Raw genomic sequence first — 46102 nt, forward strand, 5'->3', positions numbered from 1 at the left:
GTGGGCCGCCCGCAAGGCACTCTCGCCCACCCTGCGCCAGGTCGCGCCGAAGAAGATCAACGAGGACGTGGTCGTGCCGGTCTCGCGCATCCCGCGCCTGATCGAGACCCTGGACGAGATCGCCACCCGGCATGCCATCACCATCGTCAGCTTCGGTCACGCCGGCAACGGCAACATCCACGTCAACCTGCTGGTCGACCCGGACGATCCGGCGCAGATGGCCGGCGCCGAGCAGGCCCTGGACGAGGTGTTCGACGCGGTGCTGCGCCTCGACGGCACGCTCTCCGGCGAGCATGGCATCGGGCTGGTCAAGCGTGAGTTCGTCTCCCGCGAGATCCCGCCGGATTCGCTCGACCTGATGCGCGGCATCAAGGCGGTCTTCGACCCGGCCGGCATCCTCAACCCGCACAAGAAACTGCCCGACCGACCCGACGAGGCATTGCCGTCCTGACTCTGTGGCAGACTGTGCCGTCTAGGGAAACTCTGCAAGAATGCCATGCCACTCTGGCTTGCCCCGCAGGGCACGCCTTGAGCCGGGCACCTGCTGCGTTGTCGTCCTTGGAAAGGGAATCACCCTTCCGCGGCGGACGAACGCCTTGCATCTGCCCGGCTCAAGGCGCGCAGAGGGTTATGGCATTCATGCAGAGTTTTCCTAACGACACGACCCCACTCGGCTGACCCGGGCCGATCCGGGGCCCCGATTCCAGGAGGAGCGTCCCACGTGGACCATAGCGTCACCTTTCTCGCCACCGCGACCATCACCGGCTTTGCACTGGCCACCATCCTGCTGCTGGTGGACCAGTGGCAACGCTTCGAGCGGCTTTCCTTCCGCCTGCCCGGTCTGCTGATCGCGGTCGCCGCCCTGGTCGGCCAGGGTGCCCTGCTCTACCAGCTGGGCTTCCAGCCCAACCCGGCCGCGCTCAACCTGAGCGTGCTCAATGCGCTCGCCGCGGTATTCGGCCTGGCCAGCGCGATCACGGTGGTTAGCGCCTTCCGCGAACGGCTCGAGGGCATCGCGGTGGTCTTGTTGCCGGTTACGGCCGTTACCGTGTTCCTGACCGTGTTCGTGCCCGAGTCGAACGTGCCCATCCGCACCGGCGAGATCGCCCTGGATGCGCATATCCTGATCTCGCTGTCGGCCTATGCCCTGCTCACCCTGGCCGCCCTGCAGGGCGTGATGCTCCTGATCCAGCACCAGGCACTGCACGGCCACCACCCGGCCGGCTGGATCCGTCGACTGCCGCCGATGGAATCGGTCGAGCAGCTGATGTTCCGCTTCATCGTCATCGGCTTTCTGCTGCTTACCCTGGCCCTGGTCACCGGCTTTCTGTTCCTGGAGAACATCTTCGCCCAGCACCTGGTGCACAAGACCGTCCTGTCGGTGATCGCCTGGGTGGTGTTCGCCGTGCTGCTCGCTGGTCGGCACATCGCCGGCTGGCGCGGGCGCACCGCGGTCCAGTGGACGCTGGCCGGCTTCATCCTGATGGGCCTGGCCTACTTCGGCACCAAGATCGTGCTCGAGTGGATCCTCAACCTCGGCTGAGCCACCCGGGTGAGCCCCGCTCGGGGCGCGCAGAAGACCTGACCAGGCGCGCCCCGAACGCGCGCCGGGTCACCGGTGCCGGGCCGCGTGCGCCGACCACGACCACCCGGCTCGAAATACGGCGGTCTTCGCCGTACACTTCCCGCTGGTTCAATCACAAGCGCACCCCCTCTTGAACGAAATACCCTTAGGTTTTCTGTTCACGGCCCTGGCCGTGCTCATCGTCCTGTCCGCCTTCTTCTCCAGCTCGGAGACCGCGCTGATGGCGCTCAACCGCTACCGGTTGCGCCACCTGGCAAAGCAGGGTCAACGCGGCGCGGTGCTCGCCTCCCGGCTGCTCGACGAGCCCGATCGACTGATCGGCCTGATCCTGCTGGGCAACAACTTCGTCAACATCCTCGCCTCGTCGATCGCCACCGTGATCGGCCTGCGGCTGTTCGGCGATTCCGGCATCGCGATCGCGACCGGGGCGATGACCCTGCTGTTGCTGATCTTCGGCGAGGTGGCGCCCAAGACGGCCGCCGCGGTCTTCCCCGAACGGTTCGCCTTCCCGGCCTCGTTCGTCTACACGTTCCTGATCCGCCCGCTGCGTCCGGTGATCTGGCTGATCAACTGGCTGGCCAACGGCCTGCTCTCGATCTTCGGCCTGCACCCGAAGAACCGGGGTTCGAACGCGCTGACACGCGCCGAATTGCACACCATCGTCCGCGAATCCGGCCAGCGCCTGCCGGACCTCGACCAGACCATGCTCCTGTCGGTGCTCGAGCTCGGCCAGGCCAGCGTCGAGGACATCATGATCCCGCGCGCCGAGATCGTCGGCATCGACATCACGCAGGACTGGGACGACATCCTCGACCAGCTGATCCACGCCCAGTACTCGCGGCTGCCGGTGTTCGAGGGCTCGGTCGAGCACACCATCGGCATCATCAACGTCCGCCGCCTGATCGGCCCGCTGATCGACCAGAGCCTGACGCTCCCGCGTCTAAAGCGCCGGCTGGCCGAGCCCTACTACGTCCCCGAGGGCACGCCGCTGACCACCCAGCTGCTGAACTTCCAGCGCCAGGAGCGCCGCTCGGCACTGGTGGTCGACGAGTACGGCGACATCCAGGGCCTGGTGACGCTCGAGGACATCCTTGAGGAGATCGTCGGCGAGTTCACCACCTCGCCCGACTCGGATCACGAGGGCATCACGCTCCAGGACGACGGGCGCTACATCGTGCGCGGCAACCTGCCGATCCGCGAGATCAACCGCGAGCTCGAGATCGAGCTGCCCACCGACGAGGCCAGCACGCTCAACGGTCTCGTGATCGAGCAACTGGAATCCCTGCCCACCGTGGGCGCCGCCGTCGAGCTGCCCGATGCCCACATCGAGGTGCGCACGGTGAGAAAGCGCGCGGTCGACACGGCCCTGATCACCACCTTCAAGCGCGACGACAGCGAGGGCTGAGGTCGCATGGCGAAGAAGAGCCAGACCGCCTTCGTCTGCCGCGAGTGCGGTGCCGATCACCCCAAGTGGGCCGGCCGCTGCAGCGAATGCGGCGCCTGGAACAGCTTGGCCGAGATGCGCCTGCCGGGCGGCAAGTCACCTGCCCGCGAGGTGGCCGGCTACGCCGGCGAGGCGCCGCGTATCACCGCCATCGGCGAGGTGGAGGTCTCCGACACCCCACGCGAATCGAGCGGGCTGGGCGAACTCGACCGTGTGCTTGGCGGCGGGCTGGTGCCCGGCTCGGTGGTGCTGCTCGGCGGCGACCCGGGCATCGGCAAGTCCACCCTGCTCCTGCAGACGGTGCTCGGCCTGCAGGACCGCATCGAATGCCTGTACGTCACCGGCGAGGAATCCCTGCAGCAGGTCGCCCTGCGCGGTCGGCGGCTGGGCACGGACCTGGCCGGGCGGGCCGGCGAATTGACCCTGCTCTCCGAGACACGCATCGAGTCGATCCTCGCGGCCTGCTCGAAATCCCTGCCGGGGCTGATGGTGGTCGACTCGATCCAGACGCTCTACACCGAGGAGCTCTCGGCCGCGCCGGGTTCGGTATCGCAGCTCAGGGAGGCGACCGCCCAACTGGTGCGTTTCGCCAAGCGCCATGACGTGATCGTGCTGATCGTCGGCCACGTGACGAAGGAAGGGGCGCTGGCCGGCCCGCGCGTGCTCGAGCACATGGTCGACACGGTGCTCTACTTCGAGGGCGACCCCGGCGCGCGCTTTCGCGTCATCCGCGCGGTCAAGAACCGCTTCGGCGCCGCCAACGAGGTGGGCGTGTTCGGCATGACCGACCATGGCCTGAAACCCGTCTCCAATCCCTCGGCCATCTTCCTCTCCCGCCACGAGAAGCCGGTACCCGGCAGCGTGGTGATGGTCACCCGCGAGGGCACCCGGCCAATGCTGGTCGAGGTACAGGCCCTAGTGGCCGACCACCCCGGCGGCGGCTCGCGCCGGCTGACCGTGGGGCTCGACCAGAACCGCTTGGCCATGCTGCTCGCCGTGCTGCACCGCCACGGCCAGGTCGCCCTGTTCGACCAAGACGTGTTCCTCAACGTGGTCGGCGGGGTGCGTGTCAACGAGACCGCCGCGGATCTGGCCAGCCTGATCGCCATGCTCTCGAGCTTCCGCGACCGCCCGCTGCCGCAGGGGCTGGTGATCTTCGGCGAGGTGGGCCTGGCCGGCGAGATCCGCCCGGTCCCGGGCGGCCCGGAACGACTGACTGAGGCGGCCAAGCACGGCTTTACCCGCGCGATCGTCCCAAGGGGCAACAAGCCGACCAAGCCGATCGACGGGCTCGAGGTCATCGCCGTGGCCCACCTCGACGAGGCCATCGAGGCCGTCGACACCTTCTGAGCCTGGCTCGTTCCGGCCACGGCTTTTGGCCGCCCCACCCCGCAACGATATAATCGGGGCCGCTATCCGAGAGGCTTCCCATGGATTCTTCCCCCGCGTCCAAGACCATCAATCCGCAGACCGTCGAGAACGGCGATCCCTCCGCGATCACCCGCTACGAGCAGGCCCTGGCCGAGCTTGAGCAGATCGTCGCGCGCCTGGAGACCGGCGAGCAGAGCCTCGAGCAGTCGCTGAAGGACTACGAGCGCGGTGTCGAGCTCGAGCGCCAGTGCCAGCGCGCCCTCGACGAAGCCGAGCGACGCGTGGCCGCGATCAACGAGCCGGACGCCGACGAGCCCGGACGCAACGAGCGCTCGTCCTGACGCCCGTGACCGACACGACGCCTCACGTCCCCGGCACCCCCCTGACCGCCCCGGACGGTTTCGACGACTGGCTGACCGAGTTCCGCGACCAGGTGGAGCACCGGCTGACCGAGTCGCTCGACCGCCGGCTCGCCGACACCCCGCCCCGACTGGCAACCGCCCTGCGCCACGCCACCCTCGGCGGCGGCAAGCGATTCCGCCCGGCCCTGGTCTTCCTCGGCAGCCTGATCGGCCGCCCGTGGCCCGCGACGACCGAGGCGCGCTTCGACAGCCTGTGGCCGGCGGCGATCGCCGTCGAACTCGTGCACGTCTACTCGCTGGTCCACGACGACCTGCCAAGCATGGACGACGACGACCTGCGTCGCGGGCGCCCCACCCTGCACCGCGCCTTCGACGAGGCCACCGCCATCCTCGCCGGTGATGCCCTGCAGAGCCTGGCCTTCACCACGCTGGCCGAGGCACCGGCCGATGTTTCGATCCGGCTCGACTGGACGCGCCAGCTCGCCGCGGCGATCGGCCCGGCGGGCATGGTCGGCGGCCAGGCGATCGACCTCGCCCTGGCCGGGCAGGCGGGGGACGAGGACGGGCCGGACCTGGCCCGACTGGCGGACCTGCACGATCGCAAGACCGGCGCACTGATCCGCGCCTCGCTGATCATGGGCGCTCGCTGGGCCGGCCTGCCGGAACGCCAGTTGCGACTGGTCGACCGTTTCGGTCGGCTGCTGGGGCGCGCCTTCCAGATCCAGGACGACATCCTCGACGTCACCGGCTCGGCCGACGACCTGGGCAAGACCCCGGGCAAGGACGCCGCCGCCGACAAGTGCTCCTACGTCACCGTCGCCGGCCTCGACGGGGCGCGACGCGAGCTCGACGACACCGTGCGCCATGCCCACGCCGTGTTGTGGGAGATGGGCACCCTCGGCGCCGACCCGGAGGCATTGTCCGCCTGTCTCGACTTCGTGACCCGGCGCAACCACTGATGCCGCTGTCGCCCCGCCAAACGCACCTGCTGGACCTGATCGAACAGCCGGCCGATCTTCGCGCCCTCTCGCGCGGCTCGCTCGCCGCGCTTGCCGACGAGATGCGACATGCCCTGCTCGAGCAGGTCGAGGCGACCGGCGGGCACCTGGCCGCCAACCTCGGCGTGGTCGAGCTCACCCTGGCACTCCACCGGGTGTTCGACACCCCCCATGACCGGCTGGTCTGGGACGTCGGCCACCAGACCTACCTGCACAAGATGCTCACCGGTCGGCGCGGGTGGATGAGCCGACTGCGCCAGCACGGCGGGCCGGCCGGCTTCACCCGGCGGGTGGAAAGCGAGTACGACCCCTTCGGCGCCGGCCACTCCAGCACCTCGATCAGCGCGGCACTCGGCATGGCCCTGGCCGCCGAACGCAAGGGCGAGGACCGCCAGGCGATCGCCGTCATCGGTGACGGGGCGATGACCGCCGGCCAGGCCTTCGAGGCCCTCAATCACGCCGGCGACCGGCAGGCGAACCTGTTGGTGATCCTCAACGACAACGAGATGAGCATCTCGGCGAACGTCGGTGCGCTGAACCAGCACCTGACCCGCCTGCGCAGCAACCCGCTGATCGAGCGTTTCCGCCATTCCGGCGAGGAAATGCTCGCCCAGGCCGGGCCGCTGGGCGAGCTGATCGGCTCGACGCGGGCCGGGTTGCGCGACGGGATGCGCCACCTGTTGGGCGCCTCGAGCCTGTTCGAGGAACTGGGCTTTCGCTACTTCGGTCCGATCGACGGCCACGACCTCGACACCCTGCTCGACACCCTGTCCAACCTACGCCAACAAGACGGGCCGCGCCTGCTGCACGTGGTCACGCAGAAGGGCCGCGGCCTGGCCCCGGCCGAACGCGACCCGGTCGGGTTTCACGGCGTGGGTCGCAATGGGGTAAGCCGGGCGATGGCGTCCTCGGGTGACAAGGTCACCACGCCGGCCGGCCCGCCGACCTGGACCGAGGTGGCCGCCACCCGGCTGGAGCACCACGCCGCCAAGGACGAACGGGTGGTCGCGATCACGCCGGCGATGATCGAGGGTTCCGGGCTCAAGGGGTTTGCCGCCCGCTTCCCGGAGCGCCTCTACGACGTGGGCATCGCCGAGCAGCACGCGGTAACACTGGCCGGGGGACTCGCCACCGAGGGCATGCGCCCGGTGGTCGCGATCTACTCGACCTTCCTGCAACGCGCCTGGGACCAGGTGATCCACGACATCGCCCTGCAGGATCTGCCGGTGACCTTCCTGGTCGATCGCGCCGGCCTGGTGGGCCCGGACGGCCCCACCCACGCCGGCAGCTTCGATCTTGCGCTCGCGACCAGCGTGCCGAATCTCGCCGTCGCCACCCCGGCCGACGCCCGCGATCTGGACGCGGCGATCGACTGGGCGCTGGCCCACGACGGACCGTGTCTCGTCCGCTATCCCCGTGACAAATGCCCGGCCGAGCTGGGTGGTCACGCATTGGCCGAGGGCATCACCGCTCCGACCCTGCTGCGTCGCAGCGCGGCGAAGGCGCCTCGGCGCGTCCTGGTGATCGGCGTCGGCGCGATGGTCGAGCGACTGATCCCGATCTGCGAGACGCTGGATGCCACCCTGGTCAACCTGCGCTGGGCGCGGCCGCTGGCAATCGAGCCGCTCGCCGAACTCGCTGCAGAGCACGACGCGGTCGTCACGGTCGAGGAAGGGGCGCGCATCGGCGGGGTCGGCAGCGAGCTGTTGCTGGCGCTGGCCGAGCGGGGCGTGAGTCGTCCGGGCCTGCGTCTGGGGATCGAGGACCGATTCATCGAACACGGCAGCCGCGAGGAGTGCCTGGCCGACACCGGGCTTGATTCTGGATCGATCGCCGCTAGTATCGCCGCATTTATAGGGGACTCAGACAAGGTGAGCGCCACATGAGCACCGCGTATTCGCTGCCGTCAGGGGGCAGCTACACCCTGACCACCGAGGTCGAGTTCGCCGCCGCCCACCGGTTGCACGGCTACGACGGCAACTGCGCCCGGCTGCACGGCCACAACTGGCGCGTGGTGATCGAGGTCACCGGCCAGATGCTCGACGAGGTCGGCATGGTGGTCGATTTCAAGGTCATCCGCGCCCAGGCGCGCGAGATCGCAAAGCGGCTCGATCACGCCTACCTCAACGAGGTGCCGCCGTTCGATTCGGTCAATCCCACCGCCGAACACATCGCGGCCTACTTCCACCAGGCGCTGGCCGCCGGCTTCGATACCGACGCCTACCGGGTCTCGGCCGTGACCGTCTGGGAGAACGACCGTTCGGCGGTCACGTTCCGCCCCTGAGGGAAACCCTGAGCCGCCCGGCGAGGCACGTTGCGACGTGCTAGAGTCTGGCCCCACGCGGCGCCAGCCCACCCCATTCACACAGCGTTTGAACTGCCCATGAACAGCCACGACATGCCCGATGTCCAGTCCAGCCACGATGCGCGCGATATCGCGATCGACCAGGTGGGCATCAAGGCGATTCGTCATCCCATGACGTTCCTCGACGACGGCCGCGAACACGCCACCGTCGCCGAGTGCCAACTGACCGTCGGCCTGCCCGCCGACAAGAAGGGCACCCATATGTCGCGCTTCGTGGCGCTGCTCAACGAGGGCCCGCTCACGCTGTCGATTGCCGGTCTGTCCGACTGGACCCGGGCGATGATCGAGCGACTCGAGGCCCAGTCCGGCGAGGCGCACTTCACCTTCCCCTATTTCGTCGCCAAGGATGCGCCGGTCAGCGGCCAGGGGGCGATGATGGACTACGACGTGACCCTGATCGGGCGCGTCGAACACGGCCGGCCCCACGTCGGCCTGAAGCTGGTGATCCCCGTCACCAGCCTTTGCCCCTGCTCCAAGGAGATCTCGGCCTACGGCGCGCACAACCAGCGCTCGCACATCACGGTCGAGACCGAGGTCATCGACCCCGCGCTGTCGCTGCGCGACCTGATCGCCGCGGTCGAGGCCGAGGGCTCCTGCCCGCTGTGGGGGCTGTTGAAGCGCCCGGACGAGAAGTGGATCACCGAGTACGCCTTCGACAACCCGAAATTCGTCGAGGACATGGTGCGCGACGTCGCCAACGCCCTGGAAGGCTACCCGGGCATCAACGGCTTCTCGATCGGCGTCGAGAACTTCGAGTCGATCCACAACCACTCGGCCTGGGCCGTGATCCATCGCCCGGGACGATAGGCCGCAGGACGGATCCACCCGCCATCGGTTCCGGTTCAACCGATCTCGCAACAAAAAAGGCCCCGTCTCGACCGGACGGGGCCTTCGTTTTGGGTGACTCGGTCGGGCGGCTGCCGCCCGACCGCGACGGTCACTCCAGTTCGGCGTTGATCCGCGAGAGGATCACCGCGCGGTCCTGCGGCAGGGTGCCGCCGGCGACGTTGATGCGCTCGATGCGCACATCGGTGCCGCCGTCACGCCGCGGCTGGACCTCGAGGTTCAGGTGCAGGGTCATCTCGGCGTCCTTGTCGACGGTCACGCCGCGCATGACGATGCCCTCGTAGAGCGCTTGCGGGTAGCTGTGCTTGACCTCGATCTCGCCGTCGTCCTGGTCGCGCGAGACCGGATCGAAGCCGAGGCGATCGAGGGCCAGACCGACGCGGTTCCAGGCACGCGGGAAGGACTGGCTGACCTCGATGTAGCGATCCTCGGGCTCCTCGCCGGTGATCACCTTGGAACGGGCGGAGAACTTCTGCCCGACCAGGGCGCGCGACTCCTCGGCATCGCTACCCGAGAGGTAGGCTGCCAGCCGCGACATGGTCTCGGCGGTCATGGCCTGCGAATCCACCGGGTTGCTGTACTCGAAGGTGGTGCTCTCGTCGCCGGGGACCAGCGGCTCGTCGCCGGTCAGCTCGCGCTTCTGGCCGGTGACGAACACCAGCGTCTCGTTGTCGGCCTCGCCACGCTCGATGCGCAGGCGCACCTTCTCGATCGAGTCCGGCTTGAACAGGGTGTCCTGGGCGATCTTGAGGAAGCTCATGATGTTGAAGCCGCCCCCGTCGTTGCTTGCCACGCCGGTCCAGTCGGTCTCGATCAGGCCGACACCGGGCTCGAGTCGGCGGATCGAGTAGCCCTCGTCACGCAGGAAGCCCTGCAGCTTCGGCCAGACCGAGTCCGGGTCGGTGCCCACGACCAGGTAGCGGCTACCCGGCTCGCCGGCCACCCGGATGTCGGTGCCGGTCGCCAGGACGCCGGATTCCTCGTTGCGCGCCATCGCCTCGGCGCGTGCGGAGGCGATCTCGGGCAACGCGACCGAACCGCCGGCCGCGGGGCCGGAGAAGGCCGGCGGCACTTCCAGCTGCGCGGCGCGCTCGGCGTCACGGTCGTCATCGCCGCCGACGAACGGGATGCTGGAGCAACCGCTGATCAGGCCGGTGGCCGCCAGCGCGGCGAAGGTCAACATCCGGGAAGGGGTGGGGTATCGCATGCCTGTTCGGTTCCAGTGTCTTGGTTGAATGTCGGGTGGGGAAAATTCGGTACGCGTGGTGCCGGTCAATCGGGATCGAGACAGCCGGCCTCGTTGAGTGCTTCCTCGACCCCGGCCTGGTAGACGTCGTCCAGCGGCGTCAACGGCAGCCGGAGCGTCGGCCCGATCAGGCCCATGCGGTGGAGGGCCCATTTGACCGGGATCGGATTGGTCTGGCAGAAGAGCTCGCGGTGCAACGGGGCCAGGCGGGCGTCCAGCGATTCCGTGGTGGCCTGGTCGCCGGCGAGCGCGGCCTCGGCCATCTGCGCCATCAACCGCGGCGCGACGTTGGCGGTAACCGAGATGCTGCCCTTGCCCCCGGAGAGCATGCAGGCGGCGCCCAGGTTGTCCTCGCCACTGTAGACGGCGAAGTCGTCCGGGCCACGCTGGATGATGTCGCGCATGCGCTCGATCGAGCCGGTGGCCTCCTTGATGCCGACGATATGGGGGTGCTCGGCCAGCGACAGGGTGGTGTCCGGGGCCATGTCCACCGCCGTGCGGCCGGGGACGTTGTAGAGGATCATCGGCAGGTCGACCGCGTCCGCGATCGCCCGGAAGTGCTGCTTGAGCCCTTCCTGGGTGGGCTTGTTGTAGTAGGGCGTGACCGACAGGTGCGCATCCGCACCGGCCGAGCGGGCGCCGCGCGCCAGCGCCAGCGCCTCGCGGGTGGAGTTCGCCCCGGTGCCGGCGATCACCGGCACGCGGCCGGCGGCCAGGTCGACCGTGGCGCGAATGACCGCAATGTGCTCCTCGTAATCGAGGGTGGCCGACTCGCCGGTGGTGCCGACGGCGACGATCGCGTGGGTGCCGGCATCGACATGCCACTCGATCAGGCGTTTGAGACCGACATAATCCACTGCGCCGTCGTCGTGCAATGGGGTGACCAGGGCCACCATGCTGCCGGTAATCGTGTTCGCCGCCATGTCGCCTCGCGTGTGTCTAGATCGCCTACGGATCGGTGGATCGTGGCCGTCCGGCCCCGGCGACGACCTTCTTCCAGGTCGATCGGGGGCGGGGCCAAACTCGCATAGTACCGGCAGTTATCGGCCAGTGACAAGCCGGGTCCACTGCGCTCCGACGGCCGGTCTCCACGGCCCGCACGGCCCCTCGGACGGCTGCTATATTGGCAGCAGGCATCGGGCGTTACCGGCCCGGTTTCATCACGACGTCACAGCCGAGGAGTTCCATCGAGTCCAATGAGTAGCAAGACCGCCGCCACCGCGTCCCCCGACCCCCGCCCAGGCCAGAAAGCGCCCGACTTCTCCGGCCAGACCACCGACGGCGACACGTTGACCCTCGCCAACCTGCGCGGCCAACCGCTGGTGCTGTACTTCTACCCGCGCGACAACACCCCGGGCTGCACCACCGAGGCGCGCGATTTCCAGGCCGCCCTGCCCGCCTTCGAGGCGGCCGGCGCCCGGGTCGTGGGGGTGTCGAACGACGATGCCGCCAGTCACCGCAAGTTCTGCGACAAGCAGGGTATCGACTTTCCCCTGATTGCCGACACCGACCGCTCGGTCAGCCAGGCCTTCAACGTCCTGCGCATGAAAAACATGTTCGGCAAGCGCTTCGAGGGCATCGAGCGCAGCACCTTTCTCATCGACGCCGACGGCGTGATCCGGGAGGCCTGGCGCAAGGTCAAGGTCCCCGGTCACGTCGAGGCGGTACTCGAAGCGGTCAAGGCCCTTTAACGACGACCGCTCGCCCGCCCGCCAATCACAGGGACAAGCTCACGCGATGATCACCACCACCCGCAAGACCCGCTGCCTGTTCATCCTCGACACCAACGTGCTGATGCACGACCCCACCGCCCTCTACCGCTTCATGGAGCACGACATCTACCTGCCGATGATCGTGCTCGAGGAGCTCGACGCCGGCAAGAAGGGCCAGTCGGAGACCGCGCGCAACGTGCGGCAGGTCAGCCGGTTCCTCGACGAGATGCTCGCTGACGTCGACATGACGACGATCAATCAGGGTCTGCCCATCCACACCACCCTGCACGGCCAGCCGGAGCACGCGGTGACACCCACCGGGCGGCTGTTCCTGCAGACCCGCGAGGAGAGCAACGACCTGCCGGTGAGTCTGCCGGGCAGCCGGGCGGACAACCAGATCCTCGGTATCACGCTTGCCCTGCAAGAGCGGGTCACGGACCGCGAGGTGATCCTGGTCTCCAAGGACATCAACCTCCGGATCAAGGCGACTGCCGTCGGGCTGAAGGCCGAGGACTACCACAACGACCAGGTACTCGACGACGTCTCGTTGCTGCACACCGGCCACGAGAGCCTCGGCCCGGACTTCTGGGAGGCGCACGGCGAGTCGCTGGAATCGTGGCAGGACGAGGGCCGGGTGTTCTACCGCATCCACGGCGCGGACACGGCCGAGTGGTACCCCAACCTCTACCTGCGGCTCGAGGCACCCTCGCCGTTCACCGCGGTGGTGCGCGAGGTCGAGGCCGACGGCAGTGCGGTGCTCGAGAGCGTCACCAATTACCAGCAGGAGCGGCATTCGGTCTGGGGGATCACCGCGCGGAATCCCGAACAGAGCTTTGCCCTGAATGCGCTCATGGACCCCGACGTGGATTTCGTCAGCCTGCTCGGCCAGGCCGGTACCGGCAAAACGCTGCTGACCCTCGCCGCGGCCCTGACCCAGGTGCTGGAGCAGAAGCTGTTCACCGAAATCGTCATGACGCGCGTGACCATCCCGGTGGGCGAGGACATCGGCTTCCTGCCCGGGACCGAGGAAGAAAAGATGACCCCCTGGATGGGCGCGTTGATGGACAACCTCGAGGTGCTGGCCAAGACCGATGGCGGGGGCGGCTCCTGGGAACGCGCGGCCACTAACGACCTGCTGCAGTCGCGTATCAAGATCCGCTCGCTCAACTTCATGCGCGGCCGGACCTTCCAGAACAAGTTCGTCATCATCGACGAGGCGCAGAACCTAACGGCCAAGCAGATGCGCACCCTGATCACGCGCGCCGGCCCGGGCACCAAGATGGTCTGCCTGGGCAACATCGCCCAGATCGACACCCCCTATCTCACCGAGACCAGCTCGGGGCTGACCTTCGTGGTCGACCGCTTCCGCGGCTGGCCCCACGGGGCGCACGTGACCCTGACCCGGGGCGAGCGCTCGCGCCTGGCCGAGTTTGCTGCCGAGGTGCTCTGAGGGCCGAAAATTGCCCGCCAACGCCGCCTCGCCCGCCGCGATGCGGGCGTTTTTCACCCCGAAAAACCGCGCCATGACGGGGCTGGATAGCCAAATTAAGCCCCTTTATCAGGAGTAAATTAATCAAGTTTGTAAGCATGTTCTAATGCGCAGATAATCGGATTCGTCGAGGCCACCTGGCCTCAAGACGAAAAATTACACAGGGAGAGTCACACAATGCGTAATTTCCTCAAGGCATCGATCCTTGGCGTCGCCATCGCGACGCTGTCCGGCTGTGGGTTCCTGTCCGTCAAGGACAACCTCGATCCGAAGGCCATGGACATCTACAGCAACATGTACGACAAGTTTGTCGAGAGCGGCGGCGACCTGGGCGCGGCCACTGTCTGGCATATGGAAGTTGCTGACGGCCTCGGTCCGGACGACATCAAGATGAGCATCGAGTCGGCAGCCGTCGGTTCTGGCCTGATGAATGTCGGCGAAATGCCGCTGTCCAAGCAGCTCGAGCTCGAGACCGGCGAAGAGCAGCGCTACCTGATGATCTATCAGTACTGCAGCCCGCAGATCGCTCGCAAGGCCGTCAACTTCAGCCCGTACTTCTCCGCCTACCTGCCCTGCCGCATCGCCGTGGTCGAGGACGAAGAAGGTGGTTACCACCTCTACAGCCTGAACATGGACATGTTCGTTCACGGTGGCAAGGAAATGGATCCGGACTTCAAGAAAGACGCCATGCACGTCCGCGACACCATGTGGAAGATGATGCAGTCGGCTGCCAGCGGCGGCTTCTAAGCCCCGACCAGCCCGTCGCCCCCGCGGGGGCACTTGATCAGCCCGGCCGGGGTCGCCCGCGCCGGGCTTTTTGTTGCCCGCCATTCGCCCCGACACCCATCCATGGGTCGATGAGTCGCCATGCCGCGCGACTCACGGGCAGTCGTCGGCCGCCCGCTCGCCAACCGCCCCGCGCCGTCCTGCATCTGCCGCGAGCAAACCCGACACCCCCGCAACGAAAAACGCCCGGAGGGTTGCCTCCGGGCGTTTCGATCGTGGATGGGATCGCGGTCAAACGGCGAATCGCCAGCGCGCGTCAGGCCTCCTCGCCATTCGCGGTGTGCTGGATGACCTCCAGGTCGTGCATCGGCGTGCTGTCTCGGCAGTAACCCCGCGAGAACTCGAGCAGCTGCTCCATGGCCGGCAGCCGGAACTTGTGGCGCTGACGCACGAAGGAGAAGTCGCGGAACAGTCGCGGCTTTAGCGGTACGGCGGTCAGCAAGCCGAGCTTGAGCTCCTTGCTGATGCCCGCCGAGGACATGATCGACAGACCCATGCCCGCTTCGACGGCCCCCTTGATCGCCTCGGGACTGCCCAGCTCCATGCAGACGTCCCACCCCTCGGCAAAGCCCTGATCGTTCATGTAGGAGATGACCACTTCGCGGGTGCCCGAGCCTTCCTCGCGGCAGATGAAGGGGTACTTCATCAGCTTCTCCACCGGCACGCCCTCCTCGGCAAAGGCGACGAGCTCGTGCTCCGGCGGCATGATCACCACCAGCTCGTCGCGCCGGCAGGTCTCGACCAGCAGGTTCTTGTTGGTGACGCTGCCCTCGACCAGCGCCAGGTCGACCACGTTGTGCTCCACCATCGAGACCACCGACTCGGTGTTGCCCACCTTCAGGCGCACGGACAGGTCGGGGTGCTCCTGGCGGAAGTTGCCCAGCAACGCGGGCAGCATGTTCTCGGCGACCGTCATGCTCGCGCCGATGTTCAGCGCGCCGCCGATCTCGCCGGTCATCTCCTTCACGCGCCGATCCATCTCGTCGTACAGCTCGAAGATGCGCTCGGAGATCTCGTACACCGTGTGACCGACGTCGGTGAGCGTCACCCGATTGTGGGTCCGGTCGAACAGGCGCGTGTCGAAGTGCTCCTCGAGCTGGCGCACCTGGAACGTGACCGCCGGCTGCGTCATGTGCAACGCCTCGGCTGCCTTGGTGAAGCTCAGCAGGCGGGCGACGGTGTTGAAAACCTTGAGGCGACGGTCGGCCATTGGTTCAGTCTCTGTTCCGGTGAACGGTAGGGATGAGCGATAAACTGGGCAGTGAGTGTATCAAGCCACCTTTTGCTTTGCGACCAGCACCAGGCGCGGCGCGATCACCGCACGACCGCCCCGCCGGGGGCTTTTCACGGCGGGGCGAGCGGTTTATGCTCGGGCAAGGAGGACGCCTGCCCGGGCAGGGGTCGACTCGTCACTGGATCGTCCATCACTTCGGGACCCGACATCATGCAAGGAATCGCAGCACATCCCACCCTCTTGGGGATCCCCTCGACTCGCAGCCAGGCGAGCACCGGTCGTCGCCTGGCCGGCGCCGGCGTCACCGCGCTGGCCGTCATCATGCTGGCGTTCGCCCACCAGCCGGCCGAGGCCGCCACGATCTACAAGTCCGTCGACGAGCGGGGCAACGTCCAGTTCTCGCAGACCCCGCCCAAGGACCGCCCCTCCGAAACCATCGAGGCCGGCGGCTCGCCCCCCGCCCCCAGCGTGTCGGCGGAGACAGCCCGCGACGAGGAAACCCCGGCCGCCGGCGACCGGGCCGCCGACCCGGCCACCGAGGTCAAGGTGGTCGATCGGGAAAAGGCGAGGGAAACCTGCCGTCAGGCACGCGAGCAGCGCGAGGCGGTGGCCAACAGCGGCAACCAGCTGATGGTCCAGGACGAGGATGGCAAGTACCAGCCGATGAGCGAGGCGCAACGCAGCGAACGCCTCGAGCGGCTCGACGCCATCATCGAGGAGGCCTGCAGCGCCGCCGAGGAATAAGCCCGGCCCATCCGTCGGACACAACGGCCGCCCCGCGCGGCCGTTGTCGTTTCCCGGGGCGTCACGTCGATTCGCTCGACGCCCCCTCGCCCGGCTCGGTACAATCCCGGCCTGCCACGCACCGGTGAGACACCGCCGGCACCCCGCTTTCCAATACGAACGAGATCCCAATGCGCGCCAGCCAATTCGCCATCAACACCATGAAGGAAACCCCGGCCGAGGCGGAGATTGTCAGCCACCAGTTGATGCTGCGTGCCGGCATGCTCAAGAAACTGGCCTCGGGGCTCTACACCTGGTCGCCGCTGGGACTGAAGGTGCTGCGCCGCGTCGAGGCCATCGTGCGCGAGGAGATGGATGCCGCCGGGGCGCTCGAACTGCTGATGCCGGCGGTCCAGCCGGCCGAGCTTTGGGAGGAATCGGGCCGCTGGCAGCAGTACGGCCCCGAACTGCTGCGCCTGACCGACCGGCACGGCCGCGACTTCTGCTTCGGGCCGACCCATGAAGAGGTGATCACCGATTACGCCCGCCGCGAGCTCAAGAGCTACCGCCAGCTGCCGGTCAACTTCTACCAGATCCAGACCAAGTTCCGTGACGAGATCCGCCCGCGCTTTGGCGTGATGCGTGCCCGCGAATTCGTCATGAAGGACGCCTACTCCTTCCACGCCGACGCCGAGTCGCTCGAGCAGACCTACCAGCTGATGTACACCGCCTACAGCCGCATCCTCGAGCGCATGGGGCTGGCCTGGCGCGCGGTGGTCGCCGACACCGGCTCGATCGGCGGCAACGCCTCGCACGAGTTCCACGTCCTGGCCGACTCCGGCGAGGATGCCATCGCCTACGCCGTCGATGGCGACTACGCCGCCAACGTCGAGATGGCCCCCACCTTCCCGGCTGACGGCCCGCGCGCCGAACCGGCCGAGGCCATGAGCGAGGTCGCCACGCCCAACGCGCGCACCATCGACGACGTGGCCAGCACGCTCGACGTACCGGCCACACGCACGGTCAAGACCCTGCTGGTCCAGGGTACCGAGGTGCCGGCCGTCGCGCTGGTACTGCGCGGCGACCACGCGCTCAACGAGATCAAGGCAACCAAGCAACCGGCCATCGCCGAGCCGCTGACCTTCGTTGACGAGGCCGAGGCGCCCAAGCTCACCGGTGCCTCGGTCGGCTCGATCGGCCCGGTCGGCCTCGACATTCCCGTGATCGTCGACCATGCCGCCGCTGCCCTGAGCGACTTCGTCTGCGGGGCGAACAAGGACGGCTATCACCTGACCGGCGTCAACTGGGGCCGCGACCTGCCCGAGCCGGAAACCGCCGACCTGCGCGACGCGGTGGCCGGCGATCCGGCACCGAATGGCCAGGGCAAGCTCGACATCTGCCGTGGCATCGAGGTAGGCCACGTCTTCCAGCTGGGCGACAAGTACAGCCGGGCCATGAACTGCGAGGTGCTCGGCGAGGACGGCAAGCCGATCACCCCGCTGATGGGCTGCTACGGCATCGGCGTCTCGCGCATCGTTGCCGCGGCCATCGAGCAGAACTTCGACGAGCGCGGCATCCGCTGGCCCCAGCCGATCGCCCCGTTCACCGTCGCCATCGTGCCGATCGGCGCCAACAAGGACGAGACGGTGATGGAACGCGCCGAGGCCATCTACGCCGACCTGCGCGCCCGCGGCATCGAGGTCATCCTCGACGACCGCGGCCTGCGCCCGGGCGCGGCCTTCGCCGACTGGGAGCTGATCGGCATCCCGCTGCGCATCGTGGTAAGCCCGCGCGGGCTCGCCGCCGGCCAGCTCGAGGTGCGCCGCCGCGACGCGGACGCCAGCGAGGACATTGCCGCCGAGCAACTGTTCGACTGGCTGGATGCCCAGCTGGCCTGATCGGCATCAAGGGAACGCAAAACGGGGCGGGATTGGCATCCCGCCCCGTTTCGTTTCCGGCTCCGGAAAATTCAGGCGTTCAATCGCCCGGCAGGTCCAGGGTGACCGACTGGCCGGCACGCCAGCCGTCGCCACGCGGCACGCGTACCGCCAGCTCGTAACGCACCGGACCGTCTCCGTCCGTCCGGGCGCGGATCGCGTCCACGGTGCCGGACTGGCGATCACCGTTGCGATCGATCGCGATCTCATCACCCAGCTCGAGCGCGCCCAGCTGGTCGGCATCCACGCGGGCGACGGCCAGCAGCTCGTCCGCCCGGGCGATCTCGACCAGGGTCGGCGGCGTCAGCTGCGGCGAGACCACCTCCCCCACCGCGGTATTCACCGACAGGACCTGCGCGTCGAACGGCGCCTCCAGCCGGGCCTGGTCACGCTCCCAGGCCCGCAAGGCCGCCTGCGCGCGCACCCGGTCACGCTCGCCCTCGGCCTGCTCGCGGGCGATCACGGCCAGGGCCCGCTCGGAATCCGAGCCGACCGTGCGGTCGTACAGGGCCTGGACCCGCTCGGCGTCCAGCGCCGCCTCGTCGGCGGCCAGCCGCAGACCCTCGATCTGTGCGGCGGCCATGCGATGGCGCTGATCGAACGGCGTCGAGTCGAGTGCGAGCAGTAGGGCCCCGGCCTCGACTCGTTGGCCCGCCCGCACCGGCACCGATTCGACCACCCCGGCGACCGGGGTGGAGAGTGCCACGCGATCGGCAAACCCCAGCCGCCCCTCAACCTCGACCGCCCAGGCCGGCGTGGCAAGGCCGGCGCCGAGCAGGGCGACCGGTCCGATCAGGCGACGCGCCCAGCTCGATTCGATTCGTCTCATGAGGTTTCCTCCGTGGTGTTCTGATCACCGTCCTCGGGCGGCGTGTCGGCCTCGCCCAACAGGACCGCCTCCAGCGACTGGTCGGTCAGCAAGGCCAGCTCGGCCCAGCGCATGGCCAGGGCATAGGTGGTCTGCATGCGCTCGAACTTGGCCATCGACATCTCCGCCATGGCATCGCCCAGGTCGGCGGCCTTCTCCATCTGGTAGAGGGTCTGGTTGCGCATGAAATTGAGCTCGGCGTAGGTATCGAGCGCGTCGATACGCTGCTGGCCGACCGACTGCTGCACCCGGATCATCTCGACCAGTTCGGTGGCGTAGCGACGGATGTCCGCCTCGCGCTCGGCCATGCGGGCGACGACCTCCATGCGCTCGGCCTGTGCGGCGGCAATCTCGGCGTTGCGCGCCCCACCGCGGAACAGCGGGAATTCCAGGTAGACGCCGGCACGGAACGGGTCGCGGGTCGCGCCCTCGCGGGTGTAGTAATCGGCATTGATCTCGCCGTGCACGCTGGGCAGGTTGCCCGAGCGGGCCGCGGCCAATTCGGACCGGCTGCCCTCGTGCAGGCGTCGCAGACCGTTGAGGGCGAGGTCCTCGGCCAGCGCGGTCTCGATCAGGTCACCGATGGCGGGCACCTCGCGTTCGAACAGGCGGTCGAGATCCGGGGGCTCGAGTTCGCGCGGCAGCTGATCGGGACGACCGGCCACCTCCGCCAGGTGCCGGCGGGTCAAGCGCCGCTCGGCATCCGCCCGGGCGCGTTCGAGCATCACGTCCTGGTAATCGCGCTCGAATACCGCGATGTCGTAGTCGGAGGTCTGCCCGAGCTCGCGCCGGTCACGGGCGCGGTCGTAGCGGATGAAGAGGATGGCCATGCGCTCGTTGAGCGCCTGGTAGCGCTGGTCGGCAAGCAGCACATCGAAGTAGGCACGCAACAGGGCCAGGCGCTGACGCTGCTGCTCGTCGAGCAGGGCGAGGCGTTCTCCGGCCAGGCGTGCCTCGGCGGCCGACTCGCGATCCTGTTGCCGACCGAAGTCGAACAGCTTCTGGCGCAGGGTGAGGCCGGCACGATGGTCGTCGTGCTGATCGTTCTCGACGGCAAGCTCGCCGGGCTCAACGTAGCGCAGCCGACCGTCGAGGGTCACCTGGGGACGGTTGGATGAACGGACCAATTGCTCCTCGGCCCGCTGGCGCTCGTAACGGGCCCGAGCGGCGATCACGCCGTACTGGTTGGCCAGCGGCAGCTGGAGCATCTGCTCGAAGGTCAGCGCATCGGGCAGGGGCTCGGGGCTCACCAGCCCCGCCTCGCCAACCGCGGGGGGCGGCGGCAGGTCGTCGGCCGCCCACCCTGCCGGCGGCAACGCCGCGACCAACAGGCCCGCGACCAACGCCGTCAGCGCGGCCGCTCGCTTGCGACCGGCCGGCGGATTCGGGACGAGGTCTCGCCGTTTTCCCATGCTCGATGCCTCCCTGCCCGCACCGTGACGCCGCCCGGCGGGCGGCGTCCTTGTTGCCTTATTGCTGCTTCTTGTACTTGAAGAAGTTCATGCCCGGCTCCTTGTAGGCACCCGAGGCGAAGAACGCCATCAGTTGCTGGAACTCCTCGGGCGACTGGGTCGGGCCGGTGTAGCGCAGCGCCGGCTCGCCCTCGGTGTCGAAGAAGATCATCACCGGAGTCGCGCGCACGCGATACTTCTTGAAGGCGAAGTCCTTTTCCTTGATCTGCTCGCCGTCGGGGGCGGTCATCATCACGTCACCCTCGATGTCGATGCTGACCGTGACGAAGTGCTCCTTGATGTATTCCTGCACCTCGGGGTCGGTGAACACCTGGGTCTTCATGCGATGGCAGAACGGGCACTCGTCCATCTCGAAGAAGGCGAACACCCCGGCCTTACCCTCGTCGCGGGCCTGCTCGACGTCGGCTTGCAGGTCCTTGAACGGGTCGTCCCAGAAGCCTTCGAGCTCCTGCGCCTGACCGGCCGGCGCAAACGCCAGCCCCATCGCCATGAGCAGGGCCAGGATCGGCGCGGCGCCGATCCACCGCAGAGGCTTCGCCAGCTTGGTCAATGTAGGGCGTGTCACGTGGCTTGCAGTCATCGCCGTAACCTCTCGATGTGGCCATGTCCTGCGCAGACATGCAGCAAGACAGATAGTGGGCTAACAATCAAACCGAAACGCGGATTTGTCAATACACCCGCATCGACCGGCCCGGCGACGGACGTCGCCCCCTGCCCGTCGAGGTTATTGCTAAACTGGCGCGAGGCGCAATGGCCGCAATGGCGTTACCACCCCTGCCGGAATTTCCCGTGGACATCCTGATTCTCTACTACAGCCGCAGCGGCAACACCGAGTCCCTCGCCCGTCAGGCCGCGCGGGGCGTCGAACGAGTCGAGGGGGCCCAGGCCCGACTGCGCCGCATCCCCTGCCCGGACGGTCAGCAACCCGCCGACGGCGACCCGGAGGTGAGCATCGAGGACCTGCGCGAGTGCCGCGGCCTGTTACTGGGCAGCCCGACCTATTTCGGCGGCATGGCCTCGGCGGTCAAGCGCTTCCTCGAGGACACCAGCGGGCTGTGGTTCCGCGGCGAGCTCACCGGCCGCCCCGCCGGGGTGTTCACCTCGACCGGCTCGATGCACGGCGGCCAGGAAACCACGCTGCTGTCGATGATCGTGCCGCTGATCCATCACGGCATGCTGATCACCGGCATCCCCTACCAGCAACCCGAGCTGGCCCATACCCAGACCGGCGGCACGCCCTACGGCGCGAGCCACACCGCCAACGACCATCCCCGGCTCAGCCGCGACGAGCGCGAGCTCACCCGCGCGCTGGGTGCGCGGGTGGCCACGATCGCCCGGCAACTGACCTGATGTTCGCCGGGCGCACCAGCGAAGGCCTGCCGATCTGGCCGCTGCGGCTGATGGCACTCGGTCTGCTCACCGTGATCGCCGGTTACCTGGGCCTGTTGCTCGCCGGCCGCGCGGAAATCCGCCCCGGCGGCCTGACCACCACGTTCATGCTGCTGCCCGGGATCGTCGTCCTGCCCGGCCTGTGGCTGGGGCATTACAAGACCATGATCTGGGCGGCGCTGGTCGCCCTGTTCTACCTTCTGATCTCGGCCACCGATGCCTGGGCGGTCGCCGCCGATCGTGGCTGGCACCTGCTGATCGCCGTCGCCGCCACGGTCGCCTTCCTGGCCGCCTGGTGGCACAGCATCAAGCGCCGGCGGTACCTCAAGGCCCGTCACGCCAAGGCGCAGAACGGCCACCCCGAACAAGCAAACAGCAAACCAGAGGACTGACGATGATCGACAAGTGTCTGTTTCCCGCCGCCGGGTACGGCACCCGGTTCCTCCCGGCCACCAAGGTCATGCCCAAGGAAATGTTGCCGATCCTCGATCGCCCGCTGATCCAGTACGGCGTCGAGGAGGCCTTCGAGGCCGGCATGACGCAGATGGCGATGGTGACCGGGCGTGGCAAACGGGCGCTGGAGGATCACTTCGACGTCAACTACGAGCTCGAGCACCAGATCCGCGGCACCAAGAAGGAATCGCTGCTCGCCTCGATCGACCGCCTGATCGACAACTGCACCTTCTCCTATACCCGCCAGCTGGAAATGCTGGGGCTGGGTCACGCGATTCTCACCGGCGAACGCCTGGTCGGCCACGAGCCGTTCGGCGTCGTGCTGGCCGACGATCTCTGCGTCGGCTCGCCGGTCGGGATCATGGCGCAGATGGCCACCATCTACGAGCGCCACCAGTGCTCGGTGATCGCCGTCGAGGAAGTCCCCGAACAGGACATCCACAAGTACGGCGTGATCGGCGGCACCCCGATCGACGACGACGTCATCCAGGTGAGCGAGATGGTGGAGAAACCCAGCGCCGAGGAGGCGCCGGGCAATCTCGCCATCATCGGCCGCTACATCCTGACCCCGGACATCTTCGACATCCTGCGTCGCACGCCGCCGGGCACCGGGGGCGAGATCCAGATCACCGACGCCTTGCGCGAGCAGGCCGAACAAGGCAAGGTGATCGCGTACCGGTTCAAGGGACGGCGTTTCGACTGCGGCAGCCCGTCGGGCTTCGTCGCCGCCACCAACCACTTCTATCACCTCAGCACGCGCTAGGGCGCCTGCCCGCGCGTCCGGGGAACCTCTTATCGATCCTGACGTCGCAGAAGGATTCGGGAAGTGTCCCCGACATTCACAGCCGTCCACGCGAGGCAAATCAATGCAAGTTCAGAACGACCACGTCGTTTCCATCGACTACACCCTGAAAAACGATGCCGGAGAGGTCATGGACAGCTCCGAGCAGACCGGCCCGCTGGCCTACCTGCACGGCCACCAGAACATCATCCCGGGCCTGGAAAAGGCGCTGGACGAGAAGGCGGTCGGTGACACCCTGTCCGTGTCCATCGAGCCGGCGGATGCCTACGGCGAGCGCGACGAGCGCATGATTCAGACTGTGCCGCGCTCCATGTTCCAGGGCGTCGACGAGATCGAGCCGGGCATGCGCTTCCAGGCCCAGACCGAGGGCGGCGTCACCGTCGTGACCATCAAGGAAGTCAACGGCGACGAGATCACCCTCGACGGCAACCACGAGCTGGCCGGCGAGACCCTGCACTTCGACGTCGAGATCAAGGACGTGCGTCCGGCCTCGGAAGAGGAGATCGAGCACGGTCACGTCCACGGCCCGGGCGGTCACGAGCACTGATCGAGCGCCGCGTGCCGGACGCCCGTCCGGCACGCCCAAAGAAAAAGGCAGCGTGCCAGCACGCTGCCTTTTTTGTTTGCCTGGACAGGCCCTGGCGCCAAGCGCCCGAGAGAGCCCGGCGCGGCCCGCGCCTCGAACGGCGTCAGCCGACGGCGTCGTCTGTCTGGGCGCGCGGCTCCTCGGCCGGGAAGATGGAGACGTAGGCGGCATACAGCGCCGCCCAGGCCCAGGGCACCAGCAGGATCGCGCTCAGCCCCGCGGTGAGCGGAATGGTCATGAACAGGGCCAGCCAGATCAGCCCGAAGATCAGCATCGGCAACCAGTTGAGCCACACGGCCCGGAAGCTCGCCGTGAGCGCCGCGGTCAGGCCCGCCCCGGCCAGCACCACCCGCGGGATGGCAAACAGCATGGCCGACAGGTAGAGCACGTAGATCACGATCACCGCGAGCCAGATGCCCATGGCCGAGCCGGAGGTCAGGATGGGCAGCAACTGCGCCAGGCGCTCGCTGTCGGTGGTTTCGGGGTTGTTCAGCGCCGCCATGCCCCCGTCGGGCATCGCCGCGGTGAGAAAGGCCGCCAACAGGAGCAGGATGGCCAGGTTCACGAGAATCGTGACGCCCCCCAGCCCGAGCAACGGGCGCCACGGCGCCTGGCCCGAAAACTGCGAGAACAGGAGGTCGAAGCCGATCGGCTGCTCGCGCGCCAGCGGCTCGTCCTCGGCCCGTTCCAGGATCTCGGCGATCCGCGCGAAGATCACGATCACCCCGCCCCCCAGGATCGGGGCGATCAGGTAGCCCGCCCCCATGCCGATCACGGGCACGAAACTGGTCAGGAAGACCAGCAGGTACATCAGCAGCACACTGCCAATCACGAGACCCGGGCGGGTCTTCAGAAGCTGCCAGCCACCCGCGATCCAGCGGGCACCGGAACTGGCCGGTCGTTTGCGCATTGCGTAGACTCTCGATCGTTTTGATTCGTATCCCCGTTCCGGGAACGGGCCCAATGGTAACCAAAGTTGGAACCGCGCATGCTGCAAGCCATCCTTTTCGACGTCGACGGCACCCTGGCCGACACCGAGCGCGACGGTCACCGCGTCGCCTTCAACCTCGCCTTTCGTGATGCCGGGCTGGACTGGCACTGGGACGTGGCCACCTACGGCGAGCTGCTCTCCGTCACCGGCGGCAAGGAGCGCATCCGGCACTTCATCGAGACCCATGCCCCGGCTCGTCCGGCGGTCGACGACCTCGCCGCCTGGATCGCCGGCCTGCACAAGGCCAAGACCGCGCACTACCTCGACCTGTTGCAGCGCGGCGAGATCCCGCTGCGTCCCGGGGTCAAGCGACTGATCGACGAGGCCCGCGCGGCCGGCATGCGGCTGGCCATCACCACGACCACCACGCCGGAAAACGTCACCGGCCTCCTGCGCGCCACCCTGGGCGAGGATAGCCCGGGCTGGTTCGAGCTGATCGCCGCCGGCGACATCGTCCCGGCCAAGAAGCCGGCCCCGGACATCTACACCTGGACGCTCGAGCAGATGGATCTTGCCCCGAGCGAGACCATCGCCCTGGAAGACTCGGCCAACGGCGTGCGCTCGGCCCGCGCGGCCGACGTGCCGGTGGTGGTGACCATCAACGACTACACCGCCGACGACGATTTCGACGGCGCGGCCGCGGTCCTCGACCAGCTGGGCGAACCGGACGCGCCGGCCGAAACGCTTGCCGGCCCCGCCCCCGACAACGGCGTGGTCGATCTGCAGTACCTGACCGGACTGCTGAAGCGCTAGGACTGGTCGGCACGCCGCACTCGACGCGGCCCTGGCGACATCAAGTCGTCATGGCCGAATGTTCCACTCATCCTGTCAGGGCGAATTGAAATCGCTTAGGGACGGTCTGCACGACCTCTGGCTTACCGGCTTGTTCGCCATCAAGGCGCCGACTCGAAGGCGGGCCCAATATGATAACGAGGGCCCGACGAGGATCGGCAACACCGAGGGCGGGCAAGCCGGCAAGCCCCGTCGGGCGACCCGTAGAGGCATTGGCTATTCGTGCAGACCTTCCCTAGACTGACCCCACGCCCCACACCGCAAGTGAAATCGCCCATGAGTGCATCGTCCCAGACCCTGCCGGACTCGTTCGACTACCAGGCCTTCATCGACGGCTTCGAGGAAGTCACCTACTGGCACTTCGACTGGTACTCGCGGATCATGGCGGTGCTGCTCTACAACACGCCCCGCCCGACCCTGAGCGAACACGAGTGCCGGTTCGGGCGCTTCCTGGAGAGCCACGGCGCACCTCCCGGCCGCCAGGGCGAATTCGACAAGGTCCATCAGCTGCACGTCAAGATGCACAAGGCGGCCGATACGCTGATCACGAGCGCCGAGGGCGGCGAGCAGGCCGAGCGGGAAGCCTTCGACGAGTTCGTCGAACTGCAGAGCCTGTTCCTGGCGACCTGCTTCAACCTGATGCGTGATGCCTACAGCGACAGCTGCGAACTGGCACAGCGCCAGGGCACGACGCCGACCATCTGACCCTCGGGGTCGGGCACACGCGATACCGGGCTAGAGCCAGAGCTCGAGGGGCGCGTAGTTGATCAGCGCGCGCAGGATGTCGCTGCGCGTGACCACGCCGACCACCCGGGGCGGGTCCTCGGCCTGATCGACGATGGGCATGCCACGGATGTCCTGCTCGAGCAGCACCCGGGCCAACTCGCGGATGTTGGTCTGGGGGCCGGCGGTCAGCACCTCGAAGCGGGCGATCGCCCCGACCGGCATCTTGGCAAGATCCGAGTAGCGAATCCGCTGGCGCGTGATGTCGCCGCGCGTGATCACCGCCTCGATGCGCCCGTCCTCGCCCATCACCGGCAACAGCCCGATCCGCCGCTCGGCCATGAGATCGCGCGCCCGCCCCACCGTGTCATTGATGCGGATGGTCAGTGCCGGGCTCGACATGATCTGCTCGGCCACCGAGACGGGCGACGGCTCGCGGTTGACCTGCCCGGCCGCCTCCCGATACGCACGCAACGAGTCATCCCGTCGACCGCCCGCCTCCCGCTCCCGTGCGAACGGCGTACCGGCCTGATCTTCGCGCACGGCCGGCGGCGGCTCGACCATCATCGGCGGGCGCAGCAGGCCGGGCGACGTCGCCTCGTCGATCGTCACCCCGTCGCTGACCCCGCGACCAAAGACCGTAAAGCTCATGCTGGATTCCTCGTGTTCCCTGCCGGGTTATCGGCGCGCCACGCCCCCACTTGAGCCAAGTGCCTGAATCGGCGGACGTTCCCTAAGGAAACTCTGCACGAATGCCATGCCACTCTGGCTTGGCGAGTCGTTCGTGATCAAGGCGCGATGTCGCCGGCGTGCCGGTGGCCACGTCAAGACATCGCAACGCCGAGCACGGGCGACTCGCCAAGCCCCGCGGGGCGTGCCTTGAGCCGGGCATCTGCTGCGTTGTCGTCCTGGGAAAGGGAATCACCCTTCCACGGCGGACGAGCGCCTTGCATCTACCCGGCTCAAGACGCGCAGAGCGGTATGGCATTCGTGCAGAGTTTCCCTAACCCTTGAGCGCCTGCTCGCGCTGTTCGAGCCAGCGTCGATACGGGCCGAGCAAGGCCCGTTGCTCGGGCGACCAATGCTCGTCGGTGGCCAGTCGCTCGACTTCCGCGAACATGGCGGGGAAATCGCGGTCCGTGCCGGGCGCCTGCCCCTGCCCCGGATCGAGTCGCTGCCCGGGTCGCAATTGATCGACCAACCGCGCGCGCCAACGTTCCCTCGCGGCGTCATCCAGCGCCTCGGGCAGGTTACGGGCGACGAAGCCTTCGGCCAGTTCCGGCAGTCGCGGGTCCTCGAACGGCCAGACCAGGAGGTCACGCGCGTGGGCAATCGCCTCGTCGCGCGAGCGCAGCCCGCGGGCACGCCCCCACCAGTCCTCGAGGTGACGGCGATCGGCGTTGGGCACGAACCCCGCGTAGAGGGACTGCTCGGCCGGTCGCGGCGGGAAGTCTCCTTCCGTCTGCTCCAGCGCACCGATCAGGCGCTCGCGCAGGGCATCGACGTGCCGCCGGAAGGACGCGGCGTGTTCCTCGATGCGTGCGCGGTCGATCACCATCCGCTGGGCCACCCCGTCGCGCTCGAGGGTCTCTGCCGGCAGCACGACCGGCACCCGGTTGAGGTGAATCGACTTGATCGGCAGGCGCAGTTCGTCCCAGTCGCGCTCGGCCTCGATCGGCGGGCTCTTCAGGAAGCGACGCTCGGCCCATTGACCGGCATGCAGATCGAGCCAGGGCAACGGATCGAAGCGCAGGTCCCAGCATTCGCGGCGGTTGCGATTGCCGTCGACCTGGCCAAACGAGCAGAACATGGACGCCGAGGCCACCCGGGCCGGCAGGCGCGGCGAGACGTGCAGGAAGGGGACGTGACCCGGCTGGTCGATCACGCGGGCCACCTCGCGCTTGTCGCGCGCGGCGAGCAGGCGCTCCCACAACGCGGGGTCGGCGTTACGCAGGGCCCGAGCCAGGTCGATGGTCGCCTCGACGTCACTGAGGGCGTCGTGGGCGTTCTCATGGGTCAGGCCATTGGCCGCCGACAGCTCGGACAGGCGCAACGTCGGGTGGCCGTTGCCGTCCACGGGCCAGTTGAGTGCGGAGGGGGCCAGCAGGCGATAGGCGCGTGCGGCGTCGAGAACATCGAAACGGCTGTTGCCGTCTTCCCATTCGTGGCGGTAGGGATCGAGCAGATTGCGCCAGAAGAGAAAGCGCAACATGGGCGCGTCGAAGCGCAGGTTGTTGAAACCGACCACGCAGGTGTTCGGCTGGCTCACCAGGCGGTGGATGCGGTTGGCCAGGTTGGCCTCGCTGTCCGCCCCGGCCAGCACCGGGTCGTCGGGCAACAGCCCGGTGGTCATTACTGCGGCCGGATGCGCCAGGCAGTCATCGGGCGGGCGCGCATACCAGACCACCGGCTCGCCGATCGGCTCGAGGGCCATGTCGGTGCGGATGGCCGCGAATTGCAGCGGGCGGTCGAAGACCGGGTCGGCCCCGGTGGTCTCCAGGTCGAAGAACAGGAAGCTCGGTGGGTGGGTGGCGACTGACAAGGGCCCGACTCCGTGGCATCAAAACAAGTGAATCAATCCGCCGGCCTGACCACCGAGAGCAGCTCGCCCAGGCGGCGCGGCTCACCGGTCAGGCGCCAGCGATAGGTCACCATGCCCGCAAGCACGGCCTGGGCATAGGCGCGCGTCTCGTCGAACAGGATGGTGTCGACCCAGACGTCGCCGGGCAGCGGCACCGCCGGCAGCCAGTCGCCGATGCGACCGGGACCGGCATTGTAGGCGGCGGTCGCCAGCGGGTATTGCCCGCCGAAGCGCTCGGCCATGTTGCCGATATAGGCCGCGCCCAGGGCGACATTGGTTCCGGGGTCGGCCAGCTGACGCGGCGACAGGCCCAGGCCGGCCTGTCGGTTGATCCAGCGCGCGGTGGCCGGCATGAGCTGCATCAGCCCCTGCGCGCCGGCGCCCGAGCCGATATCCCGCATGAACAGGCTCTCTCGACGCATGATCGAGTAGACCCATTCGGTGGGCACGCCCTGACGTTCGGCCTGGGCCTCGACGATCGCCCGGTGCGGCAGCGCGAATCGGGTCGGGTACCAGGCCGGGTCATGGAGCTTGTCCATGCGCGCGATCACCACCGAGGCCCGGTCATGCCACTCGCCCGCGTGGGCGAGGTAGGCCAGGGCCGGCAGGAGCGCATCGTCGATCTGGTCGATCTCGTGATTGAACAGGCGGCGGGCATCCTCCGGACGGTCCAGCCGATGCAGGGCAAACGCAAGCGCCAACCACGGGCGCTCACGCAGGGCCGCCACCGCCTCGTCCGGAGGCGCGGGCGGTCCGTTCTGTTCGGCCGGCAGGGGGTAGCCCAGGCCGAGTCGGTCGGCAGCGAGAAAGCCGTGGTAGTCGGGCGTGTCCGCCAGTTCGCGCCACGCGGCACGGGCGGCGGTCGACTGCCCCAGGTGCTCATCGGCAACGGCGCGCCAGTAGCGCCACTCGCGCCGCTCGGCCAGCTCCGCCGGCATGGCGTCGATGGACGCCTTGACCCGCGACCAGTCCAGATGGCGCAGCGCCGAGCGCACGGTCCACGTCCAGACCTCCTCGTCGCGGGCGGCAAGCGGCACCTCGGTCAGCCATTCGTGCCCTTGGCGCTCGTAGCGGTACGCCGCCTTGAGCGCGGCCAGGCGCGCCACGCGACCGGCTTGCTCGGCGTCGATGAGCTCCTGTGACTCGGCCCGGGCCAACCACTCGCGGGCACGCGCCGGCTCGCGCTTGGCCAGCCAGAGCAGCCCCTGGGTGATTTCCTCGGCATCGCCCTCGGCCTCGATCAGGGCGGGAACGGCCGTAGCGGTACGATCGCGCAGAGCCAGCCAGCGATCGCGATATTCCGCCAACCCCGTCGGTCCGCGACGAACGAGGTAGCGCGCCAGACCATCCTGGCCGGCGGCCACGGCGGCCCGCACCCGCGCCCGGTAGGCCGACTCGTCGAGATAACCGTTGGACTCGAGCCACTCGAAGGCCGGGTCACAGGCCTCCGGCTGGCTGCGCCCGCGCTGCCAGACGTCGCGGGCGGCGTCGGCCTGCGCCTCGCCCAGACTGCCCTCGAGCGCCAGTTCGGCCTGCCAGTAGGCACACTGACGCCGGGTGCCCGGTTCGATCTCGGGGGCGCGATCGAACACCAGCCGGTACTCGCCCCAGGACTCGTTCTCGGCCAGATGATCCAGGTAGCGACGCTTGAGCCGAGGCATCAGCGGCGTCTCCGGGTAATCGCGCAGGCGGGCGGCGACGGCCGAGGGCGACTGGCCGACCCGGTCGAGCAGCCAGCGTGCCTCGAGGTACTGACCGGCCGAGGCGCCGTGGGGCAGCGCATCGAGTCGCCCCAGCGCCCGATCCAGGCCACGACGATCGCCACGGTCGATCGCCTCGAGGGCAATCTCCAGCGGACCGTCCAGCTCGGCGCCGAGGGCCGGGTACCCGAGTCCATTGGTGGGGCCATTCGCTGCGCCCGCCACCGGGCTGATCGCCAGCAATCCCACGGGCAACAGGAACACCCCCCGGCGCACGAAGCGGCCGGCGGCATGGACAACTCGGGAGACGGCGGATCGGAACATGGGGATACTCTACGACATCAGGTAACGATGGGGGCATGACAACGGCGCGATTCTCAAGCCCCTGTAGGATGCGCCATTCGCCCTTGAGTTCGCCGCCCGCCGTCATTACATCGACGGGCAACCACCAACCGAGATCCCCGATCGCATGACGTCCCGCCACCCGAGCTACCACGGCCGCTTCGCCCCGACCCCGTCGGGGCCGCTGCATGCCGGCTCATTGGTCGCAGCGCTGGGGAGTTTTCTGGACGCGCGGGCCCACGCGGGGCGGTGGTCGCTGCGAATCGACGATACCGATCAGGCACGCAGTCGACCGGAGGCGATCGAGGAGATCCTCGCCCAGTTGCAGGCACACGGGCTGGTCTTCGATGGCGAGGTGGTCTTCCAGAGTCGGCGCACGGCCCATTACGAAGCCGCCCTGGACCGACTCGAGACCATGGGGAGGTTGTACCGCTGCAACTGCACCCGCGCCCGGCTGCGTGACTGGGCCGAGCAACACGGCCAGGTCATCGGCGCGATCGGTCCGATCTACCCCGGTTTCTGCCGCCGGCAGCCCGCCGCGGCCGACGAGCGACACGCCTGGCGATTCCAGGTGGATGATCGGCAACGGCGTGTCGCCGACCGTCGCCTGGGCGAGGTGAGCCAGCAACTGGCCACCGAGGTGGGCGACCCGGTATTGCGCCGGGCCGACGGACCGATCGCCTATCATCTAGCCAACGTGGTGGATGATCACGAGATGGGCATCACGCAGGTGGTGCGTGGCGAGGACCTCGCCCCCTTGACGCCGCTGCACGTGGAACTGGCCGAGACACTGGGCCTGCGCGTACCGACCTACCTGCACCTGCCCCTGGTCACCGGCCCGGACGGGCGCAAGCTGAGCAAGACCAACCAGGCCACCCCGCTGGACACGCGAAAGGCAACCGACAACCTGCGCGCGGCGGCGGGCGTGCTCGGGCTCGACACCGACGTCACCGACCGGGTGACCGTACCCGAGCTGCTCGACCGCTGGACCGCCGAGTGGCGGGATCGTCACGCGATCGGCTGAGCGCCGCCGGCCGCGGCAAGCGAGGATGATGGGCACGGGGTGAGGACCGTGCGACAGGCTGGGAGCTACTGGATCCCCATGCTCTCGTAGATCTTGCTGGCCCCGCCTTCGAGGAACCAGTATTCCGGGACGCCCTGGCCCTCGAGGTAGTACTGCAGCCAGCGCACCTGCTTGCCGGTGGCATCGACGAAGAACATCGGTCGATTCTCGCTCATGGCCACCTCGACCAGGCCACCCAGCTCGCGGTTGTCGTTGGTCAGCGGTACGTGGCGGTCGCGCATCTGGAACAACGACACCCCCTGGCGCTGATCCTTGCTGCGGATATCCACGATGATCGGATCGGCGCTAGCCTCGATGCGCGCGTAGAAGGCATCCTCCCCGAGGAGCCGGCGCTCGAACTCCTCGTTGGCGATCAGGCGGTCGACGCTTTGCAGCGGCTCGCCCAGGAGCACCGTGTGCTCGGGGTGGGCCTGGGCCCAGGCAAACACCCCCGCGTCATAGACGCGTGCGTCCTCGACCCCCGCCTCCTTGGCCTTCAGGGCGGCCTTGTAGGAAACCGCGCAGGTCACGCCATTGCAGTAGAACACCAGCGGCTGACCACTCTCCTCGGCCAGGGCGAGGACGGATTCGTCGAAGTCCCGCGAGGCGAGCGGGATCGAGACGGCATCGCGCACGTGCAGGGTCTCGAACTCGTAGCGCGAGCGCGCATCGACCACGGCCATCGCATCCAGCGAGGCCGCCAGCTCCTCGGTTTCCACCGGCGGCACGCCCACCGAGGCGTACTTGTCGCGCAACGGGAAGTCCTCCGCACCGGCCGGGGCGCCAAGCAGCAGGGCAACGCCCAGCAACAGGACGCCCGGCAGGCCGTTCAACGACCCGACTCGCCCAACGATTCCATTCGAACTCCCGGCAATCGGCATGCGCGTCCCTCCTGATGTGACGAACCGAATGCAGGCAACATACCCCCATGGACTCGCTCAACGCAATATATGGGCGAGACACGGGCCGTACGACCAGCCGTCACGAGACGTCGGCCGACTTGCCCGCCGTCCGCCGGGCTGATTAAATCCCGGCTCGGGCCGTTTGCCGCGTCCGACACCGCCCCACTCTCCTTATCACTGGCTCGTTTCTGGAATGCCCATGCCCCACCTCCTCTCCGCCCCCCGGTCCATCGCGCTTGCCGCGAGCCTGTTCGCCGGCCTGCTGGCCGGCTGCGAGCCTACCCCGCCCGACCACCCGTTCCTGCCCTGGGACGTCGAGGTCAACGACCGCGGTCAGGTGTCGGTGTTCGGCGTGACGCTGGGGGAATCGACCCTGCTGGACTTCAAGCGACGCTACGACCAGAAGGCGGACCTGGCGATCTTTTCCCAGCCCGGCAAGCCGCTGTCGATGGAGGCCTTCTTCGGCCGCATGAACGTGGGACCGCTGACGGCCAAGGTGATCCTGGTGGCCGAGGTTGATCCCGACACGCTGGAGCGGTGGGCCGAGGATTCGCGCATCGCCGACCCGACGCCCAGCGGGGCGCGCAAGCTGTCGATGTCGGACGACGCGCTGCTCGAGGCGCAAAACAAGCCGATCCGTTCGATCAGTTACGCGCCCAGCGCCGACTACGAGGAAGACCTGATCACCCGCCGTTTCGGCAAGCCGGCGGAAAAACGACCGATGCCACGCGCCGAGCGCGACGAGGACGAGCCGCAGGCACAGCTGTGGCTCTACCCCGAGAAGGGCCTGGCCATCACCGTCGAGCCGGACGACAAGGAATTGTTCCAGTACATCAACCCGGCCCAGTTCGACCAACTGGTCGAGGGCACACTGGGCGGCGATCCCGACGGGGATCCGGCGGAGCACTGAGCCCACAGCGGGCGTCCCGACTATTCCGTGCTGTAGTCGCCGTGCTCGCGGGTGGCGAGGAAACGGACCTCGGGCCAGCGCTCCTGCGTCATCTGCAGGTTGACCCGGGTGGGGGCGATGTAGACCAGGTCGCCGGCGTGATCGAGCGCCAGGTTCTGCTGGTTCTTGTTCTTGAACTCCTCGAAGCGCTTGGCGTCGTCGCACTCGACCCAGCGGGCGGTGTTGACGTTGACCGCCTCGAATCGGCAGTCGACGTTGTACTCGTCCTTGAGTCGCTGGGCGACCACGTCGAACTGCAGCACGCCCACCGCCCCCAGGATGAGGTCGTTGTTGGTCATCGGCCGGTAGAGCTGGGTCGCCCCTTCCTCACACAGCTGTGACAGCCCCTTGAGCAGCTGCTTGGACTTGAGCGGGTCCTTCAGCTGCGCGCGGCGGAACAGTTCCGGCGCGAAGTTCGGGATGCCGGTAAAGGCGAGCTTCTCGCCCTCGGTGAAGGTGTCGCCGATGCGGACCGTGCCGTGGTTGTGGATGCCGATGATGTCGCCGGCCTGAGCGGTCTCGAGACGCACCCGGTCGGAGGACATGAAGGTCAGGGCGTCCGGGATCTTCACGTCACGCCCCAGGCGCACGTGGTGGGACTTCATGCCGCGGCGGAACTCGCCCGAGCAGATGCGCAGGAACGCGATCCGGTCGCGGTGCTGCGGGTCCATGTTCGCCTGGATCTTGAAGACGAAGCCGGTGAACTTGGTCTCCGACGGGTCGACCGTGCGCCCGGTCGCCTCGCGCGGCTGCGGCGGCGGGGCGTACTCGACGAAGTCGTCGAGCAGCGACTGCACGCCGAAGTTGTTCATCGCCGAGCCGAAGTACACCGGCGTCTGCTCGCCGGCGAGGTAGGCCTCAAGGTCGAACTCGTCGGCCGCCCCGGCCACCAGCTCGATCTCGTCGCGCAACTCGTCGGCCTGGCTGCCGATGCGCGCGTCGAGATCCGGGTTGTCCAGTCCCTTGATCGCCTCGACCGCCTGGTCGCGCGTGCCGTCGGCGGCCCCATAGAGGTAGGTGGTGTCCTGGGCGATGTGGTAGATGCCGCGAAAACGCTTGCCGCTGCCGATCGGCCAGGTCACCGGCGCGCAGCGGATGTTCAGCACCGTCTCGACCTCGTCGAGCAATTCGAGCGGGTCGCGACCCTCGCGGTCGAGCTTGTTGACGAAGGTCATGATCGGCGTGGTGCGCAGGCGGCAGACCTCCATCAGCTTGATGGTGCGCGCCTCCACGCCCTTGGCCGCATCGATCACCATCAACGCCGAATCCACCGCGGTCAACACGCGGTAGGTGTCCTCGGAGAAGTCCTCGTGGCCCGGGGTATCGAGCAGGTTGACGATGCGTTCGCGGTAGGGGAACTGCATCACCGAGGAGGTCACCGAGATGCCCCGCTCCTTCTCCATCGCCATCCAGTCGGAGGTGGCGTGACGACCGGATTTCTTGCCCTTGACCGTGCCGGCGAGCTGGATCGCGCCGCCGAACAGCAGCAGCTTTTCGGTCATGGTGGTCTTGCCCGCGTCGGGGTGCGAGATGATCGCGAACGTCCGGCGGCTGGAGTAATCGTTTTCGGGTGTGGTGCTCATGAATGCTCGGCTAGGGAAATCGCTCGGCCTGCCGCCGATGACGGCGGCAGGCCCGTAAAACAGGATCAGGACAGCAGGCGACGCATCACGCGCGCGTCCTCGCGTCCGTTTGGGGCCGGATAATACGCCTTTCGGTGGCCGATATCGGCGAAGCCGGCCGACTCGTACAGGGCAATGGCCGCCCGGTTACCGGCACGCACCTCGAGGAGCAGGCAGCTGGCCTCGGCCGCGACCGCCGACTCGAGCAGTCGCTCGAGCAGGAACCGGCCCGCCCCGCGCCGCTGCACGGCCGGGTCGACACACAGATTGAGCAGGTGCCACTCGTCGAGCACCGTCATCACCACCGAGTAGCCGATCAGCTGGCCGCGGTCGAAGGCCCCGTCGAGCCGGTAACCGGCGCGCAAGCAGTCCTCGAACACCGCCTCGCTCCAGGGGTACGGGTGCGCGGCCTCCTCGATCGCGAGGATCTCGGGCAGGTCCTCACCGGCCAATGCCGCCCAGTCCCATGACGGCACCCTGGCAGCCGCGGTACTCACGCCCGCGGCCGCCTTCCACGGGCGACCAGCGCCCGCCACAGCTGGCGCTTCGCCTGGGAATCGTTCGCCAGGGCCGCCAGCGACCAGGTCTTCCCGGCCAGGTGCAGGCAGTCGCCGGCCGGGTCGGTCTCACAGGCCAGACCGGCCACCCGGGCGATCGCCTCGGCCAGGGGGCGGTGGGGCGAGTCGGCGCTCACCGTCAAGCGGGTGGCCGAGCCGTCCCTGCTCGCGTCGCTGGGCGCCTCCGAGCCGGCCGCGACGGACCCGGCTTGAGCCCCCTCGTCGCGGCCAGCCCGTCCCTCGACGTCGATGCCCGCTTCGGCTTCGACGACGGCAGCGGTCTCGATCGCCGGCGATGCGCCCATGGTCTCGGCGAGTTGGCGTTCGGCGTCAACCGCTGTCTCGATCGGCAAGTCCATCTCGCCGGCCTCGTCGGCGGGCATCGACCGGGGGGCGACCGGATCGACCCGACCGCTGGGCCGGTAGCCCTCGATACCCAGCCAGCCCAGTGCGGTTTGCCGATCGACCCGCAGCGCCATGATCAAGCCCCAGCCCCGATCCGGTGGGTCACACGTCACCCATCTGCGGGTGGGCACGCTTGGGCGGATGCTCGAGGCGCTCGATGGCGTTTAGATAGGCCTTGGCCGAGGCGATCACGATATCGGTATCCGCCCCCTGCCCGGTGACGATCCGACCGGCGCGCTCGAGGCGCACGTTGACCTCGCCCTGGGCGTCAGTGCCGCTGGTGATGTTGTTGACCGAATAGAGCTGCAGGTTGGCGCCCGAGGCGACGATCTTCTCGATCGCGGCCAGTGCGGCGTCGACCGGGCCGGCGCCGGTGGCCGTGGCGGTCATCTCCTCGCCGCGGATCGACGCGGTGACGGTCGCCTCGGGGGTCTCGCCGGTCTCCGAGCAGACGTGCAGGGCCACCAGGCGGAAGGCCTCTTCCTGCTCGTCATAGACCTCGGAAACCAGCGCCTGGATGTCCTCGTCGAAGATCTCGCGCTTCTTGTCGGCCAGTTCCTTGAAGCGACGGAACGCGTCGTTGAGCGCCTCTTCGCTCTCGAGCTCGACGCCGAGGTCCTTCAGCCGGCTCTTGAAGGCGTTGCGCCCGGAGAGCTTGCCCAGCGACAGCCGGTTGGTCGACCAGCCGACGTCCTCGGCGCGCATGATCTCGTAGGTCTCGCGGTGCTTAAGCACGCCGTCCTGGTGGATGCCCGACTCGTGCGCGAAGGCGTTGGCCCCCACGATCGCCTTGTTGGGCTGCACCGGGTAGCCGGTGATGGTCGAAACCAGCTTCGAGGTCGGCACGATCTGGGTGGTGTCGATCCGCGTCGAGACGCCGTAGACGTCCTGGCGCGTGCGGGTGGCCATGACCACCTCCTCGAGCGCGGCGTTGCCGGCCCGCTCGCCAAGCCCGTTGATGGTGCACTCGACCTGGCGGAAACCGGAGCGCACGGCGGCAAGCGAGTTGGCCACGGCAAGCCCCAGGTCGTTGTGGCAGTGCGTCGACCAGATCACGTTCTCCGAGCCGTTCACCCGCTCGATCAGGGTCGCCATCTGCTCGGCCCACTGGTCCGGCGTGGCGTAACCCACCGTGTCGGGGACGTTGAGCGTGGTCGCGCCGGCCTCGATCGCCGCCTCGAAGACGCGGACCAGGAAGTCCATCTCCGAGCGCACCGCGTCCTCGGCGGAGAACTCGACGTCGTCGGTGTACTCGCGCGCGATCTTGATGGCATTCACCGCGTGCCCGACCACCTCGTCGGGGCTCATGCGGAGCTTCTTCTCCATGTGGATCGGGCTGGTGGCGATAAAGGTGTGGATGCGGCGCCGGGGGGCCGGGGCCACCGCCTCGCCGGCACGGCGCACGTCCTTCTCGCCGGCGCGCGCCAGCGAACAGATGGTGGAATGCTCGACGTGCTCGGCGATGGTGCGAATGGCGTTGAAGTCGCCCTCGCTTGCCGCGGCGAAACCGGCCTCGATCACGTCCACGCCCAGTCGCTCCAGCTGACGGGCAATGCGCAGCTTCTCGTCGCGCGTCATGGACGCGCCCGGGCTCTGCTCGCCGTCGCGAAGCGTGGTGTCGAAGATGATCAAGGAGTCACTGCTGCTCATGGCATAAACCTCAAAAGTCACCGCCGGGCGATCCCGTCGGCATGTCAAACGTATTGGTGGTCGCGTGGGTCGCCTCGCCAGGCCTTAGTCAATAGCCCCAGCGGGGCAGTCGCAGCAGCAGCGACGAGCCGACGGCGCACAGCCCCACCACCGGAACGGTGGCCGGGAGGGAAAAATGGGCTGTGCGCAGAAGACGGCTCATGACTGCAAGGTAACGACGCGCGCGATGCGTTTCAAGATGCCGGGCGCTTGAGGCGCCGACGCAATCCCCGCGTCAACGTCCACAGCGGCGCCGAGAGCGCATAGGCACTCGCCAGCACCCACAGCGTCAGGGCGAAATCCTTCAGGAGCAGCACGAACACGATGATCGCGATCGGCAGGCTCAGGAACGAGACGCGCAGACGCGGCGAGAGCCGCTTGCCACTGAAGTACGGGAAGCTCGAGACCATCAGCAGGCCGGTGGTGATGGTGATCACCCAGACCCAGCCCTGCTGTGCCTCGAACGGGATATCGTGCGCCTCGAAGAACCACACCATGCCCATCAGCACCGCCGCGGCCGCCGGCGAGGCCAGTCCCACGAAGTAGCCCTTGTCGACCGTCTCCACCTGCACGTTGAAGCGTGCCAGGCGAATCGCAGCCGCCGCGGCGAAGACGAAGGCGCCGAGCATGCCCCAGCGATCGCCCATGCCCTGCAGGCTCCACAGGTAGACAATGAGCGCCGGGGCGATGCCGAACGAGATCACGTCGGAGAGCGAGTCGTACTGGATGCCGAACTCCGATTCGGTGCCGGTCATCCGCGCCACTCGGCCATCCATGCCGTCGAGCAGCATGGCAACGAAAACGGCGATGGCCGCCGGGACGAAGTTGTCCTGAACGGCCATCACAATCGCGAAAAAACCGGCGAACAGGGCGCCGGTCGTGATCAGGTTGGGCAGAAGGTAGATCGCCTTGCGCCGCCGATGGTCATCCTGCCGGTCGGCCGGTTGCTGCTCGGTCTGCGTCTCGTGATCCATGTTCTGCCCCTCCCGGGATTGCCTCGTGCGATCGTCCCGCGATCAGTTGCGGGACTTGTCGACGATCTTGTTCGCGCTGATCCACGGCATCATGCCGCGCAGGCGCTCGCCGACCTGCTCGATCGGGTGCTCGGCGTCCTGGCGACGGCGGGCCGTCATCGAAGGGTAGTTCAGAGCCCCCTCGTTGATAAAGCGCTTGGCGTACTCGCCGTTCTGGATGTTGGCCAGCGCCTCGCGCATCGCCTGACGGGACTCCTCGTTGATCACCTTCGGGCCGGTGACGTACTCGCCGAACTCGGCGTTGTTGGAGATCGAGTAGTTCATGTTGGCGATGCCGCCCTCGTACATGAGGTCGACGATCAGCTTGAGTTCGTGCAGGCACTCGAAGTAGGCCATCTCGGCCGGGTAGCCCGCCTCGGTCAGGGTCTCGAAACCGGCGCGGACCAGCTCGACGGTGCCGCCGCAGAGCACGGCCTGCTCACCGAACAGGTCGGTCTCGGTCTCGTCCTTGAAGGTGGTCTCGATGATGCCGGTCCGACCACCGCCGATGCCGGAGGCGTAGGACAGCGCGATCTCCTTGGCCTTGCCGGAGGCGTCCTGGTGGATCGCGATCAGATCCGGGATGCCGCCGCCACGGGCGAACTCGGAGCGCACGGTGTGACCCGGGGCCTTCGGCGCGATCATGATCACGTCGAGGTCCTTGCGCGGGGAGACTTGGTTGTAGAGGACGGAGAAGCCGTGGGCGAACGCCAGCGTCGCGCCTTCACGCAGGTTCGGCTCGATCTGGTTGGCGTAGATCTCGGCGTGGTTTTCGTCCGGTGCCAGCACCATGACGACGTCAGCCCAGGCGGAGGCCTCCTCGATGGTCTTGACCGTCAGGCCTTCGCCCTCGGCCTTCTTCTGCGAGCCGGAGCCGGCGCGCAGGCCGATCGCGACCTCGACGCCCGATTCCTTCAGGTTCAGCGCGTGGGCGTGACCCTGCGAGCCGTAGCCGATGATGGCGACCTTCTTGCCCTGGATCAGGGAGAGGTCGCAGTCCTTGTCGTAGTAAACCTGCATGAGATGTGTCTCCAGTCGAGTTACTTGAAAGTAAGGGAATTCGGCCGAGGCTCAGACCTCGGGGATCAGCATGCCGCGCGGGCCACGCGAGATACCCAGCGCGCCCGAGCGCACGATCTCGACCACCGGGATCGAGCCCAGCGCGTCGATGAAGGCATCCAGCTTGTTGCCCGGCCCCACCAACTGCACGGTGTAGCTGGACTCGGTCACGTCGATGATCTGGCCGCGGAAGATGTCCGCGAGCCGGTAGACCTCTTCGCGCACGGCGTCGAAGGCCTGCAGCTTGACCAGCATCAGTTCGCGCTCGATGTGGGCGGTGTCGGCCATGTCCTGGACCTTGACCACGTCGATCAGCTTGTTGAGCTGCTTGACGATCTGTTCGATCACCTGTTCGTCGCCGCTGGTCACCAGCGTCAGGCGCGACAGGGACTCGTCGTGGGTCGGTGCCACGCACAGCGACTCGATGTTGTAGCCGCGTGCCGAGAACAGCCCGGCCACCCGGGAGAGCGCGCCGGCCTCGTTTTCCATCAGGATCGAGATGATGTGTCGCATAGTCAGGCCGCCCTCACACCAGGATCATTTCGTTGAGGCCCGCGCCGGCGGGGACCATCGGGTAGACGTTCTCTTCCGGATCGGTCTGGAAGTCCATGAAGACCAGTCGGTCCTTCATGGCGAACGCCTCCTTGAGCGCGCCCTCGACGTCGGACGGCTTCTCGATGCGCATGCCGACGTGGCCATACGACTCGGCCAGCTTGACGAAGTCCGGCAGGGACTCCATGTAGCTCATCGCGTAGCGGCCGGAGTAGAAGAACTCCTGCCACTGGCGGACCATGCCGAGATAACCGTTGTTGAGGCTGACGATCTTGACCGGCAGGTTGTACTGCAGTGCCGTCGACAGCTCCTGGATGCACATCTGGATGCTGCCCTCGCCGGTGATGCAGGCGACCTCCTCGTCGGGGTAGGCCCACTTCGCGCCCAGCGCGGCCGGCAGGCCGAAGCCCATCGTGCCGAGACCACCCGAGTTGATCCAGCGGTGCGGCTTGTTGAAGCCGTAGTACTGGGCCGCCCACATCTGGTGCTGGCCGACGTCGGAGGTGACGAAGGCATCGCCCTTGGTGACCTCCCAGAGCTTCTGCACCACGTACTGCGGCTTGATGATCTCGTCGGACCACTTGTAGTCGAGGCACTTCATGCCGCGCCACTGCTCGATCTGGTCCCACCAGGCCTCGAGCTCCTTCGTCTTCTTCGCGCCGCCGGCCTGGTTGATCAGCTCGATCATCTCGGTGAGCACCGACTTGACCGCGCCGACGATCGGCACGTCGACGACCACGTTCTTCGAGATCGAGGACGGGTCGATGTCGACGTGGACGATCTTCGCGTGCGGGCAGAACTTGGACAGGTCGCCGGTCACCCGGTCGTCGAAGCGTGCCCCGATGGCGATCAGGACATCGCAGTGGTGCATGCCCATGTTCGCCTCGTAGGTGCCGTGCATGCCGAGCATGCCCAGGTGCTGCTTGTCGCTCGACGGGTAGGCGCCCAGGCCCATCAGGGTCTGGGTGATCGGGTAGCCGAGCTTCTGCGTGAAGTGGGTCAGCTCGTCGCCTGCCCGGCCGAGAACCACGCCGCCGCCGGTGTAGATCATCGGCCGTTCGGCGTTGACGATCAGGTCGACCGCCTTGCGGATCTGCCCGGAATGCCCCTTCTCGGTCGGCTGGTACGAGCGCATCGCGACCTTTTCCGGGTACTCGAACGGGATCTTGACCTTGGGGTCGGTGACGTCCTTGGGGATGTCGACCACGACCGGGCCCGGGCGACCGGTGGTCGCCACGTAGAAGGCCTTCTTGATGGTCTCGGCCATCTCGCTGACGTCCTTGACCATGAAGTTGTGCTTCACGCAGGGACGCGTGATGCCGACGTTGTCGACTTCCTGGAAGGCGTCGTTGCCGATCAGCGCACTGTGGACCTGGCCGGTGAACACCACCAGCGGAATCGAGTCCATGTGCGCCGTGGCGATGCCGGTCACGGCGTTGGTCGCCCCCGGGCCGGAGGTGACCAGCACCACGCCCGGCTTGCCAGTGGCGCGGGCGTAACCGTCGGCCATGTGGACCGCGCCCTGCTCGTGACGCACGAGCACGTGATTGACCTGCTCCTGCTGGTACAGGGCATCGTAGATATGAAGGACCGCCCCACCGGGGTAGCCGAAGACCGTATCGACCCCTTCCGACTTGAGGCACTCGACCAGGATTTCACCGCCGGACAATTCCACGAGAGTACTCACCTCGAAACTTGCGCGTTTCACTGACTAAATGGCTTGACGATCGACTCGACGGCGGGCGAACCACCGGAGCGAGCGTCCGATTTCGGGGTAACCGTCCCCGCATCCGGGACCCTGCCCCGGATGGTCATCCACTTCTCATTGAGTTTGCCCGAAGGCAAAGAGTGCAACGCGATCAACGCAGCCCATGACGACGGCAGCCCGCCCAGGCGGTGAGATCATCACCGGCCGAGCAGGCTGCCATCAACCGCGGATGCGCCCGTTAGGGCCCGGCGGTCTCAATCGTAGACCTGCCAATATAACGTGTTATTGGTCAGATTTCACCACTTTGGGCGTAATGGCCGCGCCCTCGACGAGCGGCACGAACCGATCATCGATCGAACTCAGAAGGTACCGAAGCCGCCACCCGAGCTCGGCTCGTCCTGTTCGATCTCGCCGTCGACCACCTCGATCATCAGCTGGTTGATGGCATCGGGCGCCTTGCGGAGCTTAAAGAACGAAGCATCGCCGCCCATCATGGGCAGGTCGGGGAAGAACAGCGCCATGCGAAAACGCAGGCTCAGGGTCTCGGCCTCGCTGCCATCGAGCAGCACCGGATGGGGCAGGAAGGCATAGCCGCGCGGCGCGTCGTGATCGACCGACTGCACCAGCGCCGCGCCGTTGGCGTTGGGGTCATCGGTATGCATGCCGATGCCGTAGACGACCTGGTTGCGCCCCGGGATGCGCACGCGGTAGACCAGCTCCGTGCCGCGCGCCTCGTCGTCGGCCCGCGCGCCGATCTGACGATCGGCGGCATCGAAGGACGGGAAGCCACCCAGGTCGACCGGGTCCTCGAAGGTCTCGAGACCGAAGGCGTACTGGTAGGTGCGCAGGTTGGTACTGGAAATCGGCTCGGCACCGAAGTAGCCGATGGCGCCGAGGGCACGCGCCATGGCCTGGAAGACCGGCTCGTTATCGGACTCGAGGCGGTATCCGTGCGCGACGTACTGCGGGTGCTGGTAGGACACGCGCGTGCCGGCATCAGTCTGCTCGAGGGCCACGCTCAGCACGGCACCGTAGCCGCCGCGCGGGCTCTGCGCCGCGGTGTCGAGCAGCGTATCGTTGGTCACGACCAGCACGCGCACCCCCTCGGTGGGCGCGTAGTCACCGACGAGATCGAAACCCTCGGCGACCAGCTTGCCGCGCACGGTCTCGGCGGCGGCATCGACACCCTCGGCGAGCGTCTGTCCCTCGATAAACGGCTGGAATTCGGCCCGGACCAGTCCGGAAAACAGCAGGCCGAACATAAAGATACCTGCCAGAAGCAGGCGGATCGGGTGGGCGTTCCCCATGGCTCATCACTCCCTTGCGTCAAAGTCGTTCTGTCGTTGTTGTTGTCGTTTGACGAGTCCGACAATACGCCAGAACCCCCGCGAACGCCTACCCCCGGCCGGCACCCACTACACCGGGGCGACACCCACGCCGCGGCACAACGACGTCACACCCCATCCCTGGGGCCCATGAAAGCCGCCGACATCGAGGCCGGCGGATTACTCACCGCGGATCAATTCGACCCGCAACTCGTCTCCCTGCCAGTCGAGCGACACCAGTTCGTGCCCGGCCCGCTCGCAATAGGCGCGAAAATCACTTTCCGCGCCACGATCCGTGGCCGTCACCACGATCCGCTGCCCGGGTGACGCCGTCGCCAGTGCCTTGCGCGCCTTGAGTAGCGGCATGGGACAGGAGAGCCCGCGGGCGTCGACCTCGATCGGCATGTCCTCGCTCATCGATACTCCCTCTCGTTAACGATCCGGGAACCGCCCGGGATCGGACGGCACGGACCGGGGCGATTCAATCCTTAGGCGCGACCAGCGGCAGCCCCGAACCGGCCCAGTACATCACGCCGCCCTCGAGATTGAACAGGCGATCGATACCCTGACCGGCGAGGAACTGGCAGGCTTGCGCCGAACGGGCACCACTGTGGCAGTAGACCACCACGTCGCGATCGCCACGAAACCGGTCGACATTCATCGGCACAAGGTGCAGCGGCACGAGGGTGGCCCCTCCGATAATGCCGCGCTCCGTCTCGGCCGGGCCGCGCACGTCGAACAGCGCGACCTCGCCGAGGCGGGCGTTCAATTCATCGGGGCTGATGCTTTCGTAGGCTGCCATAATCCTCTCCAAACCGGTTCGATCGGGGAAGGCCGCGACCGCCGCGAGACACGGGTTAACCAGTCATCACACGCCGCATGCCGGACCTTCCCCATATAAGGGAGTGCGCCGCAGTTTAGCGGCGAGTATCGCGCCGCGTCCATTTATCCGGCTCAAGGGACGAAACCCGACGCGCGCCCCACGGTCATAACGCACAACGAATACCCTGCCCCCACCATGCACGACAGCGCACCCACGACACGACACCACCGATGACACGACATCTTATTATCTGTCTGCTTGCGACCCTGCTGCTCATCAGCCTGCCGGGCCGTGCCGACGCGCAACTGCCGGAGCTGGGCAACCCGGTCGACACCGTGCTCTCGCCGGCGGAAGAGCGCCAGATCGGCGCCGAGGTATTCGAGCGACTGCGCGCCCGCGGCGGCGTGATCGAGGACCCCTTGCTCGATGCCTACCTGAACGACCTGGGCATCCGCCTGATGTCCTCGAGCAACGACACGCAGTTCGCCCCCCAGATGATCATCGTCGACAACCCGATGATCAACGCCTTCACCGTGCCCGGCGGCTACATCGCGGTGTTCTCCGGGTTGATGCTGGCCGCGGAAAACGAGAGCGAGCTCGCCGGCGTGGTCGCCCACGAGATCGCCCACGCCACCCAGCGACACATCGCGCAGATGGTGGCCGCACAGACCGGCAACAGCATGACCGCGGTGGCCGGGTTCATCGCCGGCATCCTGCTGGGCGCCATCGACCCGCAACTGGGCGCGGCGGTCGCCACGGCCGGTATCGCCGGCGCGGCACAGAGCGCCATTAATTACACGCGCATGCACGAGCGCGAGGCGGACCGCATCGCCATCGACACCCTGCGCCGGGCCGACATCGACCCGCGTGGCATGGCCAGCTTCTTCGAGACCCTGCAACGGCGAGCCGGCGCCGATCCGGGGCGCCAGTTCGAGTTCCTGCGCACCCACCCGATGAACAGCGAGCGCATCAGCGCCATACGCGACCGCCTCGCCGGCCTGTCGAGCAACCGGTTCGGTGCAAGCGACAGCCAATCGTTCCGCCTCGCCCGGGCCCGGCTCGCAGCGCTCACCGGCCGCAGCGGCCTCTCCCTCGACCCGGCCGACGAGACCTATCGCCAGGCCGTCGCCGCCCAGCGCCGGGGGCGACACGATCAGGCGATCGACAAGCTGCGCCCGCTCTACGACTCCAACCCGGGCAACCGCTGGTATGCCCTGCCCCTCGCGCGAGCACTCAACGACGTGGGCGAGACCGAGGCGGCCGACCGCATCCTCGACGACCTCATCTCGCTCTATCCCGGCGACACGACCCTGTTGCGCGTCGAGGTCGACTGGATGCTCGACCGGGGCGATGCCGAGACCGCCTACGAAACCGCCCGCCGCGCCGTCGAGGCGCGCCCCGGGGACGCCGAGGCCGCGCTGACCCTCTCCCGCGCGGCGAGCGCGGCCGACCGACCGCGCGAGCACCACGAGCAACTCGGCCGCTACTTCCTGCTCAAGGACAACTTGGTCGCCGCCCATCAGGAGCTCGAGACCGCCTACACCTTCACGGCCAACAACCCGCGCGCCCAGGCACGCATCGAGTCCACCCTGCAGGAAATCGAACGTCGCGCCGGCCAGACAGACGACTGAACCCCCT

The 46102-nt window shown here is 67.7% G+C and carries 45 protein-coding genes (1 of these 45 running past the window's edge); 23 read left to right on the forward strand and 22 right to left on the reverse strand.

Annotated features, from left to right (window positions below; all coding sequences use genetic code 11):
- The 9 genes from LV475_RS10500 to folE2 form a co-directional block, all read left to right on the forward strand.
- Positions 1-451, forward strand: the end of a protein-coding gene (locus LV475_RS10500) for an FAD-binding oxidoreductase (protein ID WP_136867064.1). Its footprint begins 953 nt before the window's first position; only the last 451 of its 1404 coding nucleotides appear in the window; its start codon lies off the left edge, out of view; its stop codon occupies positions 449-451.
- A gap of 270 nt (positions 452-721) precedes the next feature.
- Complete coding sequence (locus LV475_RS10505) at positions 722-1543, forward strand: cytochrome C assembly family protein (RefSeq protein WP_250106277.1); 822 nt, start codon at positions 722-724, stop codon at positions 1541-1543.
- Between the two features lie 172 nt (positions 1544-1715).
- Positions 1716-2990 (forward strand): HlyC/CorC family transporter, encoded by a 1275-nt coding sequence (locus LV475_RS10510; protein ID WP_250106278.1) that lies wholly within the window; start codon positions 1716-1718, stop codon positions 2988-2990.
- 6 nt (positions 2991-2996) lie between these two features.
- Positions 2997-4379, forward strand: a complete 1383-nt coding sequence (gene radA, locus LV475_RS10515) for a DNA repair protein RadA (RefSeq protein ID WP_250106279.1) — start codon at positions 2997-2999, stop codon at positions 4377-4379.
- Positions 4380-4459: 80 nt separating this feature from the next.
- On the forward strand, positions 4460-4741 hold the full coding sequence (locus tag LV475_RS10520; protein WP_250106280.1) for an exodeoxyribonuclease VII small subunit: 282 nt from the start codon (positions 4460-4462) through the stop codon (positions 4739-4741).
- 5 nt (positions 4742-4746) lie between these two features.
- The gene (locus LV475_RS10525) at positions 4747-5721 is read left to right on the forward strand and encodes a polyprenyl synthetase family protein (protein WP_250106281.1); all 975 of its coding nucleotides are present in this window, start codon (positions 4747-4749) and stop codon (positions 5719-5721) included.
- The gene (gene dxs, locus LV475_RS10530) at positions 5721-7646 is read left to right on the forward strand and encodes a 1-deoxy-D-xylulose-5-phosphate synthase (protein WP_250106282.1); all 1926 of its coding nucleotides are present in this window, start codon (positions 5721-5723) and stop codon (positions 7644-7646) included. Before LV475_RS10525 ends, dxs begins: the two co-directional genes overlap by 1 nt.
- Positions 7643-8044 carry a 6-carboxytetrahydropterin synthase QueD gene (gene queD / locus LV475_RS10535; protein WP_250106283.1) on the forward strand — a complete coding sequence of 134 codons (402 nt, stop codon included), beginning with the start codon at positions 7643-7645 and terminating at the stop codon, positions 8042-8044. The genes dxs and queD overlap by 4 nt, the downstream gene beginning before the upstream one ends.
- A 99-nt stretch (positions 8045-8143) precedes the next feature.
- Positions 8144-8932 (forward strand): GTP cyclohydrolase FolE2, encoded by a 789-nt coding sequence (gene folE2 / locus LV475_RS10540; RefSeq protein ID WP_136867072.1) that lies wholly within the window; start codon positions 8144-8146, stop codon positions 8930-8932.
- Positions 8933-9062: 130 nt separating this feature from the next.
- Here folE2 and LV475_RS10545 read toward each other — a convergent pair whose 3' ends face one another.
- Both LV475_RS10545 and dapA read right to left on the reverse strand, forming a co-directional pair.
- Entirely contained in the window at positions 9063-10178 is a 1116-nt protein-coding gene (locus tag LV475_RS10545) for an NlpB/DapX family lipoprotein (protein WP_169303615.1), read from the reverse strand.
- Between the two features lie 65 nt (positions 10179-10243).
- Complete coding sequence (gene dapA, locus LV475_RS10550) at positions 10244-11140, reverse strand: 4-hydroxy-tetrahydrodipicolinate synthase (RefSeq protein ID WP_136867074.1); 897 nt, start codon at positions 11138-11140, stop codon at positions 10244-10246.
- 273 nt (positions 11141-11413) lie between these two features.
- Between dapA and LV475_RS10555 the strand changes: the two genes are divergently transcribed.
- The 3 genes from LV475_RS10555 to LV475_RS10565 all read left to right on the forward strand — a co-directional run bounded on the left by LV475_RS10555 (position 11414) and on the right by LV475_RS10565 (position 14165).
- Complete coding sequence (locus LV475_RS10555) at positions 11414-11908, forward strand: peroxiredoxin (protein WP_136867075.1); 495 nt, start codon at positions 11414-11416, stop codon at positions 11906-11908.
- 46 nt (positions 11909-11954) lie between these two features.
- On the forward strand, positions 11955-13379 hold the full coding sequence (locus LV475_RS10560; protein WP_136867076.1) for a PhoH family protein: 1425 nt from the start codon (positions 11955-11957) through the stop codon (positions 13377-13379).
- Between the two features lie 216 nt (positions 13380-13595).
- On the forward strand, positions 13596-14165 hold the full coding sequence (locus LV475_RS10565) for a DUF302 domain-containing protein (protein ID WP_136867077.1): 570 nt from the start codon (positions 13596-13598) through the stop codon (positions 14163-14165).
- Positions 14166-14460: 295 nt separating this feature from the next.
- Here LV475_RS10565 and LV475_RS10570 read toward each other — a convergent pair whose 3' ends face one another.
- Entirely contained in the window at positions 14461-15414 is a 954-nt protein-coding gene (locus LV475_RS10570; protein ID WP_136867078.1) for a LysR family transcriptional regulator, read from the reverse strand.
- 234 nt (positions 15415-15648) lie between these two features.
- Between LV475_RS10570 and LV475_RS10575 the strand changes: the two genes are divergently transcribed.
- A complete protein-coding gene (locus LV475_RS10575; RefSeq protein ID WP_136867079.1) occupies positions 15649-16182 on the forward strand; it encodes a DUF4124 domain-containing protein in 534 nt (177 codons plus the stop codon).
- A gap of 170 nt (positions 16183-16352) precedes the next feature.
- The gene (locus LV475_RS10580) at positions 16353-18059 is read left to right on the forward strand and encodes a proline--tRNA ligase (RefSeq protein WP_250106284.1); all 1707 of its coding nucleotides are present in this window, start codon (positions 16353-16355) and stop codon (positions 18057-18059) included.
- Between the two features lie 79 nt (positions 18060-18138).
- Here the strand turns inward: LV475_RS10580 and LV475_RS10585 are convergent, their stop codons facing one another.
- Genes LV475_RS10585 through LV475_RS10595 form a run of 3 tightly spaced genes read right to left on the reverse strand, consistent with a single transcriptional unit; the run spans position 18139 to position 21018 of the window.
- Entirely contained in the window at positions 18139-18927 is a 789-nt protein-coding gene (locus LV475_RS10585; RefSeq protein ID WP_250106285.1) for an efflux RND transporter periplasmic adaptor subunit, read from the reverse strand.
- Entirely contained in the window at positions 18924-20378 is a 1455-nt protein-coding gene (locus tag LV475_RS10590; protein ID WP_250106286.1) for a TolC family protein, read from the reverse strand. Before LV475_RS10590 ends, LV475_RS10585 begins: the two co-directional genes overlap by 4 nt.
- A 58-nt stretch (positions 20379-20436) precedes the next feature.
- Complete coding sequence (locus tag LV475_RS10595) at positions 20437-21018, reverse strand: thioredoxin family protein (protein ID WP_136867083.1); 582 nt, start codon at positions 21016-21018, stop codon at positions 20437-20439.
- 179 nt (positions 21019-21197) lie between these two features.
- On the opposite strand from LV475_RS10595, the gene wrbA reads away from it, so the two are divergent.
- From wrbA to LV475_RS10615, 4 genes are all read left to right on the forward strand, one after another.
- Positions 21198-21788: an NAD(P)H:quinone oxidoreductase gene (gene wrbA / locus LV475_RS10600; protein WP_136867084.1), complete on the forward strand. Its 591-nt coding sequence runs from the start codon at positions 21198-21200 to the stop codon at positions 21786-21788.
- Positions 21788-22219, forward strand: a complete 432-nt coding sequence (locus LV475_RS10605; protein WP_136867085.1) for a DUF2069 domain-containing protein — start codon at positions 21788-21790, stop codon at positions 22217-22219. The genes wrbA and LV475_RS10605 overlap by 1 nt, the downstream gene beginning before the upstream one ends.
- A gap of 2 nt (positions 22220-22221) precedes the next feature.
- Positions 22222-23043: a UTP--glucose-1-phosphate uridylyltransferase GalU gene (gene galU / locus LV475_RS10610; protein WP_136867086.1), complete on the forward strand. Its 822-nt coding sequence runs from the start codon at positions 22222-22224 to the stop codon at positions 23041-23043.
- Between the two features lie 103 nt (positions 23044-23146).
- Entirely contained in the window at positions 23147-23629 is a 483-nt protein-coding gene (locus tag LV475_RS10615) for an FKBP-type peptidyl-prolyl cis-trans isomerase (protein ID WP_136867087.1), read from the forward strand.
- Positions 23630-23771: 142 nt separating this feature from the next.
- Here LV475_RS10615 and LV475_RS10620 read toward each other — a convergent pair whose 3' ends face one another.
- Positions 23772-24578: a BPSS1780 family membrane protein gene (locus tag LV475_RS10620; RefSeq protein ID WP_156227875.1), complete on the reverse strand. Its 807-nt coding sequence runs from the start codon at positions 24576-24578 to the stop codon at positions 23772-23774.
- 78 nt (positions 24579-24656) lie between these two features.
- Between LV475_RS10620 and LV475_RS10625 the strand changes: the two genes are divergently transcribed.
- Together LV475_RS10625 and LV475_RS10630 are read left to right on the forward strand one after the other, a co-directional pair.
- Positions 24657-25412, forward strand: coding sequence for an HAD family hydrolase (locus LV475_RS10625; RefSeq protein ID WP_250106287.1), 756 nt, complete (start codon positions 24657-24659; stop codon positions 25410-25412).
- A 315-nt stretch (positions 25413-25727) separates the two neighbouring features.
- Positions 25728-26156, forward strand: coding sequence for a CZB domain-containing protein (locus LV475_RS10630; protein ID WP_197039193.1), 429 nt, complete (start codon positions 25728-25730; stop codon positions 26154-26156).
- Between the two features lie 30 nt (positions 26157-26186).
- Here the strand turns inward: LV475_RS10630 and LV475_RS10635 are convergent, their stop codons facing one another.
- The 3 genes from LV475_RS10635 to LV475_RS10645 all read right to left on the reverse strand — a co-directional run bounded on the left by LV475_RS10635 (position 26187) and on the right by LV475_RS10645 (position 30779).
- Positions 26187-26825: a CBS domain-containing protein gene (locus LV475_RS10635; protein WP_136867091.1), complete on the reverse strand. Its 639-nt coding sequence runs from the start codon at positions 26823-26825 to the stop codon at positions 26187-26189.
- 352 nt (positions 26826-27177) lie between these two features.
- Positions 27178-28716, reverse strand: a complete 1539-nt coding sequence (gene sbcB, locus LV475_RS10640; RefSeq protein ID WP_250106288.1) for an exodeoxyribonuclease I — start codon at positions 28714-28716, stop codon at positions 27178-27180.
- Between the two features lie 32 nt (positions 28717-28748).
- Positions 28749-30779, reverse strand: coding sequence for a lytic transglycosylase domain-containing protein (locus LV475_RS10645; protein WP_250106289.1), 2031 nt, complete (start codon positions 30777-30779; stop codon positions 28749-28751).
- A 145-nt stretch (positions 30780-30924) separates the two neighbouring features.
- On the opposite strand from LV475_RS10645, the gene gluQRS reads away from it, so the two are divergent.
- A complete protein-coding gene (gene gluQRS, locus LV475_RS10650; RefSeq protein WP_156227867.1) occupies positions 30925-31821 on the forward strand; it encodes a tRNA glutamyl-Q(34) synthetase GluQRS in 897 nt (298 codons plus the stop codon).
- Positions 31822-31886: 65 nt separating this feature from the next.
- Here gluQRS and LV475_RS10655 read toward each other — a convergent pair whose 3' ends face one another.
- On the reverse strand, positions 31887-32693 hold the full coding sequence (locus LV475_RS10655; RefSeq protein ID WP_250106290.1) for a rhodanese-like domain-containing protein: 807 nt from the start codon (positions 32691-32693) through the stop codon (positions 31887-31889).
- A gap of 268 nt (positions 32694-32961) precedes the next feature.
- Here LV475_RS10655 and LV475_RS10660 point away from each other — a divergent pair, with 268 nt between their 5' ends.
- The gene (locus LV475_RS10660) at positions 32962-33672 is read left to right on the forward strand and encodes a hypothetical protein (protein WP_250106291.1); all 711 of its coding nucleotides are present in this window, start codon (positions 32962-32964) and stop codon (positions 33670-33672) included.
- A gap of 20 nt (positions 33673-33692) precedes the next feature.
- On the opposite strand, the gene LV475_RS10665 is transcribed toward LV475_RS10660, so the two are convergent.
- From LV475_RS10665 to LV475_RS10715, 11 genes are all read right to left on the reverse strand, one after another.
- Positions 33693-35294: a peptide chain release factor 3 gene (locus LV475_RS10665; protein WP_250106292.1), complete on the reverse strand. Its 1602-nt coding sequence runs from the start codon at positions 35292-35294 to the stop codon at positions 33693-33695.
- A 65-nt stretch (positions 35295-35359) separates the two neighbouring features.
- On the reverse strand, positions 35360-35830 hold the full coding sequence (gene rimI, locus LV475_RS10670) for a ribosomal protein S18-alanine N-acetyltransferase (RefSeq protein ID WP_250106293.1): 471 nt from the start codon (positions 35828-35830) through the stop codon (positions 35360-35362).
- A complete protein-coding gene (locus LV475_RS10675) occupies positions 35827-36369 on the reverse strand; it encodes a hypothetical protein (protein WP_250106294.1) in 543 nt (180 codons plus the stop codon). Before LV475_RS10675 ends, rimI begins: the two co-directional genes overlap by 4 nt.
- Positions 36370-36397: 28 nt before the next feature.
- The gene (locus tag LV475_RS10680) at positions 36398-37945 is read right to left on the reverse strand and encodes a 2-isopropylmalate synthase (protein WP_156227857.1); all 1548 of its coding nucleotides are present in this window, start codon (positions 37943-37945) and stop codon (positions 36398-36400) included.
- Between the two features lie 233 nt (positions 37946-38178).
- Entirely contained in the window at positions 38179-38958 is a 780-nt protein-coding gene (gene pssA, locus LV475_RS10685) for a CDP-diacylglycerol--serine O-phosphatidyltransferase (protein WP_156227855.1), read from the reverse strand.
- A gap of 42 nt (positions 38959-39000) precedes the next feature.
- Positions 39001-40017 carry a ketol-acid reductoisomerase gene (ilvC, locus tag LV475_RS10690; protein ID WP_250106295.1) on the reverse strand — a complete coding sequence of 339 codons (1017 nt, stop codon included), beginning with the start codon at positions 40015-40017 and terminating at the stop codon, positions 39001-39003.
- Between the two features lie 51 nt (positions 40018-40068).
- Complete coding sequence (gene ilvN / locus LV475_RS10695) at positions 40069-40569, reverse strand: acetolactate synthase small subunit (protein WP_136867103.1); 501 nt, start codon at positions 40567-40569, stop codon at positions 40069-40071.
- 13 nt (positions 40570-40582) lie between these two features.
- Complete coding sequence (locus LV475_RS10700; protein ID WP_250106296.1) at positions 40583-42283, reverse strand: acetolactate synthase 3 large subunit; 1701 nt, start codon at positions 42281-42283, stop codon at positions 40583-40585.
- A 392-nt stretch (positions 42284-42675) separates the two neighbouring features.
- Positions 42676-43623, reverse strand: a complete 948-nt coding sequence (locus LV475_RS10705; protein WP_250106297.1) for a hypothetical protein — start codon at positions 43621-43623, stop codon at positions 42676-42678.
- Between the two features lie 198 nt (positions 43624-43821).
- Positions 43822-44058: a sulfurtransferase TusA family protein gene (locus tag LV475_RS10710; RefSeq protein ID WP_250106298.1), complete on the reverse strand. Its 237-nt coding sequence runs from the start codon at positions 44056-44058 to the stop codon at positions 43822-43824.
- A 64-nt stretch (positions 44059-44122) separates the two neighbouring features.
- Positions 44123-44443, reverse strand: a complete 321-nt coding sequence (locus LV475_RS10715) for a rhodanese-like domain-containing protein (RefSeq protein ID WP_250106299.1) — start codon at positions 44441-44443, stop codon at positions 44123-44125.
- Positions 44444-44694: 251 nt separating this feature from the next.
- Between LV475_RS10715 and LV475_RS10720 the strand changes: the two genes are divergently transcribed.
- Positions 44695-46095 carry a M48 family metalloprotease gene (locus LV475_RS10720; protein ID WP_250106300.1) on the forward strand — a complete coding sequence of 467 codons (1401 nt, stop codon included), beginning with the start codon at positions 44695-44697 and terminating at the stop codon, positions 46093-46095.
- Positions 46096-46102: the final 7 nt, after the last annotated feature.

The organism is Guyparkeria hydrothermalis, assembly GCF_023555375.1.
In the GTDB taxonomy this organism is placed as follows: Bacteria; Pseudomonadota; Gammaproteobacteria; order Halothiobacillales; family Halothiobacillaceae; genus Guyparkeria; species Guyparkeria hydrothermalis.

Bases quoted from the DNA above. Each gene is read 5' to 3' on its own strand.
- LV475_RS10620 (WP_156227875.1), bottom strand. From the start codon at position 24,578: ATGCGCAAACGACCGGCCAGTTCCGGTGCCCGCTGGATCGCGGGTGGC.
- LV475_RS10590 (WP_250106286.1), bottom strand. From the start codon at position 20,378: ATGGGAAAACGGCGAGACCTCGTCCCGAATCCGCCGGCCGGTCGCAAG.
- LV475_RS10705 (WP_250106297.1), bottom strand. From the start codon at position 43,623: ATGGGGAACGCCCACCCGATCCGCCTGCTTCTGGCAGGTATCTTTATG.
- folE2 (WP_136867072.1), top strand. From the start codon at position 8,144: ATGAACAGCCACGACATGCCCGATGTCCAGTCCAGCCACGATGCGCGC.
- LV475_RS10710 (WP_250106298.1), bottom strand. From the start codon at position 44,058: ATGAGCGAGGACATGCCGATCGAGGTCGACGCCCGCGGGCTCTCCTGT.
- wrbA (WP_136867084.1), top strand. From the start codon at position 21,198: ATGGCGTTACCACCCCTGCCGGAATTTCCCGTGGACATCCTGATTCTC.
- LV475_RS10560 (WP_136867076.1), top strand. From the start codon at position 11,955: ATGATCACCACCACCCGCAAGACCCGCTGCCTGTTCATCCTCGACACC.
- LV475_RS10555 (WP_136867075.1), top strand. From the start codon at position 11,414: ATGAGTAGCAAGACCGCCGCCACCGCGTCCCCCGACCCCCGCCCAGGC.
- LV475_RS10575 (WP_136867079.1), top strand. From the start codon at position 15,649: ATGCAAGGAATCGCAGCACATCCCACCCTCTTGGGGATCCCCTCGACT.
- LV475_RS10665 (WP_250106292.1), bottom strand. From the start codon at position 35,294: ATGAGCACCACACCCGAAAACGATTACTCCAGCCGCCGGACGTTCGCG.
- dxs (WP_250106282.1), top strand. From the start codon at position 5,721: ATGCCGCTGTCGCCCCGCCAAACGCACCTGCTGGACCTGATCGAACAG.
- dapA (WP_136867074.1), bottom strand. From the start codon at position 11,140: ATGGCGGCGAACACGATTACCGGCAGCATGGTGGCCCTGGTCACCCCA.
- LV475_RS10720 (WP_250106300.1), top strand. From the start codon at position 44,695: ATGACACGACATCTTATTATCTGTCTGCTTGCGACCCTGCTGCTCATC.
- LV475_RS10615 (WP_136867087.1), top strand. From the start codon at position 23,147: ATGCAAGTTCAGAACGACCACGTCGTTTCCATCGACTACACCCTGAAA.
- gluQRS (WP_156227867.1), top strand. From the start codon at position 30,925: ATGACGTCCCGCCACCCGAGCTACCACGGCCGCTTCGCCCCGACCCCG.
- LV475_RS10660 (WP_250106291.1), top strand. From the start codon at position 32,962: ATGCCCCACCTCCTCTCCGCCCCCCGGTCCATCGCGCTTGCCGCGAGC.
- LV475_RS10565 (WP_136867077.1), top strand. From the start codon at position 13,596: ATGCGTAATTTCCTCAAGGCATCGATCCTTGGCGTCGCCATCGCGACG.
- LV475_RS10675 (WP_250106294.1), bottom strand. From the start codon at position 36,369: ATGGCGCTGCGGGTCGATCGGCAAACCGCACTGGGCTGGCTGGGTATC.
- LV475_RS10580 (WP_250106284.1), top strand. From the start codon at position 16,353: ATGCGCGCCAGCCAATTCGCCATCAACACCATGAAGGAAACCCCGGCC.
- LV475_RS10625 (WP_250106287.1), top strand. From the start codon at position 24,657: ATGCTGCAAGCCATCCTTTTCGACGTCGACGGCACCCTGGCCGACACC.
- LV475_RS10595 (WP_136867083.1), bottom strand. From the start codon at position 21,018: ATGACTGCAAGCCACGTGACACGCCCTACATTGACCAAGCTGGCGAAG.
- LV475_RS10635 (WP_136867091.1), bottom strand. From the start codon at position 26,825: ATGAGCTTTACGGTCTTTGGTCGCGGGGTCAGCGACGGGGTGACGATC.
- LV475_RS10585 (WP_250106285.1), bottom strand. From the start codon at position 18,927: ATGAGACGAATCGAATCGAGCTGGGCGCGTCGCCTGATCGGACCGGTC.
- ilvC (WP_250106295.1), bottom strand. From the start codon at position 40,017: ATGCAGGTTTACTACGACAAGGACTGCGACCTCTCCCTGATCCAGGGC.
- LV475_RS10680 (WP_156227857.1), bottom strand. From the start codon at position 37,945: ATGAGCAGCAGTGACTCCTTGATCATCTTCGACACCACGCTTCGCGAC.
- radA (WP_250106279.1), top strand. From the start codon at position 2,997: ATGGCGAAGAAGAGCCAGACCGCCTTCGTCTGCCGCGAGTGCGGTGCC.
- LV475_RS10645 (WP_250106289.1), bottom strand. From the start codon at position 30,779: ATGTTCCGATCCGCCGTCTCCCGAGTTGTCCATGCCGCCGGCCGCTTC.
- LV475_RS10715 (WP_250106299.1), bottom strand. From the start codon at position 44,443: ATGGCAGCCTACGAAAGCATCAGCCCCGATGAATTGAACGCCCGCCTC.
- pssA (WP_156227855.1), bottom strand. From the start codon at position 38,958: ATGGATCACGAGACGCAGACCGAGCAGCAACCGGCCGACCGGCAGGAT.
- ilvN (WP_136867103.1), bottom strand. From the start codon at position 40,569: ATGCGACACATCATCTCGATCCTGATGGAAAACGAGGCCGGCGCGCTC.
- LV475_RS10520 (WP_250106280.1), top strand. From the start codon at position 4,460: ATGGATTCTTCCCCCGCGTCCAAGACCATCAATCCGCAGACCGTCGAG.
- galU (WP_136867086.1), top strand. From the start codon at position 22,222: ATGATCGACAAGTGTCTGTTTCCCGCCGCCGGGTACGGCACCCGGTTC.
- LV475_RS10545 (WP_169303615.1), bottom strand. From the start codon at position 10,178: ATGCGATACCCCACCCCTTCCCGGATGTTGACCTTCGCCGCGCTGGCG.
- queD (WP_250106283.1), top strand. From the start codon at position 7,643: ATGAGCACCGCGTATTCGCTGCCGTCAGGGGGCAGCTACACCCTGACC.
- LV475_RS10570 (WP_136867078.1), bottom strand. From the start codon at position 15,414: ATGGCCGACCGTCGCCTCAAGGTTTTCAACACCGTCGCCCGCCTGCTG.
- LV475_RS10605 (WP_136867085.1), top strand. From the start codon at position 21,788: ATGTTCGCCGGGCGCACCAGCGAAGGCCTGCCGATCTGGCCGCTGCGG.
- LV475_RS10630 (WP_197039193.1), top strand. From the start codon at position 25,728: ATGAGTGCATCGTCCCAGACCCTGCCGGACTCGTTCGACTACCAGGCC.